Source organism: Amycolatopsis sp. NPDC051045 (assembly GCF_040682955.1).
Taxonomy (GTDB): domain Bacteria; phylum Actinomycetota; class Actinomycetes; order Mycobacteriales; family Pseudonocardiaceae; genus Amycolatopsis.
The window spans coordinates 1-57,671 of sequence record NZ_JBFBCC010000026.1 but is presented as its reverse complement, the minus strand read 5'-3'; the positions used below and the strand labels follow the sequence as shown (position 1 = coordinate 57,671).

General features: G+C 71.8%; 44 protein-coding genes and 2 pseudogenes (1 of these 46 running past the window's edge). 29 read left to right on the top strand and 17 right to left on the bottom strand.

The features are described from left to right. The 5 genes from AB0M80_RS37930 to AB0M80_RS37910 form a co-directional block, all read left to right on the top strand. On the top strand, positions 1-645 hold the 3' portion of the coding sequence (locus tag AB0M80_RS37930; RefSeq protein WP_364574603.1) for a fumarylacetoacetate hydrolase family protein. It extends 312 nt beyond the left edge of the window; only the last 645 of its 957 coding nucleotides appear in the window; its start codon lies beyond the left edge, outside the window; its stop codon occupies positions 643-645. Between the two features lie 37 nt (positions 646-682). After that, positions 683-1,828, top strand: a complete 1,146-nt coding sequence (locus AB0M80_RS37925) for an alpha/beta fold hydrolase (RefSeq protein WP_364574601.1) — start codon at positions 683-685, stop codon at positions 1,826-1,828. Positions 1,829-2,174: 346 nt separating this feature from the next. Further along, positions 2,175-3,314 (top strand): mechanosensitive ion channel domain-containing protein, encoded by a 1,140-nt coding sequence (locus AB0M80_RS37920; protein WP_364574599.1) that lies wholly within the window; start codon positions 2,175-2,177, stop codon positions 3,312-3,314. 183 nt (positions 3,315-3,497) lie between these two features. Continuing rightward, on the top strand, positions 3,498-6,521 hold the full coding sequence (locus AB0M80_RS37915) for a DEAD/DEAH box helicase (protein WP_364574597.1): 3,024 nt from the start codon (positions 3,498-3,500) through the stop codon (positions 6,519-6,521). Beyond that, complete coding sequence (locus AB0M80_RS37910) at positions 6,514-7,245, top strand: hypothetical protein (RefSeq protein ID WP_364574596.1); 732 nt, start codon at positions 6,514-6,516, stop codon at positions 7,243-7,245. Before AB0M80_RS37915 ends, AB0M80_RS37910 begins: the two co-directional genes overlap by 8 nt. A 19-nt stretch (positions 7,246-7,264) precedes the next feature. On the opposite strand, the gene AB0M80_RS37905 is transcribed toward AB0M80_RS37910, so the two are convergent. The 3 genes from AB0M80_RS37905 to AB0M80_RS37895 all read right to left on the bottom strand — a co-directional run bounded on the left by AB0M80_RS37905 (position 7,265) and on the right by AB0M80_RS37895 (position 11,767). Then, positions 7,265-9,373, bottom strand: a complete 2,109-nt coding sequence (locus AB0M80_RS37905; RefSeq protein ID WP_364574594.1) for a hydrogenase maturation protein — start codon at positions 9,371-9,373, stop codon at positions 7,265-7,267. Then, on the bottom strand, positions 9,306-10,454 hold the full coding sequence (locus tag AB0M80_RS37900; protein ID WP_364574592.1) for a hypothetical protein: 1,149 nt from the start codon (positions 10,452-10,454) through the stop codon (positions 9,306-9,308). The genes AB0M80_RS37905 and AB0M80_RS37900 overlap by 68 nt, the downstream gene beginning before the upstream one ends. A 584-nt stretch (positions 10,455-11,038) precedes the next feature. Next, complete coding sequence (locus AB0M80_RS37895; RefSeq protein ID WP_364574590.1) at positions 11,039-11,767, bottom strand: calcium-binding protein; 729 nt, start codon at positions 11,765-11,767, stop codon at positions 11,039-11,041. A 956-nt stretch (positions 11,768-12,723) separates the two neighbouring features. Between AB0M80_RS37895 and AB0M80_RS37890 the strand changes: the two genes are divergently transcribed. The 7 genes and pseudogenes from AB0M80_RS37890 (at position 12,724) to AB0M80_RS37860 (ending at position 18,292) form a co-directional block, all read left to right on the top strand. Next, a complete protein-coding gene (locus AB0M80_RS37890; RefSeq protein ID WP_364574588.1) occupies positions 12,724-13,218 on the top strand; it encodes a hypothetical protein in 495 nt (164 codons plus the stop codon). A 149-nt stretch (positions 13,219-13,367) separates the two neighbouring features. Beyond that, a complete protein-coding gene (locus AB0M80_RS37885) occupies positions 13,368-13,898 on the top strand; it encodes a flavodoxin domain-containing protein (protein ID WP_364574586.1) in 531 nt (176 codons plus the stop codon). Beyond that, positions 13,895-14,912: pseudogene (locus tag AB0M80_RS37880) on the top strand (DUF4389 domain-containing protein). Before AB0M80_RS37885 ends, AB0M80_RS37880 begins: the two are co-directional and overlap by 4 nt. A gap of 34 nt (positions 14,913-14,946) precedes the next feature. Beyond that, the gene (locus AB0M80_RS37875; protein WP_364574584.1) at positions 14,947-15,858 is read left to right on the top strand and encodes a universal stress protein; all 912 of its coding nucleotides are present in this window, start codon (positions 14,947-14,949) and stop codon (positions 15,856-15,858) included. A gap of 155 nt (positions 15,859-16,013) precedes the next feature. Further along, a complete protein-coding gene (locus AB0M80_RS37870) occupies positions 16,014-16,625 on the top strand; it encodes a CBS domain-containing protein (RefSeq protein ID WP_364574582.1) in 612 nt (203 codons plus the stop codon). Then, positions 16,622-17,527, top strand: coding sequence for a universal stress protein (locus AB0M80_RS37865; protein WP_364574580.1), 906 nt, complete (start codon positions 16,622-16,624; stop codon positions 17,525-17,527). The genes AB0M80_RS37870 and AB0M80_RS37865 overlap by 4 nt, the downstream gene beginning before the upstream one ends. 126 nt (positions 17,528-17,653) lie before the next feature. Continuing rightward, entirely contained in the window at positions 17,654-18,292 is a 639-nt protein-coding gene (locus tag AB0M80_RS37860; protein ID WP_364574578.1) for a response regulator transcription factor, read from the top strand. Here AB0M80_RS37860 and AB0M80_RS37855 read toward each other — a convergent pair. Then, positions 18,289-19,245 carry a hypothetical protein gene (locus AB0M80_RS37855; RefSeq protein WP_364574576.1) on the bottom strand — a complete coding sequence of 319 codons (957 nt, stop codon included), beginning with the start codon at positions 19,243-19,245 and terminating at the stop codon, positions 18,289-18,291. The two genes, AB0M80_RS37860 and AB0M80_RS37855, sit on opposite strands and share 4 nt — an antisense overlap. 190 nt (positions 19,246-19,435) lie before the next feature. On the opposite strand from AB0M80_RS37855, the gene AB0M80_RS37850 reads away from it, so the two are divergent. Both AB0M80_RS37850 and AB0M80_RS37845 read left to right on the top strand, forming a co-directional pair. Continuing rightward, positions 19,436-21,124 carry a GAF domain-containing protein gene (locus AB0M80_RS37850; RefSeq protein WP_364574664.1) on the top strand — a complete coding sequence of 563 codons (1,689 nt, stop codon included), beginning with the start codon at positions 19,436-19,438 and terminating at the stop codon, positions 21,122-21,124. Between the two features lie 181 nt (positions 21,125-21,305). Further along, positions 21,306-24,026 carry a GNAT family N-acetyltransferase gene (locus tag AB0M80_RS37845; protein ID WP_364574575.1) on the top strand — a complete coding sequence of 907 codons (2,721 nt, stop codon included), beginning with the start codon at positions 21,306-21,308 and terminating at the stop codon, positions 24,024-24,026. On the opposite strand, the pseudogene AB0M80_RS37840 reads toward AB0M80_RS37845, so the two are convergent. Next, positions 24,023-24,735: pseudogene (locus AB0M80_RS37840) on the bottom strand (nitroreductase family protein). The gene AB0M80_RS37845 and the pseudogene AB0M80_RS37840 overlap by 4 nt on opposite strands. After that, positions 24,732-26,291: an AAA family ATPase gene (locus AB0M80_RS37835; protein ID WP_364574573.1), complete on the bottom strand. Its 1,560-nt coding sequence runs from the start codon at positions 26,289-26,291 to the stop codon at positions 24,732-24,734. Before AB0M80_RS37835 ends, AB0M80_RS37840 begins: the two are co-directional and overlap by 4 nt. A 264-nt stretch (positions 26,292-26,555) precedes the next feature. On the opposite strand from AB0M80_RS37835, the gene AB0M80_RS37830 reads away from it, so the two are divergent. Further along, positions 26,556-27,038 (top strand): DUF6292 family protein, encoded by a 483-nt coding sequence (locus tag AB0M80_RS37830; protein WP_364574571.1) that lies wholly within the window; start codon positions 26,556-26,558, stop codon positions 27,036-27,038. Further along, positions 27,035-28,015 (top strand): nitroreductase, encoded by a 981-nt coding sequence (locus AB0M80_RS37825; RefSeq protein ID WP_364574569.1) that lies wholly within the window; start codon positions 27,035-27,037, stop codon positions 28,013-28,015. Before AB0M80_RS37830 ends, AB0M80_RS37825 begins: the two co-directional genes overlap by 4 nt. Before the next feature lie 29 nt (positions 28,016-28,044). Here AB0M80_RS37825 and AB0M80_RS37820 read toward each other — a convergent pair whose 3' ends face one another. From AB0M80_RS37820 to AB0M80_RS37800, 5 genes are all read right to left on the bottom strand, one after another. After that, complete coding sequence (locus AB0M80_RS37820; RefSeq protein WP_364574567.1) at positions 28,045-28,728, bottom strand: CBS domain-containing protein; 684 nt, start codon at positions 28,726-28,728, stop codon at positions 28,045-28,047. Positions 28,729-28,810: 82 nt separating this feature from the next. Beyond that, positions 28,811-29,419 (bottom strand): DoxX family membrane protein, encoded by a 609-nt coding sequence (locus AB0M80_RS37815; RefSeq protein WP_364574565.1) that lies wholly within the window; start codon positions 29,417-29,419, stop codon positions 28,811-28,813. A gap of 165 nt (positions 29,420-29,584) precedes the next feature. Beyond that, positions 29,585-31,069, bottom strand: a complete 1,485-nt coding sequence (locus AB0M80_RS37810; protein WP_364574563.1) for a glycoside hydrolase family 130 protein — start codon at positions 31,067-31,069, stop codon at positions 29,585-29,587. After that, positions 31,066-32,082 (bottom strand): hypothetical protein, encoded by a 1,017-nt coding sequence (locus AB0M80_RS37805; protein ID WP_364574561.1) that lies wholly within the window; start codon positions 32,080-32,082, stop codon positions 31,066-31,068. The genes AB0M80_RS37810 and AB0M80_RS37805 overlap by 4 nt, the downstream gene beginning before the upstream one ends. Next, on the bottom strand, positions 32,082-33,188 hold the full coding sequence (locus tag AB0M80_RS37800) for a glycosyltransferase (RefSeq protein WP_364574559.1): 1,107 nt from the start codon (positions 33,186-33,188) through the stop codon (positions 32,082-32,084). Before AB0M80_RS37800 ends, AB0M80_RS37805 begins: the two co-directional genes overlap by 1 nt. Positions 33,189-33,882: 694 nt before the next feature. On the opposite strand from AB0M80_RS37800, the gene AB0M80_RS37795 reads away from it, so the two are divergent. The 5 genes from AB0M80_RS37795 to AB0M80_RS37775 all read left to right on the top strand — a co-directional run bounded on the left by AB0M80_RS37795 (position 33,883) and on the right by AB0M80_RS37775 (position 39,040). Beyond that, entirely contained in the window at positions 33,883-34,098 is a 216-nt protein-coding gene (locus AB0M80_RS37795) for an RGCVC family protein (RefSeq protein WP_364574558.1), read from the top strand. A 64-nt stretch (positions 34,099-34,162) separates the two neighbouring features. Beyond that, positions 34,163-34,633, top strand: a complete 471-nt coding sequence (locus AB0M80_RS37790; RefSeq protein WP_364574556.1) for a DUF5994 family protein — start codon at positions 34,163-34,165, stop codon at positions 34,631-34,633. Between the two features lie 210 nt (positions 34,634-34,843). Beyond that, on the top strand, positions 34,844-35,830 hold the full coding sequence (locus AB0M80_RS37785) for a hypothetical protein (RefSeq protein WP_364574554.1): 987 nt from the start codon (positions 34,844-34,846) through the stop codon (positions 35,828-35,830). Positions 35,831-36,017: 187 nt separating this feature from the next. Further along, complete coding sequence (mgtA, locus tag AB0M80_RS37780; RefSeq protein WP_364574552.1) at positions 36,018-38,687, top strand: magnesium-translocating P-type ATPase; 2,670 nt, start codon at positions 36,018-36,020, stop codon at positions 38,685-38,687. Continuing rightward, positions 38,684-39,040 carry a hypothetical protein gene (locus AB0M80_RS37775; protein WP_364574550.1) on the top strand — a complete coding sequence of 119 codons (357 nt, stop codon included), beginning with the start codon at positions 38,684-38,686 and terminating at the stop codon, positions 39,038-39,040. The genes mgtA and AB0M80_RS37775 overlap by 4 nt, the downstream gene beginning before the upstream one ends. Positions 39,041-39,111: 71 nt before the next feature. On the opposite strand, the gene AB0M80_RS37770 is transcribed toward AB0M80_RS37775, so the two are convergent. Continuing rightward, positions 39,112-41,814: an HAD-IC family P-type ATPase gene (locus tag AB0M80_RS37770; protein WP_364574549.1), complete on the bottom strand. Its 2,703-nt coding sequence runs from the start codon at positions 41,812-41,814 to the stop codon at positions 39,112-39,114. 302 nt (positions 41,815-42,116) lie between these two features. On the opposite strand from AB0M80_RS37770, the gene AB0M80_RS37765 reads away from it, so the two are divergent. Next, complete coding sequence (locus AB0M80_RS37765) at positions 42,117-43,790, top strand: GAF domain-containing protein (RefSeq protein WP_364574547.1); 1,674 nt, start codon at positions 42,117-42,119, stop codon at positions 43,788-43,790. Positions 43,791-43,805: 15 nt separating this feature from the next. On the opposite strand, the gene AB0M80_RS37760 is transcribed toward AB0M80_RS37765, so the two are convergent. After that, positions 43,806-44,855 carry an acyl-CoA desaturase gene (locus AB0M80_RS37760; protein WP_364574545.1) on the bottom strand — a complete coding sequence of 350 codons (1,050 nt, stop codon included), beginning with the start codon at positions 44,853-44,855 and terminating at the stop codon, positions 43,806-43,808. Positions 44,856-45,475: 620 nt separating this feature from the next. Then, the gene (locus tag AB0M80_RS37755; RefSeq protein ID WP_364574543.1) at positions 45,476-46,345 is read right to left on the bottom strand and encodes a hypothetical protein; all 870 of its coding nucleotides are present in this window, start codon (positions 46,343-46,345) and stop codon (positions 45,476-45,478) included. An 822-nt stretch (positions 46,346-47,167) separates the two neighbouring features. Between AB0M80_RS37755 and AB0M80_RS37750 the strand changes: the two genes are divergently transcribed. The 6 genes from AB0M80_RS37750 to AB0M80_RS37725 all read left to right on the top strand — a co-directional run bounded on the left by AB0M80_RS37750 (position 47,168) and on the right by AB0M80_RS37725 (position 53,304). Next, entirely contained in the window at positions 47,168-48,505 is a 1,338-nt protein-coding gene (locus tag AB0M80_RS37750; protein ID WP_364574541.1) for a hypothetical protein, read from the top strand. A gap of 201 nt (positions 48,506-48,706) precedes the next feature. Beyond that, positions 48,707-48,889: a hypothetical protein gene (locus AB0M80_RS37745; RefSeq protein ID WP_364574539.1), complete on the top strand. Its 183-nt coding sequence runs from the start codon at positions 48,707-48,709 to the stop codon at positions 48,887-48,889. Continuing rightward, complete coding sequence (locus AB0M80_RS37740; protein WP_364574537.1) at positions 48,886-49,059, top strand: hypothetical protein; 174 nt, start codon at positions 48,886-48,888, stop codon at positions 49,057-49,059. Before AB0M80_RS37745 ends, AB0M80_RS37740 begins: the two co-directional genes overlap by 4 nt. Next, positions 49,047-50,165: an acetate kinase gene (locus AB0M80_RS37735; RefSeq protein ID WP_364574535.1), complete on the top strand. Its 1,119-nt coding sequence runs from the start codon at positions 49,047-49,049 to the stop codon at positions 50,163-50,165. Before AB0M80_RS37740 ends, AB0M80_RS37735 begins: the two co-directional genes overlap by 13 nt. 64 nt (positions 50,166-50,229) lie before the next feature. Continuing rightward, positions 50,230-50,850: a CBS domain-containing protein gene (locus AB0M80_RS37730; RefSeq protein WP_364574533.1), complete on the top strand. Its 621-nt coding sequence runs from the start codon at positions 50,230-50,232 to the stop codon at positions 50,848-50,850. 36 nt (positions 50,851-50,886) lie between these two features. Then, a complete protein-coding gene (locus AB0M80_RS37725) occupies positions 50,887-53,304 on the top strand; it encodes a phosphoketolase family protein (RefSeq protein WP_364574531.1) in 2,418 nt (805 codons plus the stop codon). Positions 53,305-53,406: 102 nt separating this feature from the next. Here the strand turns inward: AB0M80_RS37725 and AB0M80_RS37720 are convergent, their stop codons facing one another. From AB0M80_RS37720 to AB0M80_RS37710, 3 genes are all read right to left on the bottom strand, one after another. Next, positions 53,407-53,721, bottom strand: coding sequence for a hypothetical protein (locus tag AB0M80_RS37720; protein WP_364574529.1), 315 nt, complete (start codon positions 53,719-53,721; stop codon positions 53,407-53,409). Between the two features lie 210 nt (positions 53,722-53,931). Beyond that, the gene (locus AB0M80_RS37715; RefSeq protein ID WP_364574527.1) at positions 53,932-55,116 is read right to left on the bottom strand and encodes a YbdK family carboxylate-amine ligase; all 1,185 of its coding nucleotides are present in this window, start codon (positions 55,114-55,116) and stop codon (positions 53,932-53,934) included. A gap of 292 nt (positions 55,117-55,408) precedes the next feature. Then, positions 55,409-55,891, bottom strand: coding sequence for a DUF6292 family protein (locus AB0M80_RS37710; protein WP_364574525.1), 483 nt, complete (start codon positions 55,889-55,891; stop codon positions 55,409-55,411). A gap of 297 nt (positions 55,892-56,188) precedes the next feature. On the opposite strand from AB0M80_RS37710, the gene AB0M80_RS37705 reads away from it, so the two are divergent. Beyond that, positions 56,189-57,220 carry an acyl-CoA desaturase gene (locus tag AB0M80_RS37705; protein WP_364574524.1) on the top strand — a complete coding sequence of 344 codons (1,032 nt, stop codon included), beginning with the start codon at positions 56,189-56,191 and terminating at the stop codon, positions 57,218-57,220. The last annotated feature ends 451 nt before the right edge of the window (positions 57,221-57,671 follow it).

Here is a 57,671-nt window from a genome sequence, read left to right as displayed (position 1 = left end):
TCCTTCACCAACCCCTACGCGCTGCTCGGCGCCCACGACGACGTCCCGGTGCCGCCGGGCTGCGCACTGTTCGACTTCGAGCTCGAGGTCGCCGCGGTCATCGGCGGTGACGGCGCTTCCTTGACCCCGGAACAGGCGCGGCAGGCGATCTTCGGCTACACGATCCTCAACGACTGGTCCGCCCGCGACCTGCAGCGCCGCGAGATGAAGGTCCAGCTCGGCCCGGCCAAGGGCAAGGACTCCGCCACGACGCTCGGGCCGTGGCTCGTCACGGCCGACGAACTGGCGGCGTACCACGACGAGGACGGCTTCCTCGCGCTGGAAATGCGCGTCGCGGTCAACGGTGTGGAGGTCGGTCACGACCTGCTGTCGAACATGGGCTGGCCGTTCGCCGAGCTCGTCTCCTACGCGTCGCGGGGGACCTGGGTGCGGGCCGGTGACGTGCTCGGGTCGGGGACCTGCGGCAACGGTGGCTGCCTGGCCGAGCTGTGGGGCCGCGGCCGGGACATTCCGTCCCTGGCGCCCGGCGACGTCGTCGAGATGACGGTCGAGGGGCTGGGCACGATCCGCAACACCGTCGTCGCCGGCACCACGCTGCCGCCGGTGGCCGTCGCCCGCCCGCGCTCGAGACGGCGAACGCGCTGACCGATTTCGCGGCCCACTACGCAACGAGAGGACGAACGTGTTCGAGTACTTCCCCGAGAACTATCCGTGGAGCCTGGGGGTCGTCGCGACCCTCAACAGCGGTGGGCTCATCGACGAGGTGGACCGGGCCTGCCGTCCCATCCGCGAGGCGGCCACCCGCGGCGAGGACGCGGGCACCCCGGACTTCCTGCGCGCCTGGACCGCGTTGACCGACCAGCTGGTCGGTCAGGCGGAGGAAGCCGAGAAGGAAGGCCACCAGCGCACCGCCGGCCGGTTGTACGCGCGCGCCACCAACTACCTCGCCCAGGCCGAACGCCTGCAGAGCGCCTCGGCCGAGGGCCGGCTCGGCACCTACCGCCGCGTGCTCGAGCTGCAGCAGAAGGCGTTCGACCTCAAGGATCCGGGCATCACCCGGGTCGAGGTCCCGTACGAAGGCACCACGCTGCCCGCCTACTTCAGCGCCGCCGGCGAGAACGCGCCGGTGATGATCATGTGGAACGGCCTGGATTCGACGAAAGAGCACATGTACGCCTCCGGGCACTGGGCCGAACTCGCCGCGCGCGGCATCTCGTGCCTGATGGTCGACTGCCCGGGCTCCGGCGAGGCGCTGCGCGTGCAGGGCCTCACGGCCCGGGTCGACACCGAGGCGTGGGCGAGCGCGTGCGTCGACTACCTCGAGTCCCGCGACGACGTCGACCCGGCCCGGATCGGGCTGGTGGGCTGGTCGCTCGGCGGTTACTACGCCCCGCGGGCCGCGGCGTTCGAGAAGCGCCTCGCCCTGGTCGTCGCGTGGGGCGCCAACCACGACTGGGGTGCCGTGCAGCGGCGCCGCCTGGAACGCGAGGGCGAGCGCCCGGTCCCGCACTACTGGGAACACGTCCGGTGGGTCTGGGGTCACGAGAACCTCGATCAGTTCATCTCCTTCGCCGACCGGATCAACCTCGACGGCGTCGTCGAGCAGATCACCGTGCCGTTCCTGATCTGCCACGGCGAACGCGACCGGCAGATCCCCTTGGAGTACGCGCACCGGTCCTACGAGCAGGCCGTGCACAGCCCGCAGCGGACGCTGCGCGTGTTCACCGTCGAGGAAGGTGCGAGCGAGCACATCGGGCTGGACCACCTCGGCCACGTCAGCACCTACATCGCCGACTGGGTGAGCGACGTGTTCGCGGCGCCGCGCTGAACGATGACGGCCCACCGGAGCGCCGCCTCGACACGGCGATAATCGTTCTGCCCTACGGCGAAACCCCCCGTACGCTCGCGCCGGTGCAGACCTACCGCGTCCTCGTCCGAGGTAAATTCGACCGGCCACGCGGATCCGTGGCGCTGAGCGCTGTAGCAGTTCACCGCGCCCGCGCGGTCAACGCCTCCAAGGCCGCTGCTGGACGAGGAGGACGCCCCACCGTACCGCCCACCGGCCTGCGCCGAGGCTCGACCGGCGCGGCTCCTGCGTTGTGAGAACAGCCACCGTGTCGGAAGGCGGCCGCCGTGGGTACGCCCTGACGAGACGCCCGAAAGGAGGAAGGCGAGTGTCCGACGGGTGGGGTCGGCTGGTGTCCACTGTGGTTTTCGCGGCGGCGGCGTTCGGGCTTTTCCTCATCGCCGAGCACCTCTTCCGCCGGGTCGTGCGGCGGCTGGGGCGGCGTTCCGCGGTCTTGGCCGAGTTGACGGTGCACGCCCACCGGCCGTTTCTGTGGTTCGCCGCCGTGGTCGCGTTGCGCAGCGCCTGCACCTTCGGTCTCCCGGACGGGCCGTGGCGGGGGCCGGTGAGCCACGGGCTGGGGCTGGCGTTGATCGGGGCCGGGGGGTGGCTCGTCGCCGGGGTACTGACGTCGATCGAGCGGGCCGCGTTGTCGAGGCTGCGGGTCGACGTACCGGACAACCGGCACGCCCGCCGGCTGCAGACGCAGGTCACTCTGGTCCGCCGGATCACCGTGGCGGGGGTCGCGCTGATCGCGTTCGGCGCGATGTTGATGACCTTCCCGATGGCGCGGGCCGCGGGCACCAGCCTGCTCGCCTCGGCCGGGGTCGTGGGCGCGGTGGCGGCGCTCGCCGCGCAATCCCTGCTCGGCAACGTGTTCGCCGGGATGCAGATCGCGTTCAGCGATGCGATCCGCCTCGACGACGTGGTGATCGTGGAGAACGAGTGGGGCCGCATCGAGGACATCACGTTGACCTACCTGGTGATCCACCTGTGGGACGACCGCCGGCTGGTGATGCCGACCTCCTACTTCATGTCCCAGCCGTTCGAGAACTGGACCCGCCGGGAAGCGGCCCTTCTGGGCACGGTCGAGCTGGACCTGGACTGGTCGGTGCCGGTGGAGGAGATGCGTGAGGAACTGCGCCGGATCCTGGGTGAGACCGACCTCTGGGACGGCCGGGTCAGCGTGCTGCAGGTGACCGACGCGGTGAACACCCTGGTCCGGGTGCGTGCGCTGGTGAGCGCGGCCGACGCGCCGACGTTGTTCGACCTGCGCTGCCTGGTCCGCGAACAGCTCGTGCGGTGGGTCCGCCGGGCCCATCCGTACGCATTGCCCCGCGTGCGCACGGAGCAACTGCACGCACCGCCGATCCCGAAGTCCGCGGATCACGCGCCCGGCCAGGACGCTCGCCTCTTCGGCGACAGCGTCGACGGCAGGACCCGGGAGCGCACCTTCAACGGCCGGTGACGGGTACGAGGACCACCGCGGCAACCGTCCCGGACTTCCTTCCCCACATCGATTCTTTCGTGCAGGAGGTATCCAAAACGACCGCGAGCGTGGTCTGCCGGTCGGATCACCACCGGCGCGGCCTCTTCGCCGGCCGTGCGACGATCTGGGGGGAACCCGGATCGGACGAAGGAGCACCGGACCTTGCCCCACGTGCACGCTCTGTGGTCTCCGGGCCGGGGTCTGCTGCTCTGGGCGGAGCACGACCGAGGCCCGGCCGGCACGTCGAGTCGTTCGGCGCGGATCGCGCTCCCGCATCCGTTCGCGGTCTCCAGCGCGCAGCTGACCGCTTTGCATCCCGGAAAGCCCACGTCGGCGACGTTGCTGCTGCCGTCGCGGGCGAACCGGCCGCTCGCCTCCTCCGAGTTCGCGGTGGGCGGTAAGCGGCGTGGTCCGGCGCCGTCGTTGCGGCCGTGGTCGGTGCCGGCGTTGGTCGTGGACGCGGCCGAGCTGGACGACCTCGACGACTCGGCCTCGTACGGCGATTCGGTCACGTACCTGCGGGCGGTGGCCCGCCTGGCCGCGGATCTGGTGCGGCGTGGGCGGGTGCTGCCGACGCTGGTCCGCCAGGGCGATGCGGCGGAGGCGCGGTGGCGCCCGGTGCTCCAGGGCGTGGATTTCGTCGCGTTCGACGCACTGGTCGCGGCCATGCCGCCGGTCGGGCGGGCCGAGCAGATCGCGCCGTTCACCGGGGCTTCGCCGCGCGCGCTCGTCACCGATGCCCTCCACGCCCTGGTCGACGCGGCGGTCCGGGACCGGCTGGCGCGGGCGGATCCGCCCGTCGACCTGCGCGGGGGTCCGGGCGTGGCCGGGGTGTGGTTGTCCGCTTTGCAGGGCGGCGTTTCCCGCGTCGAGCTGCCTCTGGATGAGCTCGGTGTCCTGGCCGACGCCGTCGCGAAGTGGGACGAGGTCGCCGATACCGACGTCGTCGACGGCCGGGCGTGTTTCCGGCTGGCCGAAGCCGGCACCCTGCGCCGGCCGGCCGAGGACGATCCCGACGACCAGACCGGCGACGGCACCAAGTGGCAGCTGCAGTTCCTCCTGCGGGCGACGGCCGATGCGAGCTTGCTGCTGTCGGCGGGGCAGATCTGGTCGGGCCAGGCGAACGGGCTGGTCAGGGACCCGAAGGGATTGTTCGTCGCCGAACTGGGCCGGGCCGCGCTGGTGGAACCGATGCTGGCGCCGGCGTTGCGCAGGACCCAGCCGTCCGAGTACGACCTGACCGTCGAGGAAGCCGAACAGTTCCTCACCTCGGGCGCGACCCGGCTGACCGAGGCCGGGTTCGAAGTGCAGCTTCCGGCCACCTGGGACGGCCGGCGCCGGCTCGGCCTGCGCCTGTCCGTCCGCAGCACGCCGTCGGAGCAGGTCGTCACCCGCAGCCGGGTGGGCCGCGACGAGCTGGGCGGGTTCCGCTGGTCGATCGCGGTGGGCGACGACGAAATCGGCCCAGAAGCACTGGCGAAGCTCGTCGCGGCGAAGACGCCGCTGGTGCGGCTGCGGGGCCGGTGGATCAGCGTCGACCCCGACCGGCTCCGCGCCGGTCTCGAGTTCCTGCGCCGCGACCCGCACCGGCACACCCACGGCCCCACCGCGGCCGAACTGCTGGAGCTTGTCCACCTCACGCGGGAGGCGCCGCTCCCGGTCACCGGCGTCAGCGCCGGCGGCTGGGTCGGCGACGTCCTGGCCGGGCGGGTCCACCAGGCGCTGCAGCCGGTCGAGCTGCCGCCGTCGTTCCGGGCCACGCTGCGCCCCTACCAGCAGCGGGGTGTCGCCTGGCTGGCGTTCATGTCGGCGCTGGGGCTCGGTGCGTGCCTGGCCGACGACATGGGCCTCGGCAAAACCGTCCAGACACTGGCGCTCGAGGCCGTCGAGCGGGCCGAGCACGATCGCCCGCCGACGTTGGTGCTGTGCCCGATGTCGCTGGTCGGCATGTGGCAGCGGGAGGCGGCGAACTTCGCCCCCGGCCTCCGCGTCCACGCCCACCACGGCAGCGCCCGCACCCACGGAGACACGCTCGCCGAGCAGGTCGCCGCGGCCGACCTCGTCGTCACGACCTACGCCACCGCCGCCCGTGACGCCGACGAACTCGAGACGTTCTCCTGGCGGCGCCTGGTGCTCGACGAAGCGCACGCCATCAAGAACGCCGACACCGCGACGGCCAAGGCGGTGCGGCGGTTCACGGCCGGGCACCGGCTCGCCCTGACCGGCACCCCGGTGGAAAACCGGCTGGCGGACCTGTGGTCGGTGCTGGACCTGCTCAACCCCGGGCTGCTCGGCAGCAGGTTCGAGTTCCGGCAGCGGTTCGCGGTCCCGATCGAGCGCAGGGGCGACACCGCCACGGCCGCCGCTCTGCGCCGGCTCACGCAGCCGTACCTCCTGCGCCGGGTGAAAACGGACCCCACGATCGTCCCCGAGCTCCCGGAAAAGATCGAAATCAGGCAGGAATACCGGCTCACCCGTGAACAGGGCACGCTGTACTGCGCGATCGTCGACGAGATGATGAAGAAGATCGAGAACAGCCAGGGCATCAAGCGCCGCGGCAACATCCTCGCCGCAATCACGAAACTCAAGCAGGTCTGCAACCACCCCGCGCACCTGCTGCACGACGGCTCCCCGATCGCGGACCGCTCCGGCAAGGTCATCCGCCTCGAAGAGATCCTGGCGGAAATCCTGGCCTCAGGCGATCGGGTGCTGTGCTTCACGCAGTACACCGAATTCGGCCATCTGCTCGTGCCCCATCTGTCGGACCGGCTCGGCGCCGAAGTCGCGTTTTTGCACGGCGGCCTGGCAAAAGGGTCGCGAGACGCGATCGTGGAACGCTTCCAAGCCGGCAACGGGCCGCGGATCCTCTTGCTCTCGCTCAAGGCAGGCGGCTCCGGGCTCACGCTGACCGCCGCCAGCCAGGTCCTGCACCTGGACCGCTGGTGGAACCCGGCCGTGGAGAACCAGGCCACCGACCGGGCGTTCCGGATCGGACAGGGACGCACCGTCCAGGTCCGGAAGTTCGTCTGCCCGGGCACCATCGAGGAACGCATCGACACCCTGATCACCAAGAAACGGGCGCTCGCGGGAATGGTCGTCGGCGAGGGCGAAAGCCGGCTCACCGAACTGTCCACGGACGCGCTGCGCGGGGTGCTCACCCTGGGGGAGGAGGCGATCGATGACTGAGCCGCTCCCGTGGTGGCCGACCCGGTTCATCCGGGCGTTGACGGCGATCGGCGTGCTCCTGCCCGCGCACGGCCAGGGCCGCGTCGCGTCCTTGGCGGTCGGCGCCGGGCGCGTCGACGCCGAGGTGCAGGACGGCCGCCCTTACCAGGTGCGGATCGGGCTGACGGCGTTCGGGAAGTCGGACTGGGCCGCGATCACCCATGCCCTCGCTGCAAAAGCGTCGTCCACGGTCCTGCTGCTCAGGGGCGAGCTGCCCCGTGACGTCGAAGAGACCTTCAAAGCGGTCCGGCTGCCCTTGTTCCCGTCGTCGGCGCGGGAGGTGTCACTGGACTGCACCTGCCCGGACGTCGAGGTGCCGTGCGGCCACCTGAACGCCGTGTTCTCCGCGCTCGTGGCGCGGGTCGGCGACGATCCGTTCACCATCCTGGCTCTGCGCGGCCGGAACCGCGAAACGCTGCTCGAGGAGCTGAAGAACCGGCTCATTTCCGCCGAGCCGCTCGATCCGGACGACCGGTCTCCGGCCCTGACCGAAGTCATGGACACCTTCTTCGACTGCGGTCAAGCCCCGGGCCTGGGCGGCGCGGCGCCGTTGCACGGGCCGCGAACGTCGTGCGACGCGCTCCTGGACCAAGCCCCGCCGTTCGCGATCACGGTGGGCGGCGAAGACGTCGCCGAGCTGCTCCGGCCGGTGTACCAGGCACTCGCCGGAGAGCACGGCACTTAGCTGCGGCACTGCGTCGCGGTCACCGGCAGACGGGTCGCATTGCCGGTTGCCGGGGCGCGGGCACGGCGGGCGGTTCCGGCGGGGTGACACCGGCGGGTTGATGGCTGAGGAACGCGCGCCTGGCCTGGGTGAAACCGTGACGGTCGTCGAAGATGTCGTCGCTCATCTCGGCGAGTTCGCGCACGCGGTAGGTCTCCAGTGGCCGGTGCTGCTCCTCGGCCGCCCGGGTGGAGCGCTTGCCGTCGAGGAGCGCGCGAGCATGCGGGCCGTCGGCCAATTCGGTGGCGTAGTCGAGCGCGGTCGCGGTGAACGCCGTCCGGTCGCTCGCGGCAAGCCGGTCCACCAGGCCGAGCCCGGCCGCTTCGGCCGCGCTGATCGGCTCGCAGCGAGTGGTCAGCTGCTGCGCTTGCGCCTCGCCGACCCGGCGGGGCAGCACGTAGGTCCAGTACTCGGAGCCGTACAGGCCCATGGTCCGGTAGTGCGGGTTGAGCATCACGCCGTCCCGGGCGATCACCTTGTCCGCGCCCAGTGCCAGCATCACGCCGCCGGCGCCCGCGTTGCCGGCGAGCGCCGACACCACGAGCTGGCCGGTGCAGGTGATGATCTCCCGGCAGACGTCGTCGATCGCGGTGATGTTGCGCCACGCTTCCGCCGCGGGGTTCGGGTGGGCCTCGACGACTCCCAGGTGCAGGCCGTGGGAAAACACCTCGCCGCCTGCCAGCACCACGACCTTGGTTTCCTGCGCCACCGCGTGGCGGATCGCCGAGAGCAGCCGCCGGCAGTGCGTGGTGGACATCGCGCCGTTGTACAAGTCGAAGCTCACCAGTCCGACGTTGCCTGTTCGCCGGTAGACGATCTCTTCGAAACCGGGCGGCTCCCCGGCATCCGGCGTGTCGGGAGCACCCGGCAGAGCGAGGACGGCCGGCAGTTTGACGGGGATGCCGGGGGTGGCGTCCAGCCGCCGGGCATGTCCCACCCACAGCGCGCCGTCACCGGTACGGACCAGCACGGCGCCATGCCTGCGCCCCGCGATCGTGCCGGGTTCGCCCGGCGAGGCGGTCCCGGGATGAGCGTCGTACACGGCGACCGGCGCACCGGCCAGCGTGGTGTGCACCCCGGGCCGGCCGTCCGCCGCGCGGATGCGGCGCAGGATGTGAGGTGTCGGTTCGTTCCAGGAGAAGCGGCGGTCGGCTTGGCGCACCGGGGGACGGGACCTGACGGTGGCGCCGGGCCGGTGGCGATCCAGTGATTGCGGCGTGAAGCCCCGGGTTTCCGCCTTGTGCACCACTTCGCCGATGAGGCTCATCGCCGCGTCGGCCACCTGGGTGTTGTAGAGGGTGCTCTTGCGCGGCGGGTCGGCAGGCATCCGGAACAGCCGTGACCCCCAGATCGGCCCCGCATCCATGTCCCCGGTCGCCTGCAGGGCGGTCACGCCCCAGCGCGGCTCGGCGTCCATGATCGCCCAGTCCAGCGCGGACGGGCCGCGGTCACCCGGTGGTCCGGGGTGGATGATGATCGTGCGGTGGCGCCGCCAGACGGTTTCGGGCACCCGGTGGCGCAGGAACGGGCAGATGATCAACTCCGGATCGACGCCCGCCACGGCAGCGGCGATCGCCGCCGAATCCTGCGCCGTCCGTACCGTGACGCTGTGACCTCGGGCGCGTAAACCGGCCCAAGCGCGCTGACTCAGTCCGTTGAACGCGGTGCACAGCAACAGGATCTTCACCGGGTCTCCACTCATCCAGCCGTCGAGAATGGTGGTTCGGAGTGCCGAATCTTCGATGGGCGATCGGATGACCGTCCGACGGTACCTGATCCGCGGCACGACGCGACGCTGCCGATAGTGTCTGTGGATTCGGCCGACCGGGGCCGCTCGGACACGCAGCGCACCTGCCATGAATCGAGCCTGACTGGCGACTTTCCACGCAAGCCGGAAACAAACCGTTGGGCCGGCGTTTCCAAGATATTTGCTCGAGGTCCCTCCTCCTTCGGAATCACGAGCAGCGGCACCATCTCCGGTGTTGCCGGTGATGGTGTCGCTGCCGTTTACTGCCTGCTGGTCAGCAGGTGCAGACGCCGCCGTTGGTGATGCCGGCGACGCCGTTGCCGCCGGCGAGGCCGCCGGCACCGCTGGGAGTGGTGATGGTGTCGGCCGCGTCGCTGATGGTTCCGGAGTTCCCGAGACCACCGGCGCCCGCGGCGCCACCGAGGCCACCAGGGCCGCCCGGGCCGCTGCAGCCGGTGCCGCCGTTGCCACCGCCGGCGCCGTTGCCGCCCTTGCCGCCGGTGGCGGTGATGGTGTCGATGCCGGTTCCGCCGGTGAGGGCACCGGAGTTCCCGATGCCACCGGCGCCTCCGGCACCGCCTACGCCACCGGCACCGCCGGGCTGGACGGCGGCCGAGCCGTTGCCGCCCTTGCCGCCGACGCCGCCGTTGCCGCCGAGCCCGCCGTTGGCTTTGAGGGTGTCGATTCCGGCGCCGCCGCCGACGGTTCCGGAGTTCCCGACACCACCGGCGCCACCGGCACCGCCGACGCCGCCGGCGCCGCCGCCGTGACCGCAGCCACCCACGCCGCCGGCCGCACCGGTCCCACCGGCACCACCGTTGACGGTGACGTTGTCGGAACCGGGATCACTGAGATCGCCGTTGAACGTCCCGGAGTTCCCCACGCCACCGGCCGCGCCGGCGCCGCCGATACCGCCGGCACCCGCACCTCCGGCGACGAGGCCGCTGTTGCCGCCCAGGCCGCCGAGACCGCCGTTACCGCCCTTGCCGGCGGTGAAGGTGACGGTGTCGTTGCCGGCGCCACCGGTGACGGTTCCGGCGTTCCCGGCACCACCGATCCCGCCGACGCCGCCGTTGCCCCCGGCGCCCCCGGCGCCACTGGCGAAGCCGATCCCGCCCTGTCCGCCGTTGCCGCCGTTGCCTCCGCTACCGCCGGTGGCGGTGATGCTGTCGGTGCCGGCACCGGCGTCGATGACGCCGGTGCTCCCCACGCCGGCGCCGCCGACGTTCCCGGCTCCGCCGTTGCCGCCGGCGCTGCCCGCGGGGGTGCCCGCGGTGCCGTTGGCCCCCGGGGCACCGTTGGCTCCCGAGGTACCGGCGACGCCGGTGACACTGATCGTGTCGTTGCCGGCGAGGCCGTTCACCGTCCCGTTCATGGCGCCGCCGGTGACGGTGATGATGTTGTTCCCGCTGGTCCCGTCCAACACTTGACCGGCGGGAATCCCGGCGGTGCAAGTGAAGTTGGCGCCGCTCTGGGTGCATCCCGGCGGGAGCGCCCACGCCTGAGCAGGTGCGAAGAGCACAAACCCGGCCGCGGTGCCCAAGCCGATCAAGGCCCGGCCCGCCCGGCCTGCCGTACTGATAGTCGCCGTCGATGATCTCATGATCAAACCTTCCACCCGTGAAAATTGGGCCCGGGACTGAAGCCACGGACTGGAGAGGGCGGTTCGATGACCAGGGTCTGGGGTCGCTACCCGGTGCCGCACACGTGAGGGCACCGGATTCGGCCAACACCCCTCAATGCCTCAGCGTTCGCGCCCGCAGCCGGATTGGCAAGGAGTACCGCGGCCAATCATCCGAACGCGACCGAATCACCACCGATGGCACAACCGGCTTTCACGGCATCGGCGGACAACACCGCTCGACGTATTGGCCAGACACGCGGAATTCCGAGGCGAACCGCGCCCTCAACGCGGAACGGCCGCGCCCTCATTCGAGGCGCGGCCGTTCTCGTCGATCCCGTTCGCCCCGGTGCGGGCATTTGGATCAGCTGGCAGAAATGGGTGGTTTACGGCGCGGTCGGGAGGACGCAGGCGTAGCTCAGCGGGAGCAGGTTCACGAACGTCCCGCCGGCTCCGGTGCAGATCTTGCCGGCCTCGGTGACGCGGCGGTTGGCGGGGTTGAGGGGGTTGAACACGCAGACGTATCCGACCGGGTTCACGGTGAGGGACAACACGCCGCCGGTGGCGGTGCACAGCTGGGTGGCGTTCGCCGTGCCCGAGCCCGGGCCCGTCGTCGGCGGGGTGCTGGTGTTTTCGCAGCTGGCGTGGATGTCGGGGTCAGGTGCGGGGCCTTGGCAGGTGTCGGTGCCGAGGCCGCCGTCGAGACTGTCCTGGCTGCCGTCGTTGGAGGCGCCGATGAGGGTGTCGTTGCCGGCGCTGCCGGAGATCGTATCGATACCCAGGCCGCCGGTGAGGGTGTCGTTACCGGTGCCGCCGGTGATGGTGTCGTTCCCGTCCCCGCCGTTGATCGTGTCGTCGAAGTCCGAGCCGGTGATGGTGTCGTTTCCCCCGTTGCCGTTGATCGTCTTGCCGGGGTTCGTGCCGCCGCAGTCGATCGTGTCGTTGCCGGGACTGCCGGTCACGGTCGTATCGGTCTGGGTCACCCCGGGGCTCACGACGCAGTTGACGGCGGCATGGGCGGTCAGCGGGGCGATCACCCACATGACCGGCGCCGCAAGGACTCCGGCCAGCGTGACGACGAGTCCCCGGCGGAATGGGGTCTGTTGAATTCTCATGGCTTCATTTCCTGGATCGCGATTCGGCGATGACTCACATGGACGCGGCGCGCCAACGTGACTGAGTTGTGCCGATCACGAGCCACCCGCATCCGCCGTACTGCCGGCGTCCGCTCCTCGGCGCAGAAGAACCTCGGCTCGTGATCCGCATCCGCGATCAATCGCGGACCTGTCACGTCGCCGAGGTCCGGGGCAACAACACGCCAACCTACCCCTGTGTCCGCCTGGATCAATACCGCTGTCCCTCGAACGGACGTAATGCGGGCGAGCATGGCCAGGGTGACGTGCCGGTATCAGGCCCTTGAGCACTGGCGGAGGTGCACGGCCGGCGCCTACCGTTCTCGGCCCGGCGCGTTCACGAACGCAATTCATGCGCAGTTCGTTTTCCGTGCGAATTTGTGGACATTTGTCACGATTCGACGTCGCGTGTCGATATTCGTAACAGGGAACGTCACGCAATCGACGTACAGGGCAAGACGAAAACGGTTCAAACGCTTGGCTGCGGCTGAGACGATGAGCGCATCGACCAGCTCCGGGAAAACCGATGCGAGCCCGCAGTGCTCGATCGCCAGGATGGCGCCATGACGCCGGAAATCAAGCCCTGAAGGGCATGCACATGCGTACCTTCCGCCAAACCGGTGTCATTGCGTTGATGGCCATTGGGTTTTCCACCACTGGTGTAGCGGTGGCCACGGGGTTCGACCTGGTCGTGGTGACCGCAACAGTCGACGGCAAGGCCGGCAACTGGGGACCCGGCCCATCCGCCACGCCGGAACCGACATCGGCGATCGGAGCGACGACGCCGTCTGCCCCACCGTCGGCGGAGCCGGTCATCCCCGCCACGACAGCCACGCCGGCGAGCAGCACACCCACCGAGGTGACACCCAGTCCCGCCGAACCGGCACCCACGACCGGACCCTGAGAACCGAGTGCTCATCAATCCAAGGAGAAGTTCCATGCGTAGCAACAACAAGGCCAAGTCCGTCCTCGTCGTCGCCACTGTCGGCGCACTGGTGGGAGTCGGTGGTTTCGCGGTCGCCGCGTTCGTTCAGGACAGCACCACAAGCGGGGTGTCCGGTTCCGCCGAGGCGATGACCCCCGCCACCGTGACCGGTGCGCAGGTCGGCACGCTGCTGCCCGGCGAGAAGGCCTACGTCACCTTGACCCTGTCCAACCCGAACGCCAACGTGAAGATCAAATTGGTGTCCGTGACCCCCGGCGATGTCGTGATCGACACGGTCGGGAACGTCGCCGACAAACCCTACTGCCAAGGTCAGCTCGAACTGTCCGTGGCCGGTGCGGACCCGCTCCTGCCGACGCTCGCCGTGAGCGAGGCCAACTTCCCGTACAAGCTGACCGACGCCGTGAAGATGAAGGACGACACGGACATTCGCTGCCAGGCCATGACCTTCCACACGACCTGGACCGCCCAGTTCCAGGCCGTCCGCTAGGCACGACCGGCGATACCGCGACCGCCGCGGCCGTCCGGGGCGGTCGCGGCGGGCGGTGCGGACCGTGGGCGAAACTTCGGTGACTTTCGGCGAGCCCCGAGGGACATTGGCCCCTAAGCCGGGGCCGGGTCCCGCGCGAGGCTGGAAGCATGAAGATCCTCGTGACGGTGGCCGGCCGACATGGCGCCACCAGGGAAATCGCCGAGAACATCGCCACCGCGGCCGGCGCCGCGCTGACCGACGCCGGGGTGTGGTCAGAGGTCGAAGTCCGTGACGCGAGCCTGGTGACTTCGGTCGACGGCTTCGACGCCGTGGTCCTCGGTTCCGCTGTCTACATGGGACACTGGCTCGAGGCGGCCGTGAAGCTCGCCGAGACCTTCGTGGACGAACTCCGCGGGCTGCCGGTCTGGGTGTTCTCCAGCGGCCCTGTCGGCGAGCGGGACCGGCAAGCCGACGAGCCGGCCGGCGTCGCCGACGTGGTGATGCGGCTCGGGGCCCGTGAGCACCGGCTGTTCGGCGGGAAGATCGACCGCCACGCGCTGCACCTGCCGGAGCGGGCGATGGTCGCCGCGTTGCGGGTCGAGGACGGGGACTACCGCGACTGGCCGTCGATCCGGGCCTGGGGCCGGGAGATCGGCTCGGCCCTTGCGGTGACCGAGGTCGCCAGGAGCTCGGCATGACGGCGCCACGCAGCTACCCGGTCCGGGTGGAAGCGACCTTGGACGAGCCGCTGTCGCGTGGCCTGTGGCTGGTCAAGTGGCTGCTGGCCGTCCCGCACTACGTCGTGCTGGCGTTCCTGTGGTTCGCGTACCCGTTCGTCACGATCGCGGCGTTCTTCGCGATCCTGGTGACCGGCCGCTACCCGCGCTCCCTCTTCGCGTTCACCTCCGGTGTGCTGCGGTGGAGCTGGCGGGTGCAGTACTACTCCTACGCCGGGCTGGGCACCGACCGGTACCCGCCGTTCACCTTCGCCGACGTCCCGGATTACCCGGCCCGGCTGGAAATCGCCTATCCGGAGCGGCTTTCGCGGGGCCTGGTGCTCGTGAAGTGGTGGTTGCCGGCCATCCCGCACTTCGTGATCGTGGGCCTGTTCGCCGGCGGCGGCAGCTGGCTGCTGTTCGGCAACGGCCGCGACGACGGCTTCGACTGGGCCGCCGGCGGTCTCGTCGGCGTGCTGGTGCTGGTCGCCGGGGTGGTGCCGCTGTTCACCGGCCGCTACCCGCGGGGTCCGCGCGACCGCCACCGACGGCCACCCGCTCTTCGTGGGCATCGGCCGCTCCGAAGACGTCGCCGGCTACCTGGCCACGACCGAGTTCACGACCTTGGGCGGTGTGGCCGACAACCGCTCCGGTGATCGAGTGCACCCCGGTGGTGCGCCGGCCATCCCGCCCGGTGATGCCGGGGTGTGGACGGCGACCGCGTCCGGCTCGGGCACTCAGGCAGTCTCCTGGCCGGTCGGTGCCGGGCAGTGGACCGCGGTCGTGATGAACGCCGACGGCTCGCGCGGGATCTCCGTGCGCGCCGAAGCCGGGGCGACCGCGCCCGCGATCGGCTGGATCGCCCTCGGCCTGCTGCTCGCCGGCGCCGTTCTGCTGGCCGGTGGCGCCCTGCTCATCGGGTTCGCCGCGCACCGCGCACACCGCGCCGGCCCGCCGAGCACTCCTGTCCCGCCCGATCTGCCGAGCCACGTCTGATCCGTCCGCTGTGGCGGTTGAAGGAAGGAAGACCATGCACGGATTGATCGACGGCGCGATCGTCGCCGGGATCGACGGTTCGTCCTCGGCGGTGCAGGCAGCCGTGTGGGCCGGGACCGAGGCCCACCGCCGGGGTCGCCCGCTGCGGCTGGTGCAGGTCTACACCCTGCCGAACGTGCGGTCCCCGATCGCGTTCGGATCGCCGGACCAGCTGCGGGAAGGCCTGGCGGAACAGGCCGGGTTGTGGCTCGCCGGCGCGAGAGAAGCGGTCCTCGCCGAACACCCCGGGCTCGAGATCACCACGGCCGCCCGGGAATGGAACCCGGTCAGCGCGCTGATCCAGGAGTCGCAGCACGCCGAGCTGGTCGTGCTGGGCTCGCGAGGCCTGGGCGGGTTCACCGGCCTGCTCGTCGGCTCGACCGCCGTGGCCGTGGCGGCGCACGCGCACTGCCCGATCGCCGTCGTCCGCGGCCGGACCCCGCACGACCCGCCCCCGGTCACCGGGCCGGTGCTCGTCGGGGCGGACGGTTCGCCCGACAGCGAGGGCGCGATCGCGTTCGCCTGCGAAGAAGCTCAGCTGCGCGGCACCGAGCTCATCGCGGTGCACACCTGGAGCGACGTCCTCGCCGACGGCATGCTGCGGCCCCACCCGCTGGAGGAAGACCCGGTGGAGATCGCGGCGGCGGAGCGCGTCAAGCTCGCCGAGCAGGTGGTGGGCTGGCAGCGGAAGTACCCGGATCTGGCGATCGAACTCGAGGTCACGCGGGGCCGCCCGGTGCGCAGGCTGCTCGAAAGGGGCGAGCACGCCCAGCTGATCGTGGTCGGCTGCCGCGGCCGCGGCGGGTTCACCGGCATGCTGCTCGGCTCGACCAGCCAAGCGCTGATCGCGCACTCGCCGTGCCCGGTGGCCGTCGTGCGACCCCAGGTGACCGGGAACGGGTCGTGAGGACTCCTGCGGACCGCACCGCCGCGTCCGGCTTCACCACGCCGGTCGTAGCCGCTCGAAGGGACGTAAGTCCTCACGACCGGTGACCGACGCCAGCGGTGCCCGAGATCGCGCCTTCCTAGGTTGGGAAGTGATACGAAAGGCAGGAACCCCCGATGCGAGCACGCGACCTGATGAGCGCGCCGGTGATCACCGTGCAGCCGTGCACGTCCGCCAAGGAGGCGGCCGGGCTGCTGTCCGCGCACGGCTTCACCGCCCTCCCCGTGGTCGACGACGACGAGGGCCTGGTCGGCATCGTCACCGAGGCCGACCTGATCCGCGGCCGGATCCCGGTCGACGCCCGGTACGCCCACGAGCGTCACGAAGCCATCGCCGCGGGCAAGAAGGTGGGGGACCTGATGACCAGCCCGGCCACCGCCATGAGCACCGGCGCTGACGTCGCCGACCTGTGCCGGGCCCTGGTGGACGCCCGGATCCGGGCGATGCCGATCGTCGAGGGCTCGGCCGTGGTCGGCATCGTGACCCGCGGCGACATCGTGCGCGTGCTCGCGCGGGAGGACACCGACATCGCCCGGGACGTCAAGCACCGGCTGGAGATCTACGGCGGCAGCGGCCGCTGGAAGATCGACGTCCTCGACGGCTGCGTCCACATCGCCGACCAGTTCGACGACGACACCGACCGGCACGTCGCCCAGTTGCTGGCGCTCGCCGTGCCCGGTGTCGTCGCCGCCGACACCGCCTATGCGGGTCAGGAGCGGAACCGATGAGCACCACCGACCCGAGGATCACCGTGGGCGTGGACGGCTCCGCCGGTTCCACGGCCGCGCTCGCCTGGGCCGCCAGGATCGCCTCACTGCGGCACCTGGAGCTGAGGATCGTGCACGGGCTGCAGGTCGCCGGTCTGTACTACGGCGGTGGCATGACCGGAATCGGCGCGGCGACGTTGTTCGAGGCGGTCCGAGCGGACGGCGAACGAGCCGTCGCCGACGCCCGCAAGCTCGCCGCGGCCATCGACGAGGACCTCGTCATCACGACGGAACTGCCGAACGACCCGCCCGTGCCGATGCTGATCGACGAGTCCCGGCACGCCCGGATGCTCGTCGTCGGCCGGACCGGCGCCGGCGGGTTCGCCGGAATGCTGGTCGGCGGCACCGCGGCCACGGTCGCCGGCCACGCGCACAGCCCGGTCGCCGTCGTCCGCGGCCGCCAGGACACCACGATGATCCCGGACGCCGGCCCGGTCGTGGTCGGCATCGACGGCAGCCCGAACAGCGAGCCGGCGATCGAGGTCGCGTTCGAGGAGGCTTCGCTGCGCGGTGTGCCGCTGGTCGCGGTGCACGCGTGGGACGACGTCACCTACGAGGACACCCGCGGGACCGTCCGCATCTTCACCCAGCCCGAAGCTCTGGAAGAGGGGGAGGAGCGGCTGTTGACCGAGCGGCTGGCGGGGTGGCAGGAGAAATATCCCGACGTCGAGATCCGCCCCCTGCTCGAGTGCGACCGGCCCCGGCACGCGCTGCTCGAGGCGAGCGAGACCGCGCAGCTGGTGGTCGTGGGCAGTCACGGCCGCGGCGGCTTCACCGGCATGCTGCTGGGCTCGACCAGCCAGGCCCTGATCCAGCACGCCCAGTGCCCGGTGCTCGTCGTCCGCCCCGAGCGGAGGAAGTGACCGCCCCCGGCACCCGGCCCTGAAGGTGACCTCCGGCACCTGTTGGAGGCCTTTCGTCGTCATCGCGAGGACTCCGGTGGTCGTACGCTGACTCGGTCGAACGTTTCCCAGTGCAGGAGGTCGGCGATGCTCCGGGTCTTTCTCGTCGACGACCACGAGGTCGTCCGCCGCGGCGTCGCCGACATGCTGGACGAGGACGCGGAGCTGACCGTGGTCGGCCAGGCCGGCAGCGTCTCGCAGGCTTTGGCGCGCATTCCCGCGCTCGACCCGGACGTGGCCGTGCTGGACGTGCGGCTGCCCGACGGCAACGGCATCGAACTGGCCCGCGAGCTGCGCTCGAAGCTGCCCGAGCTGAAGTGCCTCATGCTCACCTCCTACACCGACGAGCAGGCGATGCTCGACGCGGTGATGGCCGGCGCCAGCGGGTTCGTGATCAAGGACATCAAGGGCATGGACCTGGTCTCGGCCGTGCGGGACGTCGGCGCGGGCAAGTCGCTGCTCGACGCACGCGCGACGGCTGTGCTGATGACCAAGCTGCGCGACAGCCAGACGAAGAAAGGCCCGCTGTCCGACCTGTCGGACCAGGAGCGGAAGCTGCTGGAACTGATCGGCGAAGGCCTGACCAACCGGCAGATCGCCGAGCGGATGTTCCTTGCGGAGAAGACCGTCAAGAACTACGTGTCGCGGCTGCTGACCAAGCTGGGCATGGAGCGCCGCACCCAGGCCGCCGTCCTCGCCACCGAGCAGCGGCAGCACGGGAGCTAGGCGCTGAGCCGGTCCGGTGCCAGCAGGACGTCGTCCAGGGACCGGCGCGGCGTCCGGGGCGCCGGTGTGCCGTGGCCGAGGCGCAGCACGACCTGCGGCCACAGCCCGCCCCCGAGCAAGGTGCGCAGTTCTGCCCGTACTTCGGGGACCTCGACCGGCGGCGAGATGAACGACGCGTCGACCGCGGCGGCGGTGGCCGTGAGCAGCACGCGCTGCATGGCCTGACCGGACCGGATCCGGTCCGCCGTTCGGTCGTCGAAGGAGCCGATGACCACGACCACGGGATCGGCGTCTTCGGCCTGGCCCCGCTCCGGCGAGCCGCCGTCCGCGCCGGCGGTGTTTTCGGGGACGCCGTCGCGGCTGTCCTGGGGCCGGGTGGTCCACAGCCGCCATTCGGCGAGGAACGCGGGGTCCGCGATCTGGGTGTGGTGGCCCTTGAGCACCAGTTCACGCAGGCGGTCCATCTGGTGCGTGTCCAGCCGGGGCAGCCAGGCCTGCTCGGCCTCGGCGGCGTGGCGCAGGTCGGCGACCACCGCGTCGGGGTTGACGACCGCGGCGAACGGGGTGCGGTTGGTGTGGCGGCGCGGGATGGCGTCGGCCAGCCGGACGAGCCGCCGGTCCGGTTTGCGGGCTGCGAACGGCCGGACCACGGCGAGCAGCGTCGGGTCGTCGCGCCGGGGCAGCAGCGTCGTGGCGGGGTGGGCACCCAGCGCATGGATCGCCGTGCGGAGGTTGAACAACGCGGCGCCGCACGAGAGCAGCAGTTCCCGCTGGTCGACGTCGGCCACCGGCAGAGCGCGGTCCGGATCGGCGTGCAGCTCGATGCCCGCAGGACTGCAGCGGAACCGCCACGGCTGCGTGTTGCGCGTCGACGGCGCGAGCACCGCCGCGCCGAGCACGGACTTCACCTGATCGGGGTTCAGCAGGCCGATCGAGGTGATGGGTAGTGTCATGGTTCCCTCTCGGTGCCGTGGAGCGGCACGCTGTGGTTCCCGGAGAGCTTCCTGTGACGGTCTCTCGTGCCGCAGGACGGCGGAAAGGGGAGAAAGTCACCAGCGGTGAGGCAGGAGTGGACGATGTGAAGGTCGTGGGCACGTGTCGGTGAACGAACCCGGGCAGCGCCCGGAGGAGGAGCTCCGGCGGATGGCGGGAACGCTGTCCGGGCTGCGGCTGCGTGAGGTCCTGCGGGACCTGCAGGACCGGATCGAGCTGTTGATCGGCACCCGCGACAAGATGGACGGCCTGCTCGACGCGGTGCTGGCCGTCGCGTCCGGGCTGGAGCTGGACGCCACGCTGCGGCGCATCGTGCAGGCCGCGATCGAACTCGGCGAGGCCGAGTACGGTGCACTGGGCGTGCTCGCCGAGGACGGCTCCCTGTCCGAGTTCATCCACCTCGGAATCGACGACGAGACCCGTCGCCTGATCGGTCACCTGCCCGAGGGCCACGGCGTCCTCGGCGTGGTCATCGAAGAAGCGAAACCGTTGCGGCTGGAGGAGATCTCGGCCCATCCGGCGTCGGCCGGTTTCCCGGCGCACCACCCGCCGATGCACTCGTTCCTCGGCGTGCCGGTCCGGGTGCGTGACGAGGTGTTCGGCCGGTTGTACCTGACGGAGAAGAAGAACGGGGGGCCGTTCACCGACGACGACGAAGTGGTCGTGCAGGCGCTGGCCGCCGCGGCCGGCATCGCGATCGAGAACGCCCACCTCTACGAACAGGCGCAGGTTCGGCAGCAGTGGCTGGCCGCGACCGGCGAGGTGACGACCGAGCTGCTGGGCGGCAGCGACCCGGCCGAAGCGCTCAACACCATCGCCAGCCGGGCGCTGGAGCTGACCGGCTCCGACGTCACCCTGCTCGCACTGCCGAACTCCGGCCGGCTCGACGTCGACGAGGACTGGGGCGACGACGTCGACGAGCTGACCGTCACCGTCTGCGCGGGGGTGCGCGCGGCCGACTTGGCGGGCTTGCGCATCGTCCTCGACGGCAGCGTGCCCGGCGCGGTGTACCGGGACCGGACGCCCCGCAGCGCCACCGAGCTCGAACTGGGGGAACACCGGTTCGGACCCGCGCTGATCGTTCCGCTGCGGGCGGGTGATCACACGAGCGGCGTGCTCATCACGGTCCGGGAGGCGGGTGCGCCGTCGTTCGGCGCCGCTCAGCTGTCGGTCGTGGCCTCTTTCGCCGATCAGGCGGCGCTGGCCCTGCAGCTGGCGGCGCAGCAGCGGGCGGCGCGGGAGCTGGACGTGCTCGGTGACCGGGACCGGATCGCCCGTGACCTGCACGACCACGTCATCCAGCGGCTGTTCGCGGTCGGTTTGTCGATGCAGAGCACGCAGCGACGCACGAAGTCGCCGGAGCTGCAGAAGCGGCTCGGCGACAGCATCGAGCAGATGCACGAGATCGTCCAGGAAATCCGCACGGCGATCTTCGACCTGCACGGCGGCGCGGCGGGGGAGACCCGGCTGCGGCACCGGCTGTACGACGCGATCGCCGAGCTCACCGACGACGCGCCGGTGCACCCGACGGTCAGCATGTCCGGCACGCTCGACACGGTCCCGACGCAGCTGGCCGAACACGTCGAAGCGGTGGTGCGCGAGGCCGTCAGCAACGCCGTCCGGCACGCGGAGGCCTCGACGTTGTGGGTGTCGGTCTCGGTGAAGGACGACGAGGTGCGGGTGGTCGTGGTCGACGACGGCCACGGTATCCCCGCCGACGTCTCGCCGAGCGGGCTGGGCAACCTGCGCGAACGCGCGGAAGCCGCCGGCGGGCGGTTCACCCTGGAACCGGGGCCCGAGGGCGGCGTGAAGCTGGAGTGGTCGGCGCCGCTCGGCTGACCGCCCGGGCGCCTCGACGACGGGCTCCGGTGGAGCGGCGCGCACTTCGGTGACGAAGGTCCTCGGAGTTCGGGCAGTCCGGCCGCGTCGGGAAGCCCGCTTTCCGGGGTCTCCTTGAGGAAGCGACACCCGTCGTCGCCCGTTGGCCGGTCGCGCCCGGCTGAGCCCGAGGAGAGACAGCATGAGTGTGGACGTGGGCTCCAGGGCCCTGCTCGCGGACGGCGACGTGGTGCTGGTGCGTCCGTTGCACCCGGCCGACACCGTCGAAGTGCTGGGCCTGCACACCCGGCTCACCGAGCAGGACACCTACTTCCGGTTCTTCGGCGCCCGACCATCCAAATTGGACGAACTGGCGGGGGAGATCGCCGCCGATCCCGGCCCGGGGCACTACGCCGTGGGCTGCTACCGGCGCGGCGAGCTCGTCGGCGTCGCCAACTACGAAGTCCTGAAGGACTCCCGCGACGCCGAAGTCGCCTTGGTCGTCGACGCGACCGTGCGCACGCAGGGCGTCGCGACCCTCCTGATGGAGCACCTCGTTTCGCACGCCCGGAAAACGGGCCTGAAGCGGTTCGTCGCCGAGGTGCTCGCCGAGAACGCCAAGATGATCCACGTCTTCGCCGACCTCGGCCTGCGGTTCGAGGCCGGCATCGGTGGCCCGGAACGGGACGTCGTGATGAACCTCGACGAAGACGCCGCGTACCTGGACGCCGTGCTGGAGCGCGACTCGGTCGCCGATGCGGCCAGCCTGACCCACGTGTTCAAGCCGTCGTCGATCGCCGTCATCGGTGCGGGACGGCGCCCGGGTTCGGTGGGCCACGCGATCCTGGCCAACCTGGTCGCGTCCGGCTACCCGGGACCGGTCGAGGTGGTGAACCCGCACGCCGGTGAGATCCTCGGCGTGCCGGCCGTGGCGAGCGTCGCCGAGCTGACCCGCACCCCCGAACTCGCCGTCGTCTGCCTGCCCGCCACGGTCGCCGCTGACGCTGTCGAGGCGTGCGGTCGGCGAGGGGTGCGCGCCGTGCTCGTGATCTCCTCGGGCCTGACCGGGACCCCGGCGGGAACCCGGGTCCGCGAAGCCGTCAGCCGTCACGGCATGCGGCTGGTCGGCCCGAACTGCCTCGGCGTCGTGTCCACCGACCCCGCCTGCCCGCTGAACCTCACTTTCCTTGCCGGGGCGGTGAAGCCCGGCAACGTCGGCGTGGTCACCCAGTCCGGTGGTGTGGGCATCGCGCTCGCGGAGTCGCTGGACGACCTGGGCCTCGGCCTGTCGAGCCTGGTCTCGACCGGCGACAAGTACGACGTCAGCGGCAACGACCTGCTCATGTGGTGGACCGCCGACCGCCGGACCGAACTGGCCGTGCTCTACCTCGAATCGTTCGGCAACCCCCGCAAGTTCAGCCGCCTGGCGCGGCAGCTGGCCCGCACCCGGCCGGTGCTCGCCGTCCGCTCGGGCAGCGGCGGGACCGCCCAGCGGGCGGCCGCGTCGCACACCGCCGCCGCGGCCACCCCGGCCGTCACCCGGGACGCGCTGTTCGAGCAGGCCGGGATCATCGCCGTCGACACCGTCGCCGAGCTGGTCGACGTCATCGCCGGGCTGTCCTGGCAGCTGTTGCCGGGCGGGCCGCGGGTGGCTGTGGTCAGCAACGCCGGTGGTGCCGGGGTACTGGCCGCGGACGCTTGCGAGCGGGAAGGCCTGGTGATGGCGGACCTGTCCGACGAAACGCGGGAGCGGCTCGCGAAGCTGCTGCCGGCCGAAGCGGCGGTGCGCAACCCGGTCGACACGACCGCGGCCGTTCCCGCGGAGGCGTTCGCCGACGCGCTGCGCGCGGTGCTCGCCGACGACGGCGTCGACGCGGTGATCGCTGCGACCGTGCCCACCGCGGTCGGCGATCCCGGGACCGCGCTCGCCGACGTGCTCCCGCCCGAATTCAAGACCGTCTTCGCGGTGAGGCCTGGGCAGAGCGCCCGCGTCGCGCCGCTGGTGCCCGGTACCGGGGTGACCGCGTGCTACGACGACCCGGCCGCGGCCGCCGCGGTCCTGGCGAGTCTCGTCCGCTACGAGCAGTGGCTGAACCGGCCCGAAGCCGACGATGCCCTGGCACCGCCGGCAGATCCCGGCGCGCTACGGGCTTTTGCCGCCGGGCGGGAAGGCTGGCTGTCGCCCACGGACGCCGTCGAGCTCCTGCGCCTGGCCGACATCCCGATGGTCGAGACCACCTACGTCGAGGCCGGCGACTCGATGGAGGCCGCGGCCGTGGACCTGGGCTCGCCGGTCGTGCTGAAAGCCGACGCCGAGGGGCTGCTGCACAAGTCGGCGGGCGGAGGCGTGCTGCTGAACGTGCGCGGCGCCGACCTCCCCGACGGGTTCCGTACCTTGCGTTCCCGATTCGGTTCCGCCCTGCGCGGGGTCACCGTCCAGCCGATGGCCGAGCCGGGCCGGGAGGTGCTGGTCGGCGTGCGCTCGGACCCGGTGTTCGGGCCGCTGGTGGTGTTCGGCCTCGGCGGCGTCGACACCGACCTGGTCGCCGACCGCGCCGCTCGCCTCGCCCCGCTCACCGGCGCCGACGCCGACCTGCTGCTCGACGGCCTGCGCTCGGCGAAGACGCTCTGGTCGGGGCAGCTCGACCGGGCGGCCGTGCGGGAAGTGCTGCTGAAGGTCAGCCGGCTGGCCGAACTGGTGCCCGAGCTGACCGAATTGGACCTCAACCCGGTCCGGGTCCGTTCCGACGGCTGCGTAGCGCTCGACGTCCGAGCCCGATTCGAACACCGGGCCCCCCACCGACCCGTTCCTGCGCCGGTTGCGGGACTGATCCCGGCGAGGAAATCGTGCGGGCGTGCCGGAAGGCGCGATGATGGTCTGGGCCCGGCTCGGCCCAGACCATCAAACGACGCCCGACGCTAGTGGCGCTGGTACCGGAAGTGGTTCCTCGGCGGCGCTTCCAGCGGCTGCAGGACATCGGCCAGATCGCGCCGCGGGGTGGCGGGGAGCGGGTCGGCGTTGGCCGGGGCCCAGCCGAGGCGCAGCACCATCTGCGGGTACGAGCCGCCGGTGACGTTCTCGGTGACGGACCGGCGGACGTCGGCGAGCTCCAGCGGCTCGGTGAGCGGGCAGGTGGACAAGCCGAGAGCGGTGGCGGTCAGCAGGACCGCGCTGGTCGCTTCGCCCGCGCGCAGCCGCGACATCCGGTCGTCGGAGGCGGTGCTCAGCACCAAGAGCACGGTCTCGTCGTCTTCGGCTTGGGCAGCGGCCGGCTGGGTCAGTATCGGGTCGGCGAACGGGCGGGCCGGCAGCGCCCGGGGTGTCGTCCGGCGGCGGGGTGTTGCGGGCCGGGACGCCGTCGGGTGCGAAGTGGCGTCCGCTCCAGGCGGCGAGTTCGGTGCGGTAGGCGGGGTCTTCGGCGTGCCGGTGGGACGGCGCCGCAGCTGAGGATCAGGTCGCGGCCGTCCGGGTCGGTTTCGCGCAGCTGCCGGTCGGGGTCGGCGTAGAGGTGCAGTGAGCTGTGCCCGATCCGCCAGGACCAGGGCTGGGAGTTGTGCACGGACGGCGCGCGGCCCGCCATGGCCACCGCGGTCTTGACGGTGAAGTCGTCCGAAAATCTGCGGTCCGTCATCGGTCTGCCTCGCGATCGAGTTCGTCGGTCAGGTCGACCTTCGCATTGCTGCGGCCGTCCGCGGGAGGGCCGGAATGCTTCCGGGCCGGGGACTTTCGGTGCTCCGGAGCCAGATAGGCCATTGCCCGCGCGATCGATTCCCGAGGCGTTCCCGTGGTGGTCAACGGGTGCGCCTCGGGCCACGGGTCGGCGTCTTCGGCCATCCGGTAGGCGAGCTGCGGGGTCGCGTCCGACAGCTCGTCGGTCCGGCTCGTGATCCGCTGCGCCGAGACAGTCGCGGGTACTTCGCAGCGCACGGCCAGTGCCGGGCTGCTCGCCCGCTCGGCCGCGTCGGTGGCGAGCCGGCGGTGCCGGCCGGCGGACCAGGACGCGTCCAGGACGACGGTTTCGCCGAGCCCCAGCAGTTTCCCGGCGCGACGGGTGAGCTCGGCGTAGGCCGAGTCCGTGTGGGCGCTGTCGTAGAGGCCTTGCCGGTAGCCTTCGGCGGGCTGTGGCACCGGCGTCGGCCCGGCGAGTTCCTTCCGCAGCCGGTCGGTCTGCAGGAGGGTGGCGCCGAGCCGGTCGGCGAGCCCGCCGGCGATCGTGGATTTGCCGGTGCCGGGGGCGCCGCCGACGAGGATCAGCCGGGCCCGGCCGAGCCGTAGGTGCCGTAGCGCGATGTCGGCGTACTCGCGGGCGAGTCCGGCGGTTTCGGTGTCGCCCTGTGCCGAGCGCAGGCAGGCGACCGTGACCCGGACGAAGGCGCGGTAGGCGAGGTAGTGGTGCAGCAGCGCCGGGGGAGCGGGGTCACCGGCGAACTCGCGGTAGTCGGCGACGAGCTGCGCGGCCAGTTCGGGTGCGCCGAGCCGTTCGAGGTCCATCGCGAGGAAGGCGACGTCGTCGAGCACGTCGACGTGGCGCAGGTGGTCGTCGAACTCCAGGCAGTCGAGCACGCGGGGACCGTCGTCGAGGCCGAAGATGTCGTCGGCGAGCAGGTCGCCGTGCCCGTCGACGACGTGCCCTTCGGCGATCCGGCGGTCGAACAGGGCCTCGCGGCCGGCGAGGAACTCCTCGGCCAGTGCTTCGATCTCGATCGCCGTGGCCGCGTCGAGCACGCTTCCGTGGAAGGGCCGGACCTGCTCGAAGCTGTCGCGCCACCGGTTCCGGACGGCGTCGCGGGTCTCGTCGGCGTCGATCGCGGGCCCGCGATCGGCGTGGGCGTGGAAGGCAGCGAGCTGCCGGGCCAGCGCCCGGATCGTCGCGGCCAGTGGCACACCCCGGCGGACCAGGGTGGAGAGCCGGCGGTCCTCGGGCATGCGCCGCATGACGACGAGGTGGTCGCACACGGCGCCGCCGGGTCCGGTCACGTCGGAGACGCCGAGGTAGACGTCCGGCGCCAGCCGCCGGTTGAGCTCGACTTCGCGATGACACACCCGCTCGCGGGTCTCGCGGGCGGAGAAGTCGAGGAAGCCCAGGTCGACGGGCTTCTTGAGCTTGTAGGCGAGGTCTCCGACGAGGAAGACCACGCCGATGTGGGTTTCGTGCACACCGGCCCAGGAGGGCGAGGGAACGGCCATGGACCGAGCATCGGCGCCCTGCCCGCGTGGGCGAAGGGCGTTAGGTCCCCGGCTCCGCGGCGGAAGTCACCGGCCGCAACGTCGCGATCACCGCCGGGGGCGCGGTCCCGCTTTTCCGCAGGCCGGTGCGGTGGTCGTCAAGTGACGAAAGTCCTTCGGCGAGAGGACGAACGCCGACAGCCGGGACGGCGGCGGAATCGTAACGTCGGGGGATGCGGCCCCCACGCCCTCGCGTGGCCGCTGAATGAGCCGGAAGGATCGAGCGTGATTCCTCTGCTGACCGGAATCGACCGTGAATACGGACTGCTGTGCGGGCTGACCGGATACCTGACCGCGGTGAGCGCCGCGGTCGGTGTCGGCGAAGAGTCCTGCACCGTGGACGCCGACTCGACGGTGTCGGCCTACATCGCGTTGGACGTGCGGCTGGTGCGCAGTCCCGACCGTGACATGGCTTTGCTGTGGGACGAGCGGCACGGGTGGTCGTTCGCGATGGAGACCCATTCCGGCGAGGACCTGCTGGTGCTCGCCTACCTCGGGAGCGAGCTCGTGCCCGAGCCGGCCCGGGTCCGCGGATTCGTCGCCGCGAGCCGGTCGCTCGGCTGCCCGGTCGTCGTCCCGGTCCCACCCGACCTGCGCGACGGCCAGGCCGGCCTGCTTTCCCGCTTGGCGCCGTACCGCAGGGACCGGTGGACCACCGGTGCGTCGTTCCTACGGCCGACCGAAGCACCCACTGCGGAGGGATGGTGACGGCCGCGGATTGGACGGAGACCGAGACCGAGGTGCTGGTGCGGTCACTGATGAGCGCGCCGTCGGTGCACAATCTCCAGCCGTGGACGCTCGACCTCGTGCCCGAGGCGGTCTTGGTGCGTGAGCGCACCGAGCTGCGCCTTCCGCACCACGACCCGCTCGGGCGGGACCGCGCCGCGTCCTGCGGTGCCGCCGTGGCCAACCTGGAACTCGCCGTCCGGACCCTCGGCCGGGCCGCGGACGTCGCATTCCTCCCCGACCGGGCGCGACCGGACGTCGTGGCGCGCGTCGGCGCCGAGGCTGCGGCGGCGCCGACCGCAGCCGAGCTGCACCGGTACGGCGTGATCGCGCGCCGCGCCAGTCACCGAGCACCCTTCGAGGACACTCCGGTCCCGGCGGTGGCGCTGCGGCGGATAGGGGAGACGGGCGTGGCGCCGGGCGTCGAGGCCCGCCTGGTCCGCCCGGGCCGGGAGACCACCGTGGTCGCCCGGCTGCTGCACGTCGCCGCGGAGCTTTCCCAGGCCGACAGCGGGTACCAGCGGGAATTGTCGCTGTGGACGATCCGCGACGAACGCGCACACCGACACGGTGTCGGACTGCCCGCGAGCCACGTGCCGGCGGGTTCGGTGCCGTGGGCCGGGCTTGTCCGCAGCGCCACCGAGCTGCCCGGGATCACCGACATCGAGACCCGGCTGGCGGCGGAGTCGCTGCTGGTCTTCGTGACCGCCGACGACACCCGCCTCGACCACATCCGGGCCGGGTACGCGATGGAACGCGCCTGGCTGACCGCGGTCGACCTGGGGTTGGCGGCCGCGGTGCTCACGCAGCCGCTGCACCTCGAACCCATCAGGTCGGTCCTGCGCGCGGACCTGACGCTGGGCGGGTTCCCCCAGGTCCTCATGCGCCTGGGCTACAGCAGCGAACCCGATCCGATTACGCCGCACCGGGCGGTCGAAGAGGTCCTGCGCAAGTCCTGAACGTGCGTGCGGAGCCGCGGTGGAGGTGTTCAGGTCGTGGTGCTGTGCGCGCCCTGGCCGGTCCAGACGAAGTCCATCCGGTTGCGGACGTCCACCACGCCGGGGACGGCGCGGGTCATGCGTTCCGCGGTCGCCACGTCGGCTTCGTACTCGAGCCGGCCGGTCAGCAGGACGACGCCGTGCTCGACGCTCGCGAGCACGTTGTTCCGGTTGGCGTGCAGGGCCTCGTCGAACACGGTGTGGTCGACATCGGACTGCACGTCGTCGTCGGTGCGCAGGAAGCTGCGGAGGACGTCGCGCCGGGCGACGACACCGACCAGCTTTTCGTCCTGCAGCACGAACAACCGGCGGACCCTGCGCTGCGTGAGCAGACGCGCGACCGCAGGCAGGGTGGCGGCGGGCGAAGTGGTGTCGGGAGACGTGGACATCAATGTCGCCGCGGTCTGCCCGGCGGCCTTGCGCCAGTCCTCTTTGGTCAGGTGACCGGCGAAGTGGGGACAGGCGGCGCCGGGTACGTCGTCTTCGTGTGCCTGGCGGCAGAGCAGGTCCGCCTCGGTCACCACGCCGATCATGGTGCCCTCCGGGGTCACCACCGGCACGGCGCTGACGCCACTGGTGACGATCACCTGGACGAGATCCTTGAACGGCAGTTCCGGCCCGACGGTGATCACCGCTCGGGTCATCACGTCGCCGACCGTTGTCTTGGCTTGCACGGTGTCCTCCTGTGGTGTCGGGTGCCGTGCCGGCAACGACGTTGCCGGCACGACGGTGTCTTGGTGGACGTGACGGATCCGGTCAGTGCATCCAGCGATTGCGTCGGACGAGGCCGAGATCCGCCCATCGGCGTCCGAGGCCCCAGGTGTCGCCCGCGGCGAAGGCGGCCAGGACGATGAGCACGACGAGGTACACGAGGTGGTAGTCGATCAGGGGGTTGGTCGACGACGTCGCCGTTCCGGCCGAGGTGGACCGGGCGAGCGGCCATTCGGCGATCCACATGAGCGCGAGCAGGACGGTGCCCGCGACGGCGGCTGGGCGCAGGGCCACCCCGAGCAGGAGGGCGACGCCGAGGCCGAGCAGAGCCAGCATGAACAGCCAGTCGGCCCAGCCGGCGCCGGCCCAGTCGCGCAGCATCGACTGCATCGGGCCGACCTGGACGTGGCCGAGGAATCCGTTGGTCGGGGAGCCGCCGCTGATCCAAGCCTGCGCCGAACTCGTGGAGTAGCCCAGGCCGAACGTCTTGTCGAAGAAGGCCCAAAGGAACGTCAGGCCCATCACGATGCGCAGGACGGCCAGCGCCGGCCCGCGCGCGGACGAGGCCGGCCGGGCCTGCTCGGTGGTCCGCGTTCGCGGCTGGTCGGGGAGGAAGGGGGTGGTCAGGGACGGGCCGCGGTCCTGGACGGACATCGTGGGCTCCTTTTCGGTTGTGCCCAGAGCATGAGCCGTGGCACGGCCGGGCGCTGGGGCCGAAGTCCCCGGATCACAGTGACTTTGGTGCACACAACGTGCCGGCCGGCTGTCCTGCGGGCGGCTCTGCACCCATGGCCCCGCTCGGCGACCGCCGGCCCGTGGTCACGCGCCCGCCTCCTCGAGCCGGGCGACGAGGGCGTCCACCGGGACGGTGGCCAAGGCGACCCGGGCGTCGCTGCTGCCGTAGGGCAGCCAGAGCGTGCCGTCGTGGATCATCCCGCCGCAGGAGTAGACGACGTTGGGGACGTAGCCTTCACGCTCGTCCTCGTCCGGCACGAGCAGCGGCTCGGGCAGCGCGCCCACGATCCGGGCCGGGTCGGCCAGGTCGAGCAGGAGAGCGCCGATGGCGTAGGTCCGCATCGGCCCGACGCCGTGGGTGAGCACCAGCCAGCCCGCCGGTGTTTCCAGGGGAGAGCCGCAGTTGCCGACCTGCAGCAGCTCCCAGGCCGCCGTCGGCCCGTGCAGCGGCACTTCACCGGACCAGGAACGGCCGTCGGGCGAGGTCGCCAGGCTCATCGTTTCCCCGTCCCCGCGGCACAACGCGAGGTGCGTGCCGCCGACGAGGCGGGGGAACAGCGCCATTCCCTTGTTGCGGGCCGCCGGTCCGGTGAGGGCGAACGCGCTGAACGAGGTCAGGTCGGCGCTTTCCAGCAGCCGGGGTGTCACGGTGGCGCCGTTGTACGCGGTGTAGGTGGCCCGATAGCCGGTCACGCCCGTGTCGGCGGTGAAGCGGACGAAGCGGGCGTCTTCCATGCCGTGGCTTTCGGTCGCGCTGACCGGCCACAGCAGCCGTTGCGCGAGCTCGGTGTCGCCGGGAAAGCGCACCGTGTAGCCGGCGGCGGCGAGTTCGCGGATGTGCTGGGTCGTGCCTGCCGCCCCGGAGCGTTGGAGCAGACGGGGATCGAGCGCCGCGAGGGCGAGGTCGAGGTCGTGCTGGCCGAAGGGATCGGGCAGGGTCGCGGTCACGGTGGCGGTGATCTCGTTGTCGCAGCCGTCGTGTTCCAGGGCGGCGCGCAGCCACGAACGGCTCCAGGAGTCCGGCTCGCGTTCGCCGGTGCTGACCGGTCCGGTCCGGGGATGCCACTCGGCGCGTGTCCCGGGCCCCAGGACGCCGGTGGCGAACCCGATCGAGGAGATGTGTCCTTCGCCGATACCGCGCAGGCTGAGCGCCACTCGCACCTGCCCGGGTGCGAGCCCGTCCTGCCGGGGGTGCGGCACCAGGGACGGGTTGCACAGCGCGGCCGCCTCGACCGCGTATTCGTGCGTGAAGTACGCGCCGAGGAGCAGCCGGCGCTGCGGGCCGAGGGAGCGGGGATCGACGAGCCGGTGGCTCATGATCGACGCGTTGTGCTCGAGGACCGCACGCAGGTCCCGGTGCCGGCCCGAGAAGCCGGCCAAGACACTCTCCAGTGTCGAACCGACCGAACGTTCCGGCAGGGCGAGGACGCGCGCGATCAACGCGGCCGCCCGCGACCGCGTCTCCGGTGCCTCCTCGCCGGGCACGAACAGTTTCGTCACGACCCGCGTGGGGTCGGGCCGGAACCCGGCGGGCTGCCGGGTCACCAGGCCCGTGGCCTCGCCGGTCACGCCGCACCCACGCCGGTCAGCGTGCCGGTCCGCAGCCGTGGGAGCTGGAACGTCGCCAGCATCGCCAGCATCGATTCGGCACCTTGGTTGCGGTTGACGCCGTCGGCGCGGAGCCCGTCGCCGCAGCCACCGGTGTCCCGGTCCAGCATCGGCGTGCCGGCGTCGTTGGCACCCAGGAACCAGGCGCGGGCCAGCTCCACAGCGGACGCCCAGCGGACGGCACCGGTGACCGCGTAGGCCCGGGCGCAGGCCGCCGCGAGCGCGGCTGCCTCGATCGGCTGCTGGTCGAATCCCGGCGGCGACTGGTGCGGCGCCCAGCCGCCGGCGGGCACCACCGACAGCCGGCCCTCCCTGGTCTGCCGGTTCACCAGCCAATCCAGCACGCGCAGGCCGTCGGCGAGCGCGCCCGGTTCGGGCAGCAGTGCGCCGGCGGCGATCAGGACCTCGGCGACCGCGGCGTTGGCGTATTCCAGCCGGGGTTCGGGCCACGGCCAGTCCTGGCCGGGCGGAACCGGCCCGATCGCCGTGACGGCCGCACCGAGCAGCGCTCGCGCCGGCTCGTCCGCCGGGAACCGGGTGAGCACGTCGGCGGCGCCCAACGCGGCGAACACCATCGCGCGCAGGTCCGGCGACCGGCGGCGGGCTCCCGCGTCGAACAGCAGCCGGGCTTCGGTGCGCAGCCACGCGCGTCCGGCGTACGCGGCGGTGCTGCCGAGCCCCCAGAGCGCGCGGCCCCACCAGTCGCCGAGACCCGGGGCATCCTGCCAGCTGCGGTCGTAGCCGAGCCGGTTGCGGAAGCGGCCGTCTTCGTGCGCGTGCGCGGTGAAGGCGAAGAGCGTTTCCTGCACCCGGGCCAGCCGTGGGGTCAGGTCCTGCTCGCGGCTCAGCACCACCAGGCCGCGAGCGGCGTCGTCGAGGCAGTATCCGTGCTCGCGACGCGGGATGGCCCCGCACGCGTGCTCGAAGAGACCGACGTCGTCGGACATGCGCAGCAGGTGACGGTCGTCCAGCATCAAGCCACGACCGGGGACTGGGCGGACACGAGCTGGGCGCCGAGCCGGCTGTACTGCGTGGCCACCGACGCCCAGCCGAGGTCGCGGGCGGCGATCCCGGCGGCCGCGGCCATTCTGCCCGCCGCGGCCCGGTCGGTGAGGATCTGCTGGAGCGCCTGCGCGATGGCCGCCGGATCCCGGTGGTCCACGAGCAGTCCCGCGCCACCGGAGAGCAGCTCGACGGCGTGCGGGAAGCGGGTCGCCACGACCGGTGTCCGCGCGGTGACGGCCTCGATGAGCACCCCGGAGGTGACCTGGTCGCGGGAGTCGTAGGGCAGCAGGACCACTTCCGCGCGGCTCACCAGGCGCTGCAGCGACGCGGCGGCGAGGTAGCGGGAGTCGAACCGGACGCGGTCGCGCACGCCGAGGCGTTCGGTACGGAGCAGCAGTGACCGGCGGTAGTTTTCCCCCTGCTGGGCCAGCACCTTCGGATGGGTGCGGCCGGCGACCACGTAGCGCGGCTCCGGCCACTGGGCGGGCAGCAGGGCCATGGCCTCGATGCCCCATTCGATGCCCTTGCCGGGGCCGAGCAGGCCCCACGTCAGAATCTGGCGGTGCTGGCTGTGGTGCGGCACCGCCGCGGCGACACCGGTGTCGGGGGCACCGTGCGGGATCACCACGAGCCGGCCGGCGGGCACGTCGTAGCCGGCGACGAGCCGGGCGCGCGCGGTCTCGCTCATCACCACGATCGCGGCCGCGGCGGCTACCACGCCGTTGAGGACCGCGCGCTGGTGCGGTGTCGGCGCGCTGAGGACGGTGTGCAGGACGACGATCGCCGGCGTGCGCAGCAGTTCCAGGACGCGCAGGACGTCTTCGCCGTCCGCGCCGCCGTAGATGCCGTATTCGTGCTGCACGATCGCGACGTCGTCCCGGTCGAGCAGGGCCGCCGCCGCGCGGCAGCTCGCCGGCGAGCCGGCGACCAGGTCCCCCGCCACTTCGGGGCCGCCCGCGGCGTCCGCCGACTCGACCGCGCGGACCACGCTGCCCGCGGAGCCCGGCGGCAACGCCGCCCGCAGCGACGCGGTGAACGACGCGAGGCCGCAGAGCGTGGGCGGATAGGTACTCAAGAAGCCGAACGTGATCACACGAGCCCTTCGGATCGGCGGCTGCGCACAGCCGGGAGCGGGGTGGACGACGGTGCTCGGAACTCACCGGGCGGGGCCGCGCCGTTCGACGGCGTGGGTACCGGCACGACGGGAGCCGTCGCGGCGCGCTTCGGTGCGCCGGCGGTCTCGCGGGCAGGACGGAGCCGGTGCTCATCAGCGGGGCGGGGAACACGACGGTGGTTCTTGCCGACGCCGATTTCGACGGGGCTCCGGCAGGTTGCGCAGCGGCAGCGCGAGCGGGCGCGCCACCATCGTGTCCGAGGCGTCGCCGGGGTCATGCAGCGACTGTGTTCCCGTCAGCGGCCTGGGCCTAGAGTCGTGCGACCTCTTTTCCGGGGGCGTTCGGCGGGCCGGGCCGGAGCGTGGTCGCGGGGCCGGCCCACCGCGGGCCGGTGCACCCGATCCGCCTGGTCGCGCTGGGTTTCCACCCTGCTCGCGGACGGGCCGGACGTCGTGGCCGGCCGCGATCGGATGGCCACGGGGACCTCCGGCACGGCCCGCCGGCACCGGCGTAAGGTGGAGGTATCGCCCCGGACCTCGGCACACTCGGTGGAGCCGGGCCTCGAAGCCGGATTTTCGAGCGAGTCCCGACTTTTTCGTCTGCTCATCGGACCGCGCCCGCATGGTCAGCCCATCTGCAAAAGGAGAATCCGGTATGTCGAGGATCGATGTCGAATCGGGCGTCGCCGTCGCGGAAATCGGCGACCCGGCGGTGGCCGTCTGTGCGGTGTGCCCCCATCCCGTGGAGTCGCACGACATGATCGCGCGCCGATTTTGCACGGCAACGCAGGCCGGCACGTCCGATCGCGGCTGCGTCTGCGCCGGCGAGCCGAAAAAAGCGGCGACCTCGGCGATGCGTGTCCGGAAATGAATGATTTCGTCATGAACGCCGCCGGCGGCGTCCGCGGCCCGCAGGTGCGGAAAGAGCAGCGGCCATGACGTTCTTGTCGGACAGCACCGCCGGGCCTGTGCTCGGCTCCCTGGCCGTCGAGAAGCGGCTGCGGTTGAAACCGCCGGGTGCGGTCAAGGGCTGCTTCGACGGCGCCTGGTGGCCACGCTCGCGGGAGCCGGTCGCGGAATTCAGCGCCCTGGTCACCGCGCTCGCCGCGGACTCGGGCCCGGTGGACCGGATCGGTTTCAACCCGGCGATGTGGGATCTGACGCCCCGGACGCTCGCGCTCGAAACCGGTTTCGTCCGGCTGGCGGGGTTCTTCGGCCTGGACCGGCACACGATCGTCGTGATCGGAGCGCGGATCCGCCGGTTGACCCTGCTGGTGGTCCCGCCCGGCGCCGATCCGGCGGCGGCGGAGCGAGCGCTGGAAGCGGCCGCCGCGCCGGACGCAGTGGGCTCCGCCGTGCTGATCCTGACCACCAGTGGCACCCTGGGCCCCGCCGGAACGGCTTGAGCGCCGCCGACGGGTGAGCCCCACGGCCGTCGTAACCGGAGACCTGCTGGTGAACCCGTGCGAGCGGCCCTCGTCCGGCCCGGTCATCGACCGGCTGCGGCTCCGCCTGCGGGCCATAGGTCCCGGCCGCTGGTGACCAAAGGCCGGCGTGCGGACGGCCGCCGTCCGCGATGCTGGAGTGGTACAGATCCCTCACGTCCGGAGCGCGCGATGAGCCGACCGCACCCGACGATGTTCGAGCAGGCCCTCGCTTCGGCCGTCCGCGCACCGTCTCCGCACAACACCCAGCCCTGGCGGTTCGTCCTCGACGGCGAAACGATCGAGGTGTGGCTGGACCGCGCGCGCGTGCTCGGGGTGGCGGATCCGCTCGCCCGGGAAGCACGGCTGTCCTGTGGCGCGGCCGCGTTCAACGCGGTCGTCCACTTGAGAGCGCACGGCCTCGCGACGACCGTCCGGACGATCCCCGATCCGGGAAAACCCGACCTGCTCGCCGTGATCCGGCTCGACGGCAACCGGAAGATCACCCGGACCGACCGCGAGCTCGCCGAGGCCGTGTTCCGGCGGCACACCAACCGCAGGCCTTTCCTGGACAGGCTGGTGTCGCCCCCGCTCCGCATCGCGCTGAAGTCGGCCGCGCTCCAAGAAGGCGGGCAGGTCGAATACCTCGACGCGTCCGGGCACTTCTCCACCGTGACGACGCTGGTGCGCCGTGCCGAAGCGCTGCAGGAGAACGATCTCGCGTTCCAGGCCGAGACCGCGTCCTGGATGCGGCACGAAACCGAGGCCCCGGACGGCGTGCCGACGATCGCGACCGGACCTCCGCCGTACGGGGCCAGAGCGGTGTCGTTGCGTGCCTCGCACGCCAACCAGGGGCTGCCGCCGCGCGAATTCGAGCAGGACCCGCTGCTGGCCGCCGTCCTCACCCGGGACCGCGGGCCGCACGCCGAGGTCCGGGCCGGGATGGCCATGCAGCACGTGCTGCTCACCGCCACCGCGGCGGGCTTGGCGACCTCGTTCCTGTCACAGCCCTTCGAGACACCGCAGACCCGCGACGCGCTCGACCGGATCTTCGACGGCCTCGGCCAGGCCCACACGCTGCTGCGCATCGGGTACGGCCAGCCGACCGCGACGACAGCGCGACGAGCGCCGGCCGACGTGCTGACCCGCCGCGTCACCCCGGATGTTCCCGCGAGGTGAAGTCGGAATGACGGGAGAAGCCCGGCTGAGCGGCCGGTCGGCTGTTCCGTCGAACACGCGGTGACCGCGGGCCCTCCCGGCGGGAATACCATCATCGTGCCCCGGACCCTGGCGCCGTTCGTCCTTCCGGCGTGCCACGCAGGCCGGCTCGCCGATCCGGATCCTGTTGACGAACGCCGAGGCGCCCATGTCCACCCGCACCACCACAGCACCCGCGCGAGCGGCTGCCGCCGACCTCGACGTCGCGCACGCCGCGGCGCTGCCCGGTGCGGCGGTTCTGGACGCGCTCGGTGTCACGCCCGGCGGGCTGACCGCCGGCGATGTCGCCGAGCGGTCGGCGCGGTACGGGCCGAACGCGGTGTCATCGCACCGGGCGCGGCTGGTCCCGGTGCTCTGGCACCAGCTGCGCTCGCCGTTGCTGGTGCTGTTGATGGCCGCCGCCGTCGCGTCCTCCTTCGTCGGGGAGCGCAGCGACGCGGTGATCATCGGAGTGATCGTCGCGGTCTCGGTCGGGCTGGGGTTCGTCAACGAGTACCGCGCGGAGAAGGCCGCGGAAGCACTGCACGCGCAGATCCGGCACGAGACCGTGGTCATCCGGGACGGTCACCCCGTGCCGGTGGACGTGACCGCACTGGTACCCGGCGATGTCGTCGAACTGAAGCTCGGCGACGTCGTCCCGGCCGACGTCCGGTTGCTGTCGGTCGCCGGACTGGAATGCGACGAGTCGGTGCTGACCGGGGAATCACTGCCGCTGGAGAAGGGCACCGCGGCCGTGCCCGAAGGCACCGCACTGGCCGAACTGTCCGGGTGCGCGCTGATGGGCACCGTCGTGCACGCGGGCAGCGCCACCGGCGTCGTGGTGTCGACCGGCGCGCGCACCGGCTTCGGCGCGATCGCCGCGGGTCTGGGCACCCACCAGCTCGACACCGAGTTCCAGGTCGGGCTGCGGAAGTTCTCGATGCTGCTGGTGTACGTCGCCGGCGCGCTGACGACGTCGATCTTCGCGATCAACGTGGTGCTGCACAAGCCGATCCTCGACGCGCTGCTCTTCTCGCTCGCGATCGCGGTCGGGATCACCCCGCAGCTGCTGCCGGCCGTCGTGTCCACGAGTCTCGCCGCCGGCTCGCGCCGGATGAGCCGGCGCAAGGTGCTCGTCAAGCGGCTGGTGTGCATCGAGGATCTGGGCAACGTCGACGTGCTGTTCACCGACAAGACCGGCACCCTCACCCTCGGCCGCATCGACTACATGCGGGCCGTCCCGGCGGGCGGCGGTGATCCCGACGAAGTGCTGCGCTGGGGACTGCTCTCCACCGAAAACACCGGCTCCGTCGGCGGCAACCCGCTGGACCAGGCGCTGTGGGGATCGCCGGCCTCGGTGGCGCAGCGGACCGCGCTGACCGGTTACCCCACGCTGGGCGTCCTGCCCTTCGACCACGAACGCCGCATGGTCTCCGTCGTCGTCCGCGACCCGGCGGGCCACACCGTCCTGGTGACCAAAGGCGCCCCGGAGACGGTGCTGGGCCGCTGCACCGGCGTCCCGCCCGAAGCACGGCAAACCCTGGAAGCCGAGTTCGCCGCGGGCAACCGGGTCGTCGCCGTGGCCACGCGGCCGTTCCCCGACGGGAAGGCACCGGCACCCGCGGACGAACAGGGCCTGCTGCTGCTCGGGTTCCTGGTGTTCCTCGACCCGCCCAAGCACGACGCCGCGCGGTCCCTGCGGCGGCTGGACGACCTGGGCATCGCGGTCAAGGTCGTCACCGGCGACAACTCGGCGGTCGCGGCGAAGGTGTGCCACGACCTCGGCCTCGGTGACGGCGCCGCACTGACCGGGGCCGACCTCGACGGCCTCGACGACACCCAGCTCGCCGACGCGATCACGCGTACCACGGTGTTCGCCCGCGTGAGCCCGGAGCAGAAGGCCCGCATCGTGCGGGTCCAGCGGCTCAGCGGCGGCGGGGTGGCGTTCCTGGGCGACGGCGTCAACGACGCGCTCGCCCTGCACGCGGCCGACGTCGGCATCTCGGTGGACTCGGCCACCGACGTCGCCAAGGACGCTGCCGACGTGATCCTGCTGGAGAAGGACCTCGCCGTGCTCGCCGACGGCGTCACCGAAGGACGGCGGATCTTCGCCAACACCATCAAGTACGTGCTGATGGGCACCTCCAGCAACTTCGGCAACATGTTCTCCGCCGCGGGCGCGTCCCTGTTCCTGACGTTCCTGCCGATGCTGCCTTCGCAGATCCTGCTCAACAACCTGCTCTACGACACCAGCCAGCTCGCCATCGCCACCGACACCGTCGACGAGGAGCAGCTCCGCCGTCCGTCCCATTGGGACATCGGCTTCATCCGCCGGTTCATGGTCTTCTTCGGTCCGCTGAGCTCGGTGTTCGACTTCGTCACCTTCGGCGTCATGCTGTGGGTGTTCCACGCGGGCCCGGACCAGTTCCGCTCGGGCTGGTTCGTCGAATCCCTGGCCACCCAGACCCTGGTGATCTTCGCCATCCGCACCCGGCGGATCCCGTTCTTCCGCAGCCATCCCAGCCTGCCGCTGACCGTGGGAGCCCTCGGCGTCGTGACCGTCGGCGCACTGCTGCCCGCGACACCGCTCGCGTCCGCCTTGGGGTTCTCGCCGTTGCCTGGCGGGTTCTTCGCCGCGCTGGCCGGGATGGTGCTGGGATATCTCGTCCTGATCGAAGCGGGCAAGCGCGTCTTCTACCGGCTCGTGCGGACGACCACCGCCACGCCACGGCCCACCCCTCGTCGTCACCTGCGCCGCCGGACCGCCTACTTCAGCACCGCGGAACCCCGCGGCCACGTCCCCCGTGCCGGAACACCCGCGGATCGAGGACTTCGATGACGGGCGAGACCCGGCGCGCCGGCGTGCTCGTGGCGATCAAGGTCGTGCACACGGCGGCTTGGCTGGTCATCGAGTCGTGCTTCTCGTACGTCCTGTACGCGGGGCTGGCCAAGCGGTCGGATCGGCGAGCCGCGCTCGCCGGCGGCGTGGTCGCGGCCGAGTGCCTCGTGTTCGCGGCGAACGGATTCCGCTGTCCGCTGACCGAGGTCGCCGAATCGTTCGGCGCCGGACGCGGCTCGGTCACCGACCTCTTCCTGCCGCGGTGGTTCGCCCGGAACCTGCCCGCGATCCACGTGCCGCTGCTCGTCCTGGCCGTCGGCCTGCACGCGAGGAACCTCCGCGGGTCCAGGTGACCGGCGAAGTGGGGGCAGCCCCCGGATGGACCTGAGGGGACCTCGGGTTCGGGAACCGGGGCCGCCGTGGTTCATCGTGGTGCCGCCGGGACCAGCGGGACGGCATCCGGCCGGGCGGTGCGGCGCCGGCGTCCGGGGCGCCAGAGGAACTTGTCCACCTCGGCGACCAGGAACGTCGTGGCGGCGAGGCCGAGCACCAGCAGCCAGCTCGCGACGGTCAGCGGCGCGGTGCGGAACAGTTCGTTCATCAGCGGCAGGTAGAGGATCGACACCTGCAGCGCGATCATCACGGCGGCACCCCCGAGCACCCAGGGGTTCCATCCCGTCGGCCGGAACCGGTCGAGGGAGCGGCAGCTGAACAGGTACGCGATCTGCGCGAACACGAACACGGTGATCGTGATCGAGCGCGCTTCGGTGACGGAGGCGCCGGCCCGCAGCTGCCAGCTGAACACCGCGAACGAACCCGCGACGAGGATGACCGACACGAGCGTGATCCGCCTGAGCAGGTCGCCGGTCATCAGCGCCTGGCCCGGTGGGCGGGGGCGGCGGGCCATGATGCCCGTTTCCTTCGGTTCGAACGCCAGCGCGAGGCCGAGGAAGACCGCGGTGGTCATGTTGATCCACAGCACCTGGACCGGGAGCATCGGCAGCTGGGCGCCGAGCACGATCGCGACCAGGATGACCAGTCCTTCGGCGATGTTGGTCGGCAGCGTCCAGGCCAGGAACTTGCGGATGTTGTCGAACACCGCCCGGCCTTCTTCGACAGCGGCCTCGATGGTCGCGAAGTCGTCGTTGGCCAGGACCATGTCGGCGGCCTCTTTCGCGACTTCGGTTCCGCTGCGCCCCATCGCGACCCCGATGTCGGCCTTGCGCAGAGCGGGAGCGTCGTTCACCCCGTCACCGGTCATGGCGACCACGTTGCCGCGCTCCTGCAGGAGGGTGACCAGCCGGAGTTTCTGCCCCGGGGAAACGCGGGCGAACACGTCCACGCCGGCGAGGGCGTCGTCCGGGGTGACGGCGATTTCGGCGCCGGCGAGGACTTTCGGTTCCCCGTCGGCCAGCGCGAAGTTCCGGGCGATCGCCCGTGCGGTTTCGCTGTGGTCACCGGTGATCATCTTGACCGCGATCCCGGCTCGCCGGCACGCGGCGACAGCGGCCACCGCGGCCGGACGGGGTGGGTCGTGCATGGCCTGGAAGCCGACCAGGGTCAGCCCTTCCGGAGGCTCGCCCGCGGGGAAGGCGTCTTCGTCCGCCGGGGTGAACGTCGCGAAAGCCAGCACCCGCAGTCCGCGGCGGGCGAGGGCTTCCGCCGTCTGCCGCTGCGACTCCCGCTCCAGCGGTTCGCCGGTGCCGTCCGCCCGCAGTTGATCCCGGCACAGCGCGAGCACCTTTTCGGGCGCCCCCTTCAGGTATCCGGTCAGCCGGCCGTCGGCGGTCCGGTGCGCCGTGGCCATCAGGTTCCGTCCGGATTCGAAGGGCAGCACGTCGACGCGCGGGTGCGCGGACCGCTCCGCGCCGACGTCCAGCCCGGCTTCCCACGCCGCGGTGAGGAGAGCGGTTTCGGTCGGATCGCCGGTCGCTGTGGCCGTGCCGTCGGCCGGTTGCGCCTCGTTGCAGAGGACTCCGGTGAGCAGGCACTCGCGCAGGGCCGGCGGGAGCGGGCCGCCGCCGGTCCACTCGTGGGTGCGGTCGCCGGCGAACACGGTGGTCACCGTCATCCGGTTGGTGGTGAGGGTGCCGGTCTTGTCGGTGCAGATGACCGTGGTGCTGCCGAGCGTCTCCACCGACGGCAGCCGCCGGACGATCGCGCCGCGCCGGGCCATCCGGACGACGCCGATCGCCAGGACGATGGACACCGCGGCCGGCAGGCCTTCGGGGATCGCGCCGACCGCCATCGTCACCGCCGCGGTGAACATCTCCCCGGCGCGGTAGCCCCGCAGCAGACCGATGACGAACAGGACGACCGCCAGCGCCACGACGCCGGCCGAGAGCCGGCGGCTGAACCCGGCCAGCTTGCGGGTCAACGGTGTGGCCGGAACCCCGGTGGCGGTCATGAGCTGGTTGATCAGCCCCAGTTCGGTGCCGGCGCCGATCGCCACGACGACGGCCGTGCCTTCGCCCCGCGTCACCACGGTGCCGGCGTGTGCGATGTTCCGCCGGTCGGCGAGTGCGGTGGCTTCGGGCAGCGCGCCGGGTGCCTTCGTGACGGGCGCCGCTTCGCCGGTGAGCGCGGATTCGTCGATCTGGAGCTCCTGCGCGGACAGCAGCAGGCAGTCGGCCGCGACCTTGTCCCCGGCGCGGAGGACGACGAGATCTCCGACGGTCAGCTTCTCCGCGCGCAGCCGGATCGGGACGCCGTCGCGCACCACCCGGACCTCGGTGGTCACCATGCCGGCCAGCGCGGCGAGTGCGTGCTCGGCCCGTGACTCCTGGAGCAATCCGACGATCGCGTTGAGCAGGACCACGGCGAAGATCACGCTCGAGTCGACCAGCTGGCCGAGGCTGAGGGTCACGGCGGCCGAGGCGAGCAGGACGTAGACGAGCGGATCCTTGAACTGGCGGAGGAACCGGCCGAGCGCACTGGTGGCCCGGCCGGTCGGCAGCACGTTCAGCCCGTTGTGGACGTTCCGTACGCCCGCCTCGGCTTCGGTCAGCCCGGTTCGTCTGTCGGTGTCGAGGAGGATGACCGTCTCGGCCGCCTCCATCGCGTGCGCCGGTGGCCGGCCGGGGGTGCCGATCGGCTCACCCGGCCGGGCCGATGCCAGCACTCGCATGATCGTGTCCCCTCGATGGCCGTGGCGAACGTTTCACCCCCGATTGTCCGGTGGGCGCGTTGCCCGGCACAGGGCCGAACTGCTCCGCAGCCGAGGACCGAAGACCTCGCGCTCCTCGACCGGTGGTGGCGTCGGCGAGTCCCCCCCCCCGCGGCGGAGACACCGGCACCGCGATCGGCACAGTCACGCGTTCCCTCGCCGGGGGGACGGCGTAGGCTGGAGAGGGTAGCCGGTCCATCGGTGCTGGTGACGTCGGTCCGGACCCCGCTGACGCAAGATCGTCAACGGGATGCGAGCAGGACATGAGCGAGATTCCCGGCGCTGGTCCGCAGAACGGTCAGCGGCTTGACGACTTCGGCCCGCTCGCGTTGCCGTTCCCGGATCTGCCGCGCTCGGAGCTGGAGAAGCTGCTCGGCGATGTCGCGGCCCGCGCGCAGGAAGTGCTGGCCACCCAGGGGCGGTTGCGGGCTCTGTTGCGTGCTCACGCCATGGTCGCCGGGGAGCTGAGCCTGCAGGCCGTACTGCGGCACATCGTGACCGCGGCGAGAGAGCTGCTGGAGTCGCGCTACGCGGCACTGGGCGTGCTCGGTGAGCACGGGGTGCTCGACGAGTTCGTGCACACCGGGATGGACGCCGGACTGGTCGAACGCATCGGTGAACTGCCCCGCGGCCAGGGGATCCTCGGCCTGCTGACCCGCCGGCCGACGCCGGTCCGGTTGACCGATCTGAACAGCCATCCCGACGCAGCGGGCTTCCCGCCGCACCACCCGCCGATGGACAGTTTCCTCGGCGTGCCGATCCGGATCCGCGACCGGATCTTCGGCAACCTCTACCTCACCGGCAGCATGAACGGGGAGTTCAGCGCCGAGGACGAGCAACTCGCCGTCGCGCTGGCGGCCACGGCGGGGGTGGCGATCGACCACGCGCGGCGGTTCGACGAATCCGAGCAGCGGCGCAGGTGGTCGACCGCCTCCACGGAAATCACCCGGCACCTGTTCGCCGGTGACGACGACGATCCGCTCGAGCTGGTCCTGCGCCGTGCCCAGCAGGGCGTGTCCGCCGACTTCGCGACGCTCGCACTGCTCGCGGATTCCGGGCGGCTGGAGGTCACCGCGGCGCTCGGAGTGCCGGCCGGCCACCTGCTCGGCCAGGCGGTGGACCTGGACAGCAGCATCCTCGGGCAGGTCGTGCGCTCCGGTGTCCCCAGCCTGATCGACGACTACGCCGCCGCAGGTTGCGCCGAACTCCCCGTGCCGATCGGTTCCGTCGTCGTGGTTCCGCTGTCTGCCGGCGACCGAGCCATCGGTGCCCTGAGCGTGGGGCGGCTGGCCGGGCAGCGGCGGTTCACCCGGGCGGACCTGAGTCATCTCGCCGGGTTCGCCGGCCACGCCGGGGTCGCGATCGAGCTCGAACGCGCGCGCACCGAGCAGCAGGCGCGACGTATCGTCGACGAGCACGACCGGATCGGGTCTTCGCTCAACGAGCACGTGAGCGGGAAACTGCTCGCCGTCGCCACCGGCCTGCAGGGCCTGGCCGGCGCGAGCACCCGGCCCGAGGTGCGTGACCGCCTCGAGTCCTACATCGCCGTCCTCGACGACACGATCGAGCGCATCCAGTCCACCGTCTACGACCTCGATCCCCGCCCGCAGGCGACCGGGAACCTGCGCGAGCGGCTGCTGACCGTCCTGGACACGGCGGCCGACGCGTTCGGGTTCGCCGTCCGGACCAGCTTCACCGGGGGCCTGGCGCCGTCGGTCCCGGCCGACGTCGCCGACGACGCGGTGGCGATCCTCGAGAACGCGCTGTCCGCGATCAGCAGGCAGGCCGGCGCGACCACCGTCGAAGTCCGGATCGCCGCGTTGTCGGACCTGCTCACCGTCGAGGTCATCGACAACGGCGCGGCGATGACCTCCCCCGGCGGCGAGGCCGCACCGGCCGCGCACCTGACCTGGACCGCTTCCCTCCTCCGGCCATAGGCTTTCCGGCAAGGCCTACCGGACCGGCGCGCTCTTCTCGCGCAGTGGCGCGCTGACGTCGTGCAGGTGTTGCAGGACATAGTGGTACGTCTTCAGCAGCCCGCATTGTGCGTAGTCGATCCCGTGGTCGGCGCAGAACTGCTGAACCAGGGGTTGCGCGCGGCGCAAGTTGACGCGCGGCATGCTGGGGAACAGGTGGTGCTCGATCTGGTAGTTCAGCCCGCCGAGCAGGAAGTCGACCCATCGACCGCCGTGGACGTTGCGGCTGGTGAGAACCTGCTTGCGCAGGAAGTCGAGCTTCGTCTTGTCGGTGAAGGTGGGCATCCCCTTGTGGCCCGGCGCGAAGGAGCAGCCCATGTAGACGCCCCACAGTCCCTGGTGCACGGCGATGAACGCGACCGCCACCGGCGGGGACAACACCACGAACACCGCGCCGAGGTAGACACCGAAGTGCAGGATCAGCAGTACCGCTTCGAGCAGGCGGGCTTTGACCTCGCCGCGCCCGACGGCTCGGATGCCGGCCCAATGCAGGCTCAAGCCTTCGAGCAGCAGCAACGGGAAGAACAGCACCGCCTGGTGCTTCGAAGTCCACCGCACGAACCCGCTCTTCTCACCCGACTGCCCCCGGGTGAAGGCGAGCAGCGGGATGTCGATGTCGGGATCGTCGCCCTCGTGGTTGGGGTTCGCGTGATGCCGGCTGTGCTTGCCCATCCACCAGCCGTAGCTCATGCCGACGATGGCGCCGAAGGCGTAACCGGCGCGGTCGTTGGCGCGCCCGGTGCGGAAGATCTGGTTGTGTCCCGCGTCGTGGCCGAGGAACGCGATCTGGGCGAACATCACCGCGAAGAACACCGCGGTGGCCAGCTGCCACCACGAATCGCCCAGCACCGCGAACGCCACACCGCCGCCGACCAGCGCAAGCAGGGTGAGACTCATTTTCACCGCGTAGTAACCGTATCGCCGGTCAAGCAGACCTTCGCTGCGTATGAGGCGGGCGAGAGCACCGAAGTCGTTGCGCGACGTCGCGCGGTCGCCCGCGTCGACGCTCACCGGAGACGTAGTCATCGAAGTCCTTCCGAAGTCGTGCGTCGCCGGGGTCCGGGGCGATCACTCATCCTTGCCCGAAGAAGATTCCCGGAAGGGCGGGCCCTAAACGAGATCGAGACGTCGGGAATGACCGGATTCCGTGACGCCGGCTCGACCCCCGGCGCGTCCGAGACCGGTGGGGCCGAGGGCCCGGGGCCGGGTCGGAGGGGAAACCGAGATGAACCGGTCGCCGAGGTTCGGCGCCTTCCTGGGGGCAGTGCTCGCCGCGGCGCGGCGCGGTCCAGGTGGCCACGCTGGTGACGCCGGACGCCCTCGCGTGCGCCGGGCCGGCCCCAGCGCGTAGATGTCGGGCGGGTGCCCGTCCGACCCTCCACTGTGGTGCGCTCCGGTCCCGGAGATCACCTGCCACGACCCCGCAGGCCGCGGAGGCCGGCGGGGTCGTGGCGGTCGAGCCGTGGTGCTACAGCGGCAGGAGGGGGAGCAGGACGGCGCTGGCCGCGCTGGTGATGGCGACTACGGCGCCGTTGACGATGCCGACGACGGAGTCGAGCAGGCCGCCGATGATGACGATGCCCATGATGGGTGCTCCTTGGTATCTCGGTGGAACTTTTCGTGGGCTTGTGTGTTCGGTGCGGTGGTCACCCGGTGCAGTGGGGGACCGCGGGGACGCTGCCGACGCAGTTGTTGGGGGTGTTGGCGGTGATGGGGGCGTTGTTGGTGGTCATGGTGCCGCCTTGGCGGTAGACGCCACCGGAGTTGCCCAGGAGCAGCAGTGCGTGGTTGTCGGTGACGGCGGTCTGGGTGAGGGTGGTGGCGGTGGAGTTCACGGCGGAGATGCCGCCGCCGCGGCCGGCGTTGTTGCCGGTGATGAACAGCGGGCTGCCGGTGACGCCGGTGACGGTGAGGGTGCCGCGGAGGCCGTTGTAGATGGCGCCGCCGTCGCCGAGCAGGGTGGTGTTGCCGGACAGCGGGCTGTTGGTGAAGGTTGCGGCGGGTGCGGTGCCCGAGGGGGTGTCGGCGTTGGCGAGGCCGCCGCCGTTGCCCGAGGCGGTGTTGCCGGTCAAAGTGCTTCCGGTGAGGGTGACCGCGCCGCGGTTGAGGATGCCGCCGCCGTCGCCGACGACGTTGCCGCGGGTGAAGGCGACTCCGGTGACGAGGGTGAGGTTGCCGGTCGGGCCGACCTCGGCGATCCGGAACATTCCCAGGCCCGACAGTGAGGCGTTGGTGATGGTGGCGGGGCCGGTCAGCTGGATCGGGGTGGTGATGACGGGGAGGGCGTTCGCGGCGCCGCCGTGGGCGGTGGTCATGCCGTAGGTGCAGCCACCGGCCAGCACGAGGGTGTCGGAGGTGGGGGTGGAGTTGGCCAGGTTCACGGCCGCGACGAGAGCGTTTTCGCTGCAGGCCACCGGAATGGTGGTGGCCTGTGCGGCCGGGGCCAGTGCGATCAGGCCGCCGGTCGCGATGGTGATGCCGAACAGGGTCCGGGCAAGGGTGGGGATGCGTCGCATGAAGGCTTCATTTCCTGGAACACAATAGTGGTGACCTGCCGCGCGGTGCGCCGGCAGGAGATGACGCAGAAGTCGGCCCGAATTGTCCAACGGGCCGCGTGGGATTGGTCCACGAAAAATACCCCGGTTCGTGATCTGCGGTCGCAATCGTGGCGAGCAGATCAGGTACCGAGGTCTGGGGTAACAGGCAATAGCCTATCGTTGCCGCCGGTTGATCGATACCCGAGTCCCCCAAATGGTCGTACGCAAATGCGGTCATCGTGACATCTGAAACGATGTGAATGTGGAAAAGGATGCGCCGCTCGGCGGCTGGCCGCCGGAGGCGCGAAGGTGCTCGGTTTCCTGTGTTGCCGCGGCGACGTGGTCGCCCGCGCGGTCGGCGATCATTGCGCAGCCCGGTGAGCTCGGACTACGCCGGATGTGTCCGACGCCGGCGAGCCGGACGCCGCCAGGTCAGGGCGGGAAACGGAATTTCCGCGTGTCCGCGATTCTCGCAAGTACGCGTGGCCTGTGATATCGCTCACGATCGGGGGTGGGTCGCCCGGATTCCGGGTCGGTCACCCGATTGATCGGGCGCCGAACAGGGTCACGATTTCATCCGTATGCGGTCCTCGCATCGGAGTATTTCCTCGCAGAGGAGTGAACTGGCGTTCTTATTGTTGCCAAATCGTCCGCCAGAGGGCAACCGTGGGTCTTGGGAGTGCCGACGGACCCTGCCTCGGATATTCGGCACGGGAAATGCCATCGGCAAGCCGGTTATCGGCCGTACTCCCGGTTCCGTGGCTTCAGCCCGGATCCCCTCAACACCATGAAGGTTTTCTCATGAGATCAAGCGTACGCACCACCACGGCTCGTCGAACCCGTACCGGCCTCATCGGACTGGGTACCGCCGCGGGGTTCGCCTTGATCGTCCCGGGGATGGCCCACGCCGATCCGGTCGGCTGCACCCGTGCTTTCAACGGTTCCGGTGACACCGTCACCTGCACCGCGGGCATTCCCGCCGCGCAGATCCTCACCGGTACCGCCGGCAACGACATCCTCACCGTCACCGGCGGATCCGTCGGTGGCACCATCGACGCCCTGGCCGGCAACGACACGATCACCATCACCGGCACGGCAGGCACCACGGGGACTCCCGGTGGCGCCGGTGGTGCCGGGACGAGTACGAGCCCGGCCGGATTCGCCGGTGGTGCCGGCGCGGCAGGCGGAGTAGGTGGCCTCGCGCTGGGGAGCGCCGGAGTGGTCAACGCCGGTGACGGCACGGACAGCGTCACCGTTACCGGCGGCGCCGGTGGGACCGGCGGTCTCGGCGGCACCGGTGGCGCCGGGGTCCTCGGTGGTGCCGGTGGTGCCGGTGGCGTCGGCGGCGCGGGCGGCGCGGGCGGCCAAGGCGGCGTCGGCGCCATCCACGGCGGCCTCGGCAACGACACGGTGAAGGTCACCGGTGGTGCGGGCGGTGCCAGTGGCGCCGGCGCGCTCGGCGGCGCCAGCGGCCCGACCGCCGGTACCGGCGGCGTCGGTGGCGTCGGTGGCGCAGGCGGCGTGGGCGGTATCGGCCTCGGTAGTTCCGGGATCGTCAGCGGCGACGACGGCATCGACAGCACCACTGTGGCCGGTGGCGCCGGAGCGAACGGCAGTGCGGGCGGAAACGCCGGCGCCGGTCACGGCGGTGGCGCGGGCGGCTTCGGTGGCGTCGGTGGAGCGGGCGGGATCGGCAGTTCCGGTTCCGTCACCGGCGACGCGGGCAATGACACCCTGAAGGTCACCGGCGGGGTCGGTGGCCTCGGCGGGACCGCGGGCCAGGGCGGCAACGGCGTCGGCGGTGGCCAGATCGGTGGTGCCGGCGGCGGTGGCGGTGCCGGTGGCGCGGGCGGTGTCGGCAACAGCGGGGCCGTCAACGGCGGCCTCGACGACGACAACGTCACCGTGACCGGTGGCAACGGCGCCGGCGGTGGCGCCGGTGGCCAGGGCGGCAACGGCTGCAACCCGGCCGCCGGTGGCGCTGGTGGCGCCGGCGGCACTCTCGGCGCCGGTGGCGTCGGCAGTTCCGGCACCGTGGCCGGTGGCGGCGGCACCGACGTCCTCCTGACGACGAACGGCATCCCCGGGGTCAACGGCACCGGCGGCGCGGCCGGCATCACCGTCGTGTGCTTCGTCTGATCACTTTCGCCGGACCCCGGCCCGGCAGGACCGACTTCGGTCCTGCCGGGCCGGGGTCCGGGTGACCGGGCTGACGGCCCGGCCGGCTCCACGACCGAAGTCCGGAGGTCGCGCGCGCCGCAGGCCGATGGCCGGGCGCGTAGGTTGGGCAGTGAGTGCCCTGGACCCCGGCGTGACGACCAGGCGACCGAGGGGCACATCATGACACCGGTCGATCTCGCGGGAATCGCCGAGCCGCACCGCAGCGCGGTGACCGCCATCATCGATCTCGTCCGTCAGGGCGTGTTCACGGACGCGCAAGCGCTCCTGATGATCGTTCGAATCCGCGCGGCGGCCGGTGAACCCGCCGGACCGGCCACGCGGACACCGGAGGAAACACGATGACGGCCGTCCGGGCACTGCACGCCCACCTCTCCGGCCAGGACCCGTATCACCGGTTCTTCGGTCCGGGCGCGTCGCCGGGCACCGGGGTGTTCGCCGCGCTCGGCCTGCCGGTCCGCACCGGCGCCGCCCGGCCCGACGGGGCGGAAGGGGATGCCCGATGCGGGTGCTGACGGTGAATCCCGGCTCGTCGAGCGTCAAGCTGTCGGTCGTGGAGGACGGCCGGGAGGTCGGCCGGGCCACGGTCGGCGTCGCGTCCGCCACCGAGGCCCGGCAGCCCCTGGCCGGCCTGGTGGCCCGGTGGCAGCCGATCGACGCGGCCGGGGTGCGGTTCGTGCACGGCGGTCCGAGCACCGACGCGGTCCTGCTGGATCACGCGGAGACCGCGCGGCTGAGTGCCTTGACGCCGCTGGCGCCGCTGCACCAGCCGTTGTCGCTGGAACTGGCCGCGGTGGCCGCCGAGATCGTGCCGGGGCCGGTGTATGCGTGCTTCGACACCGCTTTCCACGCCCGGATGCCGGAAGCCGCGGCGCACTACGCGCTGCCGAAGGACTGGGTTCGCAAGCACGAACTGCGGCGCTACGGCTTCCACGGTCTCTCCTGCGCGTCCGCCCTGCGCCGCACGGCCGAGCTGCTCGACCGGGACCACACCGGGTTGCAGCTGGTGTGTTGCCACATCGGGTCCGGCGTTTCGGTGACCGCCATCCGTGACGGCCGCAGCGTGGACACGTCGATGGGCTTCACCCCGCTGGAGGGTGCGGTCATGGCCACCCGCTCCGGCAGCGTCGATCCGGGGCTGCTCCTGTACCTGCTGCGCTCCGGCGTCACCGACGTGGCCGGGCTCGACGACGCGCTCGATCGCGGGAGCGGCCTGGCCGGGATGACCGGCACCGGCGGTGACGTGCGGGACGTGCTGGCCGCGCGGGACCGCGGCGACCCGGACGCCCGCACCGCGATCGAGGTCTACCTGCACCGGTTGCGCCGGGAGATCGGCGCGATGGTGGCGTCCCTCGACCGCCTGGACGCGCTGGTGTTCACCGGCGGCGTCGCGGAACACCAGCCGGCTTTGCTGGCCGAACTCGGCCGGCGGCTGGGCATCTTCGGGGTGCGGACCGATTCCGGGCGCCTGGCCGCGGCCGGCGACCGGCAGGTCGGCCGGGCGCACGAGCCCGTGCGGGTGCTGGTCGTGTCCGCGCGGGAGGGTCTGGAGATCGCCCGGCAGACGACCCTCGCGATGGCCGCCAGGACTACGGGAGCCGGAGGTCCTCGCGATCGGTGACGAACGGCCGCAGCGTGCCCGGCGGGCGCGGGCCTAGCGTCAGCACCGACGAAAGAGGACTTCGATGCAAGCACGAGACATCATGAGCAGCCCCGTCGTCTCGGTGACCCCGGACATGACGGTGAAGTACGCCGCGAACCTGTTGTCCGCCCACGGCTTCACCGCGCTCCCGGTCCTCGACGCCGACGGCCGGCTGATCGGTGTGGTGACCGAGGCGGACCTCGTGCGGGACCGGTTCCCGCGCGACGCGCGGTACCGCCCCGGCGACGACGCCGCCCCGGACGACTCGCCGACGACACCGGCCGGGACCGTAGGCGGGGTGATGAGCACGCCCGCCGTCGGGATGGGCGCGGGCACCGACGTGGTCGATCTGGTGCGGGTCCTGCTCGAGGACCGGATCCGCAGCATGCCGATCGTCGACGGCGCGCACGTCGTCGGTGTCGTCACCCGGCGCGACCTCGTCCGGGCGCTCGCCCGCGACGACGAAGTCATTTCGGCCGACGTCCGCCACCAGCTGGCGATCTACGGCGGGCCGCGACGCTGGACCGTCGAGGTGCACGACGGCGCGGTCGAGGTCGTGGACGAGTTCGACGACGAGACCGACCGGCACGTCGCGACCGTGCTGGCGCAGGCGGTGCCCGGGGTGACCGCGGTCCGCGTGACCGGCACGAGCCCGGCCGGCTGACCGGCCGGCCCGATCCGCCTTCGAAAGGCCACGGCGATGCAGCAGTCCACGACCCTGCCCGGCACCATGACGACGGCTTCGCCGTACGAGGAGCACGACCGGGACCTGGATCTGAGGTGGTGGGCCGCGGCGAACTACCTGACCGTCGCCCAGATCTACTTGCAGGGTAACCCGCTGCTGCGCGAGCCCCTCTCGGTGGCGGACATCAAGCCGCGCCTGCTCGGGCACTGGGGCACCAGCCCGGGGCTGTCCATGATCTACACCCTGCTCAACCGGCTCATCCGCGACACCGGCACGGACTGCGTCTACATCGCCGGTCCCGGCCACGGCGGACCGGCCCTGCTCGCGAACGCCTATCTCGAAGGCACCTACGGCGAGGTCTACCCCGACGTCTCGTCCGACGTCGCCGGGCTGACCAGGCTGGTGCGGCAGTTCTCCACGCCCGGTGGCGTGCCGAGCCACGTCGGCGTCCAGACGCCCGGCAGCATCCACGAGGGTGGTGAACTGGGGTACGCCCTCGCCCACGCCGCGGGCGCCGCTTTCGATCACCCGGACCTGGTCGTGGCCTGCGTGGTCGGGGACGGTGAAGCGGAAACGGGGCCCCTGGCGGGATCCTGGAAGATCCCCGCTTTCCTCAACGCCCGCCGCGACGGCGCCGTGCTGCCGATCCTGCACCTCAACGGCTACAAGATCGCCGGGCCGACCGTGCTCGGCCGGGCCGACGACACCGACGTCCTCGGATTGCTGACGGCGCAGGGCTGGGAGCCGGTTCTCGTGTCCGGCGACGACCCCGCCACCGTGTTCACCGAGCTGCGCGCCGCTCTCGCCGTCGCCCACGACCGGATCCGCGAGAACCAGCGGCAGGCGCGCACCGGCTCGGCCGAGCCGTTCCGGCCCGTCCGCTGGCCCGCCATCGTGCTGCGGACCCCGAAGGGCTGGACGGGCCCGGCCGTCGTCGACGGCGTGGCGGTCGAAGGCACGTTCCGGGCGCACCAGGTGCCCCTGACCCAGGTGCGTGAGGACGCCGGGCACCGGCGACTGCTCGAGCGGTGGCTGCGGTCCTACGAACCGGAGAACCTGTTCGATGCCGACGGAAGGCTCGTCCCGGAGCTGGCCGCGCTCGCTCCCGCGGGGGACAAGCGGATGTCCGCCAGCCCGTACGCCAACGGCGGCCGCCTCCTGCAGCGGCTCGACATCCCCGCCCTGGCGCCGTACGCCGTCGCGGTGCCGTCGGCCGGGGTCGTGCACCACGGCAACACCCGCCCGTTCGGTGAGCTGCTGCGCGACGTCTACCGCGCCAGCACCCGGGAATCCGACGGGGGCGGCACGTTCCGGTTGTTCTGCCCGGACGAAACGGCCAGCAACCGGCTCGGCGCCGTCTTCGAGGCCACCGACCGCTGCCTGCAGGCGCCGATCCTCACCACCGACGATCACGTCTCGCCCGAGGGCCGGGTCATGGAGGTGCTCTCGGAGCACCTGTGCCAGGGCTGGCTGGAGGGCTACCTGCTCTCGGGCCGCCACGGTGTGTTCGCGACCTACGAAGCGTTCGCGATGGTGTCGGCGTCGATGCTGATCCAGCACGCCAAATGGCTGCAGCACGCCGCGGACCTGCCGTGGCGGCGCTCGGTCGCGTCCTTGAACGTGCTGTTGACCTCGACCTGCTGGCGCAACGACAACAACGGTTTCTCGCACCAGGGGCCGGGCCTGATCGACATCGCCATCCCGCTCGCACCCGGTGTCGTGCGCGTCTGGTTCCCGCCGGACGCCAACACCACCCTGTCGGTGGCGGAGCACTGCCTGCGCAGCCGCGACCACGTCAACCTGATCGTCGCCGACAAGCAGGAGCACCTGCAGTACCTCGACCTCACGGAAGCGGCCGCGCACTGCGCCGCGGGAGCGTCCACATGGGACTGGGCCGGCACCGAGACGGCCGGCGGCGAACCCGACATCGTGCTCGCCGCCGCCGGTGACGTGCCGACGCTGGAGGTCCTGGCGGCGGCCCGGCTGCTCCGCGACCACGTCCCGTACCTGCGGGTGCAGGTGGTCAACGTGGTCGACCTGATGGGCCTGCTCCCGGCGGGCGACCACCCGCACGGGTTCAGCGAGCCGAAGTTCGAGCGGCTGTTCACCGCCACCGCCGACGTCGTGTTCGCCTTCCACGGCTATCCCCGGGCCGTGCACCAGCTGCTGCACGGCCGCCCCGACCCCGGCCGCTTCCACGTCCGCGGCTACACCGAGCAGGGCACCACCACCACACCGTTCGACATGGTCGTGCTCAACCGGATGAGCCGCTACCACCTCGTCCTCGAAGCACTGCGCAGGTCCGCCCGGATACCCGAAGGCGGAGCGGCGCTGACCGAGCACTGCCACGCCATGCTGGCCCGCCACCACGGCTACATCCGCGAACACCTCGAGGACATGCCGGAAATCCGGGATTGGACCTGGGCCGGCTGACCGGAGGTCTCGACCGGCGCGAGCAGCGCGGCACGGGCGTTGTCCACCGGGGCCGGCGGACGATGCCGAGCGTGCTGAAGTGTCCCGTTTCGTGCGGGCTTGCTACCGGGCGCGGCCTGTTCGGGGGCATCGAGAGACCGGTGGTCCGTCGGCCGGCGGCGGCGTCACGGCGATGACGTCCCGGTCGTCGACCCAGCGCACCGAGGCCGCGGGGCCGTCGTCGGCGATGACGGGGACGCGGGCGCCTCCGGAGCCGAACTCGGGCCGGCCGGCGAGGGTGCCGGTCCGCGGCGAGCGTGGATCCGGGCCGGTGTAGGTGACGCGCCAGTTTCCGACGCTGAACGCGATCTGCCGCCGAGGTCGGAGGGGGGTGGCGTCGTCCGCCGGCGCGCTGCGGTCCGGGTTCGCGGCAGTCATCCGTCTCCTCCTCGGCCGTGGGTGCGTTCCCCGCAGTGCGGGAACCGCGGGCACGCCGAGGTCTGGGGCGGTCCGGACAGGCTAGGCGCTGTACGCCATCCACCAGAACTGAATCCCCCGGATGAGGGACCCTCCCGGAATGGCGGCAATTCCGAGGGCCGGCCGGTTCGCCTTGCCGCGCTTCAGGTCGCGGACGTCGCCGCAGCCGGCTCAGCCGCCGTGGACGGCGGCCGGTCGTTGCCTCGGCGGCGGCCCGGAGCCGCCCGATCCGCCGGTCCCGGTGAGTGTCGCCGATGCCAGCTCCGCCACGAGCGCGGCCGGTGCGCCGGCCTCCGCGAACAGCGCGCGTTGGCGTGCTGCGCCGGTTTCCCCGGCCTGTACCGCGGCGAGCTGCCGGTCGACCGTCGCGAAGTCCCCGTTGGCTTGCAAGGCCGGCCGGACGTACTCCAGGAGCCGGCCGACGAGCACGTGGTGCGGGAGGGCCTGCCCGGTGAAGGGGTCGATGCCGTGGCCGGGGTAGCCGTTGCGGGCCGCGGCGGTGAGCGATGCGACGACCAGCGCCGTCCGGACCGGCCGGGGCGCGACGCCGGCCCGGGCTTCGGCGAGGATCGTGACCACGAGGGCGCGGCTCAGCCCGGCGAGCAGCACCGCGTCTTCGGCGGTCAAGCCGACGTCCGCGACGCGGATCTCGACCGTCGGGTACTTCGGCGAGAGCCGGGCGTAGTAGTAGACCCCGTGTGCGTCCGATGCCTCACCACGGCGTACCGCAGCGTCGACGCTCGCGGCGTAGGCGGTCGCGTCCGGCCAGTCCAGCGGCGGTTTCGCGGTCGGCCAACGCGACCACAGCGGGTACCGCCCGCTGGCCCAGCCGGAGTCCTCGTCGTGCGCGAGCGGCGAGTTGGCGCTGATGGCGAGGAGCGGGGCGAGCCAGGGGCGCAGGCCGGCCAGGACCCGGACGCCGAGTGCGGGGGACGGGACGCCGACGTGCACGTGGCAGGCGCACGTGCCGGCTCCCGCGAGGAGGGTGGGGTACCGGGCGGCCAGCGCGCGGTACCGGGGTTCGGCGGTGACGCCGGGCAGGCCCGGCAGATCGCCACACGGGGGTGTCCCGGACGCCAGCAGCAGGCAGCCGGCGTGGCCGGCCGCGTCCGCCACGAGCCGACGCAACCCGAGCAGCTCCGCCCGGATTTCGTCGAGGCTCGTGTGGATCCCGGTGGCGGTTTCGATCTGGAACCGCAGGAACTCCGGCATCACGGCGGGTTCGCCGTCGAGCAGCTCCAGCAGCCGGGGCGCGGTGAGCGACACCCCGCCGGTCGCCGGGTCCGCGAGGACGAATTCCTCCTCTACGCCGAGGGTGAGGTCGTTCCTTTCCGGCAAGGAAAGTCGCACGTGCACGGCCAAGCTCCATCCCTCGTCCGGATCGCCAGTCTCACCGGCTCGCCCGCACCCGGGTAGGGCCTCAGGTCACCCATCGCGGAACCTTCGGCCCTTCCGCGGGCCCGGACGGCGTGCTTCGCCTCTCCGCTGACGGTCGCCGTGGCGCGGCCCGACGTGCTCGTCGGGCCCAGACCGGCAGCGATCCCGGTCCGCACCTGACCACCGGGAGCTGACCGAGCCGGGCGGAATCCTCATGAACGGCCCGCCACGCCGGAATGTGGTGCGGGGAACCCCTGTCCGGCGTGGACTGTCACGACCACCCCCCGGTGTGCCCGGCGGTCGGCCGCCCCGCGGGAGGAGGCGAACCCGGTACGGGGGCGTCGCGGAGGTAGGGCCTCAGCCGCTCGGCCAGCGCCCTGCGGGTCGCGGCGGCCACCGGCCCGGGACGGTCCCGGCCGGTGCGGTGCCCGGCGGCGGTGTCGGCGACGAACTGCGCGACCGCCTCTGGGGCCGGCACGAGGTCGTCGCCGCCTTGGTACGCGAGGACGATCGCGGCTTCGGCGGGCTCGGTTTCCACCGCGAGCCACCACCCGCGCCGTTCGCTCCACACCAGCATGACGTCGTGGTCGGGCCGGCCGAGCCACCGCCGTGGCAGTCCGAGGTAGGCGGTGGCCGTGTCGCTGATCTCGACCGTGGTGCTCTCGTCCGGGACGCCGACCGCGGCCGCGACCGCCCGCACGTACTCGCCGAGGCCGCGCTCGAGGATTCGGGTGTCGGGTTCGGGGTGTTCCATACCCGCCACGCTAAAGGGCCACCGGCCGGCGTGCCGGGCGGGCACGGTGCCGGTCGGTGCGCGAAGGTCCCCACGGGAATCTTTCCGGTGGCTCGTTCGTGGTAATCAGTGGCTGCTCTCGCTCGCGCAGCACGTTCGCGGACCTCTTCCTCCTGCCGACAGCTCCTGCCGACAGCGGCGAGGACGGTTCCGGCAGCCCCTCCATCATCTCGGGTTTAGGCCGCCGTCGGCCGGCTACCCGGTACTCGGTCGCCCCGGACCCTGGCGAACGGACACGTCACGGAAAGAGCGACGGCAATGACCCATACGCTGGAACGCCCGCCCAAGGCCGCCGAGCCGATGCTCGCGGGCGAAAAGTCCCGCACCGAAACCTTCCTGGTGAAGCTGTTCGCGGTGGTCCCGCTGCTGGCCTTGGCTGTGGCGGTGCCGTTCGCGTGGGGGTGGGGCCTCGGGTGGACCGACGTCGCGTTGACCGTCGGGTTCTACTTCCTGACCGGGCTCGGGGTGACGATCGGGTTCCACCGTTACTTCACCCACGGCGCGTTCAAGGCGCACCGCGGGCTGCGGATCGCGCTCGCGGCCACGGGCAGCATGGCCATGCAGGGCCCGGTCATCATCTGGGTGGCCGACCACCGCCGGCACCACGCCTACGCCGACCGCGACGGCGATCCGCATTCGCCGTGGCGCTACGGCACGACTCCGGCCGCGCTGGCCAAGGGTTTCTGGCACGCCCACATGGGCTGGCTGTTCGACCGGGAGAAGACCAACGCGCAGCGCTTCGCACCCGACCTGCTCGCCGACCGCGACATCGTCCGGATCGACCGCTGGTTCCCCGCGCTCACGATGCTCACCCTGCTCGCTCCGGCGCTGATCGGCGGGTTGGTGACGATGTCCTGGTGGGGAGCGCTGACCGCGTTCTTCTGGGCGAGCCTGGTGCGGGTGGCGGTGCTGCACCACGTCACCTGGTCGGTGAATTCGCTGTGTCACATGATCGGCGACCGGCCTTATGCCGCCCGCGACAAGTCCGCGAACTTCTGGCCGCTGGCCATCGCGTCGATGGGTGAGTCCTGGCACAACTCCCACCACGCCGACCCGACCGGCGCCCGCCACGGCGTCCGCCGGGGCCAGCTCGACATGTCCGCCCGGTTGATCCGGCTGTTCGAGAAGCTCGGGTGGGCCACCGAGGTCCGCTGGCCCAGGCCCGAACGCCTGGCCCGGAAACTCAACCCCGGCTACCACCCCGCACCGCGTGGGCTCGGCAAGCTGGAGCGCGGTCTCCTGACCGGGACACCGGAACGGCAGCACCCGGGCGGCGGGAACCGGTCATGACGGCGGTGCGTGCCGCACCGGGCACCAGTCGCGACGAGGTCCGCCTGCAGCTGAAACCGGCGGTCGGCGGCGGACACGTCGACGGGCCGCCGGGGCGGGCGAACGGGTAGCGAACCCCCGTCCCGATTCCGGAGTTCTCCCCGGAGCCCTCCGGACAGCCGGCGACCGCTCCGCCACGTCGAAGACTCGAGCGGCGGCAGCTGGCGCCCCCAGTGCGACGTCGCGATCCTGCGGATCATGTTCGGCCTGTCCGCCCACGACACGGCGGCGGTGCTCGGGGTCGCCGCCACGCCGGTGCCGTGATGGCGTGGCCCGCCCCGCGCTGTCCGGGCTTCGGGGCGGCGGCGGTCGCTGGCTGGAGAGCGCGGGGATGCGGTACCGGGAGGTGCACCAGGCCACCGGGATGTTGATCGCGCACCTGGACCTGTCCGCTTCGGCGGCGTTGGCGCGG

Coding starts and splice junctions, on each gene's coding strand:
- AB0M80_RS37790 (WP_364574556.1), top strand. CDS start 34,163: ATGACGTTCTTGTCGGACAGCACCGCCGGGCCTGTGCTCGGCTCCCTG.
- AB0M80_RS37845 (WP_364574575.1), top strand. CDS start 21,306: ATGAGTGTGGACGTGGGCTCCAGGGCCCTGCTCGCGGACGGCGACGTG.
- AB0M80_RS37850 (WP_364574664.1), top strand. CDS start 19,436: ATGGCGGGAACGCTGTCCGGGCTGCGGCTGCGTGAGGTCCTGCGGGAC.
- AB0M80_RS37775 (WP_364574550.1), top strand. CDS start 38,684: ATGACGGGCGAGACCCGGCGCGCCGGCGTGCTCGTGGCGATCAAGGTC.
- AB0M80_RS37725 (WP_364574531.1), top strand. CDS start 50,887: ATGCAGCAGTCCACGACCCTGCCCGGCACCATGACGACGGCTTCGCCG.
- AB0M80_RS37885 (WP_364574586.1), top strand. CDS start 13,368: ATGAAGATCCTCGTGACGGTGGCCGGCCGACATGGCGCCACCAGGGAA.
- AB0M80_RS37870 (WP_364574582.1), top strand. CDS start 16,014: ATGCGAGCACGCGACCTGATGAGCGCGCCGGTGATCACCGTGCAGCCG.
- AB0M80_RS37765 (WP_364574547.1), top strand. CDS start 42,117: ATGAGCGAGATTCCCGGCGCTGGTCCGCAGAACGGTCAGCGGCTTGAC.
- AB0M80_RS37865 (WP_364574580.1), top strand. CDS start 16,622: ATGAGCACCACCGACCCGAGGATCACCGTGGGCGTGGACGGCTCCGCC.
- AB0M80_RS37860 (WP_364574578.1), top strand. CDS start 17,654: ATGCTCCGGGTCTTTCTCGTCGACGACCACGAGGTCGTCCGCCGCGGC.
- AB0M80_RS37760 (WP_364574545.1), bottom strand. CDS start 44,855: ATGACTACGTCTCCGGTGAGCGTCGACGCGGGCGACCGCGCGACGTCG.
- AB0M80_RS37855 (WP_364574576.1), bottom strand. CDS start 19,245: ATGACACTACCCATCACCTCGATCGGCCTGCTGAACCCCGATCAGGTG.
- AB0M80_RS37740 (WP_364574537.1), top strand. CDS start 48,886: ATGACGGCCGTCCGGGCACTGCACGCCCACCTCTCCGGCCAGGACCCG.
- AB0M80_RS37750 (WP_364574541.1), top strand. CDS start 47,168: ATGAGATCAAGCGTACGCACCACCACGGCTCGTCGAACCCGTACCGGC.
- AB0M80_RS37910 (WP_364574596.1), top strand. CDS start 6,514: ATGACTGAGCCGCTCCCGTGGTGGCCGACCCGGTTCATCCGGGCGTTG.
- AB0M80_RS37785 (WP_364574554.1), top strand. CDS start 34,844: ATGAGCCGACCGCACCCGACGATGTTCGAGCAGGCCCTCGCTTCGGCC.
- mgtA (WP_364574552.1), top strand. CDS start 36,018: ATGTCCACCCGCACCACCACAGCACCCGCGCGAGCGGCTGCCGCCGAC.
- AB0M80_RS37875 (WP_364574584.1), top strand. CDS start 14,947: ATGCACGGATTGATCGACGGCGCGATCGTCGCCGGGATCGACGGTTCG.
- AB0M80_RS37770 (WP_364574549.1), bottom strand. CDS start 41,814: ATGCGAGTGCTGGCATCGGCCCGGCCGGGTGAGCCGATCGGCACCCCC.
- AB0M80_RS37895 (WP_364574590.1), bottom strand. CDS start 11,767: ATGAGAATTCAACAGACCCCATTCCGCCGGGGACTCGTCGTCACGCTG.
- AB0M80_RS37890 (WP_364574588.1), top strand. CDS start 12,724: ATGCGTAGCAACAACAAGGCCAAGTCCGTCCTCGTCGTCGCCACTGTC.
- AB0M80_RS37835 (WP_364574573.1), bottom strand. CDS start 26,291: ATGGCCGTTCCCTCGCCCTCCTGGGCCGGTGTGCACGAAACCCACATC.
- AB0M80_RS37705 (WP_364574524.1), top strand. CDS start 56,189: ATGACCCATACGCTGGAACGCCCGCCCAAGGCCGCCGAGCCGATGCTC.
- AB0M80_RS37755 (WP_364574543.1), bottom strand. CDS start 46,345: ATGCGACGCATCCCCACCCTTGCCCGGACCCTGTTCGGCATCACCATC.
- AB0M80_RS37720 (WP_364574529.1), bottom strand. CDS start 53,721: ATGACTGCCGCGAACCCGGACCGCAGCGCGCCGGCGGACGACGCCACC.
- AB0M80_RS37730 (WP_364574533.1), top strand. CDS start 50,230: ATGCAAGCACGAGACATCATGAGCAGCCCCGTCGTCTCGGTGACCCCG.
- AB0M80_RS37795 (WP_364574558.1), top strand. CDS start 33,883: ATGTCGAGGATCGATGTCGAATCGGGCGTCGCCGTCGCGGAAATCGGC.
- AB0M80_RS37710 (WP_364574525.1), bottom strand. CDS start 55,891: ATGGAACACCCCGAACCCGACACCCGAATCCTCGAGCGCGGCCTCGGC.
- AB0M80_RS37735 (WP_364574535.1), top strand. CDS start 49,047: ATGCGGGTGCTGACGGTGAATCCCGGCTCGTCGAGCGTCAAGCTGTCG.
- AB0M80_RS37805 (WP_364574561.1), bottom strand. CDS start 32,082: ATGCTGGACGACCGTCACCTGCTGCGCATGTCCGACGACGTCGGTCTC.
- AB0M80_RS37815 (WP_364574565.1), bottom strand. CDS start 29,419: ATGTCCGTCCAGGACCGCGGCCCGTCCCTGACCACCCCCTTCCTCCCC.
- AB0M80_RS37745 (WP_364574539.1), top strand. CDS start 48,707: ATGACACCGGTCGATCTCGCGGGAATCGCCGAGCCGCACCGCAGCGCG.